Source organism: Achromobacter ruhlandii (assembly GCF_002082135.1).
Classification (GTDB): domain Bacteria; phylum Pseudomonadota; class Gammaproteobacteria; order Burkholderiales; family Burkholderiaceae_B; genus Achromobacter; species Achromobacter ruhlandii.
Genome location: NZ_CP017433.1, coordinates 2,246,439 through 2,302,209, shown reverse-complemented (window position 1 = coordinate 2,302,209; position 55,771 = coordinate 2,246,439). Strand labels below are relative to the sequence as shown.

The 55,771-nt window shown below is 67.1% G+C and carries 55 protein-coding genes, 1 tRNA gene and 1 pseudogene (2 of these 57 only partly in view); 28 read left to right on the top strand and 29 right to left on the bottom strand.

All coding sequences use genetic code 11. The features are described from left to right. Together tig and loiP are read right to left on the bottom strand one after the other, a co-directional pair. Positions 1-436, bottom strand: the 5' end (the start) of a protein-coding gene (tig, locus tag AruCF_RS10485; protein WP_049073181.1) for a trigger factor. Its footprint begins 875 nt before the window's first position; the window shows 436 of its 1,311 coding nt (coding positions 1-436); its start codon is at positions 434-436; its stop codon lies beyond the left edge, outside the window. Between the two features lie 167 nt (positions 437-603). Continuing rightward, on the bottom strand, positions 604-1,359 hold the full coding sequence (gene loiP, locus AruCF_RS10480; RefSeq protein WP_006386184.1) for a metalloprotease LoiP: 756 nt from the start codon (positions 1,357-1,359) through the stop codon (positions 604-606). A 260-nt stretch (positions 1,360-1,619) separates the two neighbouring features. Between loiP and AruCF_RS10475 the strand changes: the two genes are divergently transcribed. Beyond that, complete coding sequence (locus AruCF_RS10475; RefSeq protein WP_049073180.1) at positions 1,620-2,165, top strand: TIGR00645 family protein; 546 nt, start codon at positions 1,620-1,622, stop codon at positions 2,163-2,165. Positions 2,166-2,255: 90 nt separating this feature from the next. On the opposite strand, the gene AruCF_RS10470 is transcribed toward AruCF_RS10475, so the two are convergent. The 5 genes from AruCF_RS10470 to AruCF_RS10450 form a co-directional block, all read right to left on the bottom strand. Further along, positions 2,256-2,462 carry a cold-shock protein gene (locus AruCF_RS10470; RefSeq protein WP_006225311.1) on the bottom strand — a complete coding sequence of 69 codons (207 nt, stop codon included), beginning with the start codon at positions 2,460-2,462 and terminating at the stop codon, positions 2,256-2,258. Positions 2,463-2,739: 277 nt separating this feature from the next. Continuing rightward, positions 2,740-3,303 (bottom strand): DUF924 family protein, encoded by a 564-nt coding sequence (locus tag AruCF_RS10465; RefSeq protein WP_049073179.1) that lies wholly within the window; start codon positions 3,301-3,303, stop codon positions 2,740-2,742. 212 nt (positions 3,304-3,515) lie between these two features. After that, entirely contained in the window at positions 3,516-3,719 is a 204-nt protein-coding gene (locus AruCF_RS10460) for a cold-shock protein (protein ID WP_006220190.1), read from the bottom strand. Positions 3,720-4,093: 374 nt separating this feature from the next. Next, a complete protein-coding gene (locus AruCF_RS10455; protein WP_049073178.1) occupies positions 4,094-4,414 on the bottom strand; it encodes a hypothetical protein in 321 nt (106 codons plus the stop codon). A gap of 90 nt (positions 4,415-4,504) precedes the next feature. Further along, positions 4,505-4,903: a hypothetical protein gene (locus AruCF_RS10450; protein WP_049073177.1), complete on the bottom strand. Its 399-nt coding sequence runs from the start codon at positions 4,901-4,903 to the stop codon at positions 4,505-4,507. Positions 4,904-5,028: 125 nt separating this feature from the next. Here AruCF_RS10450 and AruCF_RS10445 point away from each other — a divergent pair, with 125 nt between their 5' ends. Then, positions 5,029-5,319, top strand: coding sequence for a DUF2513 domain-containing protein (locus AruCF_RS10445; protein WP_049073176.1), 291 nt, complete (start codon positions 5,029-5,031; stop codon positions 5,317-5,319). Positions 5,320-5,394: 75 nt separating this feature from the next. On the opposite strand, the gene AruCF_RS10440 is transcribed toward AruCF_RS10445, so the two are convergent. The 3 genes from AruCF_RS10440 to AruCF_RS10430 form a co-directional block, all read right to left on the bottom strand. Beyond that, the gene (locus AruCF_RS10440) at positions 5,395-5,667 is read right to left on the bottom strand and encodes a hypothetical protein (protein WP_049073175.1); all 273 of its coding nucleotides are present in this window, start codon (positions 5,665-5,667) and stop codon (positions 5,395-5,397) included. Positions 5,668-5,791: 124 nt separating this feature from the next. Further along, positions 5,792-6,187, bottom strand: coding sequence for a RidA family protein (locus AruCF_RS10435; protein ID WP_049073174.1), 396 nt, complete (start codon positions 6,185-6,187; stop codon positions 5,792-5,794). A gap of 26 nt (positions 6,188-6,213) precedes the next feature. After that, complete coding sequence (locus tag AruCF_RS10430) at positions 6,214-7,365, bottom strand: DSD1 family PLP-dependent enzyme (RefSeq protein ID WP_049073173.1); 1,152 nt, start codon at positions 7,363-7,365, stop codon at positions 6,214-6,216. Positions 7,366-7,508: 143 nt separating this feature from the next. Between AruCF_RS10430 and AruCF_RS10425 the strand changes: the two genes are divergently transcribed. Beyond that, on the top strand, positions 7,509-8,426 hold the full coding sequence (locus tag AruCF_RS10425) for a LysR family transcriptional regulator (RefSeq protein WP_049073172.1): 918 nt from the start codon (positions 7,509-7,511) through the stop codon (positions 8,424-8,426). A gap of 24 nt (positions 8,427-8,450) precedes the next feature. Here the strand turns inward: AruCF_RS10425 and AruCF_RS10420 are convergent, their stop codons facing one another. Further along, on the bottom strand, positions 8,451-8,849 hold the full coding sequence (locus AruCF_RS10420) for a RidA family protein (protein ID WP_049073171.1): 399 nt from the start codon (positions 8,847-8,849) through the stop codon (positions 8,451-8,453). Positions 8,850-8,894: 45 nt separating this feature from the next. Then, positions 8,895-10,085 (bottom strand): MFS transporter, encoded by a 1,191-nt coding sequence (locus AruCF_RS10415; RefSeq protein WP_049073170.1) that lies wholly within the window; start codon positions 10,083-10,085, stop codon positions 8,895-8,897. Positions 10,086-10,221: 136 nt separating this feature from the next. Here AruCF_RS10415 and AruCF_RS10410 point away from each other — a divergent pair, with 136 nt between their 5' ends. The 3 genes from AruCF_RS10410 (at position 10,222) to AruCF_RS10400 (ending at position 11,825) form a co-directional block, all read left to right on the top strand. After that, the gene (locus tag AruCF_RS10410; protein WP_049073169.1) at positions 10,222-10,800 is read left to right on the top strand and encodes a TetR/AcrR family transcriptional regulator; all 579 of its coding nucleotides are present in this window, start codon (positions 10,222-10,224) and stop codon (positions 10,798-10,800) included. 132 nt (positions 10,801-10,932) lie between these two features. After that, positions 10,933-11,418 (top strand): hypothetical protein, encoded by a 486-nt coding sequence (locus AruCF_RS10405; protein WP_049073168.1) that lies wholly within the window; start codon positions 10,933-10,935, stop codon positions 11,416-11,418. A 101-nt stretch (positions 11,419-11,519) separates the two neighbouring features. Continuing rightward, complete coding sequence (locus tag AruCF_RS10400; protein WP_049073167.1) at positions 11,520-11,825, top strand: hypothetical protein; 306 nt, start codon at positions 11,520-11,522, stop codon at positions 11,823-11,825. A gap of 21 nt (positions 11,826-11,846) precedes the next feature. On the opposite strand, the gene AruCF_RS10395 is transcribed toward AruCF_RS10400, so the two are convergent. The 3 genes from AruCF_RS10395 to kdsA all read right to left on the bottom strand — a co-directional run bounded on the left by AruCF_RS10395 (position 11,847) and on the right by kdsA (position 13,477). Continuing rightward, on the bottom strand, positions 11,847-12,107 hold the full coding sequence (locus AruCF_RS10395) for a hypothetical protein (protein WP_231891601.1): 261 nt from the start codon (positions 12,105-12,107) through the stop codon (positions 11,847-11,849). A 137-nt stretch (positions 12,108-12,244) separates the two neighbouring features. After that, entirely contained in the window at positions 12,245-12,553 is a 309-nt protein-coding gene (locus AruCF_RS10390; protein ID WP_049073166.1) for a carbohydrate isomerase, read from the bottom strand. Positions 12,554-12,619: 66 nt separating this feature from the next. Continuing rightward, positions 12,620-13,477, bottom strand: coding sequence for a 3-deoxy-8-phosphooctulonate synthase (kdsA, locus tag AruCF_RS10385; protein WP_049073165.1), 858 nt, complete (start codon positions 13,475-13,477; stop codon positions 12,620-12,622). A 237-nt stretch (positions 13,478-13,714) separates the two neighbouring features. Between kdsA and AruCF_RS29825 the strand changes: the two are divergent. The 3 genes and pseudogenes from AruCF_RS29825 to AruCF_RS10375 all read left to right on the top strand — a co-directional run. Beyond that, positions 13,715-14,275 (top strand): annotated as a pseudogene (locus tag AruCF_RS29825) (HD domain-containing protein); the annotation flags it as partial. A 99-nt stretch (positions 14,276-14,374) separates the two neighbouring features. Continuing rightward, positions 14,375-14,674, top strand: a complete 300-nt coding sequence (locus AruCF_RS29820; RefSeq protein WP_367619284.1) for a nuclear transport factor 2 family protein — start codon at positions 14,375-14,377, stop codon at positions 14,672-14,674. 44 nt (positions 14,675-14,718) lie between these two features. Then, entirely contained in the window at positions 14,719-15,936 is a 1,218-nt protein-coding gene (locus tag AruCF_RS10375) for a DUF1444 domain-containing protein (protein ID WP_083036695.1), read from the top strand. 33 nt (positions 15,937-15,969) lie between these two features. Here the strand turns inward: AruCF_RS10375 and aqpZ are convergent, their stop codons facing one another. From aqpZ to AruCF_RS10345, 6 genes are all read right to left on the bottom strand, one after another. After that, positions 15,970-16,680 (bottom strand): aquaporin Z, encoded by a 711-nt coding sequence (gene aqpZ, locus AruCF_RS10370; RefSeq protein WP_049073162.1) that lies wholly within the window; start codon positions 16,678-16,680, stop codon positions 15,970-15,972. Between the two features lie 142 nt (positions 16,681-16,822). Then, positions 16,823-17,404: a glycerol-3-phosphate responsive antiterminator gene (locus tag AruCF_RS10365; protein ID WP_049073161.1), complete on the bottom strand. Its 582-nt coding sequence runs from the start codon at positions 17,402-17,404 to the stop codon at positions 16,823-16,825. A gap of 1 nt (position 17,405) precedes the next feature. Continuing rightward, complete coding sequence (locus tag AruCF_RS10360) at positions 17,406-18,962, bottom strand: FAD-binding oxidoreductase (protein WP_049073160.1); 1,557 nt, start codon at positions 18,960-18,962, stop codon at positions 17,406-17,408. Beyond that, entirely contained in the window at positions 18,959-20,638 is a 1,680-nt protein-coding gene (locus tag AruCF_RS10355) for a glycerol-3-phosphate dehydrogenase/oxidase (RefSeq protein ID WP_049073159.1), read from the bottom strand. The genes AruCF_RS10360 and AruCF_RS10355 overlap by 4 nt, the downstream gene beginning before the upstream one ends. After that, complete coding sequence (locus AruCF_RS10350; protein WP_049073158.1) at positions 20,635-22,173, bottom strand: FGGY family carbohydrate kinase; 1,539 nt, start codon at positions 22,171-22,173, stop codon at positions 20,635-20,637. Before AruCF_RS10350 ends, AruCF_RS10355 begins: the two co-directional genes overlap by 4 nt. Positions 22,174-22,187: 14 nt before the next feature. After that, positions 22,188-23,648, bottom strand: coding sequence for an MFS transporter (locus tag AruCF_RS10345; protein WP_049073157.1), 1,461 nt, complete (start codon positions 23,646-23,648; stop codon positions 22,188-22,190). 223 nt (positions 23,649-23,871) lie between these two features. On the opposite strand from AruCF_RS10345, the gene AruCF_RS10340 reads away from it, so the two are divergent. The 4 genes from AruCF_RS10340 to AruCF_RS10325 all read left to right on the top strand — a co-directional run bounded on the left by AruCF_RS10340 (position 23,872) and on the right by AruCF_RS10325 (position 25,876). Continuing rightward, positions 23,872-24,261, top strand: a complete 390-nt coding sequence (locus AruCF_RS10340; protein WP_053086043.1) for a lysozyme inhibitor LprI family protein — start codon at positions 23,872-23,874, stop codon at positions 24,259-24,261. A gap of 97 nt (positions 24,262-24,358) precedes the next feature. Then, positions 24,359-24,718 (top strand): hypothetical protein, encoded by a 360-nt coding sequence (locus AruCF_RS10335; RefSeq protein WP_049073156.1) that lies wholly within the window; start codon positions 24,359-24,361, stop codon positions 24,716-24,718. Between the two features lie 14 nt (positions 24,719-24,732). Continuing rightward, entirely contained in the window at positions 24,733-25,245 is a 513-nt protein-coding gene (locus AruCF_RS10330; RefSeq protein ID WP_049073155.1) for a hypothetical protein, read from the top strand. 88 nt (positions 25,246-25,333) lie between these two features. Next, positions 25,334-25,876, top strand: a complete 543-nt coding sequence (locus tag AruCF_RS10325; protein ID WP_049073154.1) for a hypothetical protein — start codon at positions 25,334-25,336, stop codon at positions 25,874-25,876. 83 nt (positions 25,877-25,959) lie between these two features. Here AruCF_RS10325 and AruCF_RS10320 read toward each other — a convergent pair whose 3' ends face one another. Further along, a complete protein-coding gene (locus tag AruCF_RS10320; protein WP_080977391.1) occupies positions 25,960-26,241 on the bottom strand; it encodes a hypothetical protein in 282 nt (93 codons plus the stop codon). 244 nt (positions 26,242-26,485) lie between these two features. Then, a tRNA-Leu gene (locus tag AruCF_RS10315) sits at positions 26,486-26,572 on the bottom strand. A gap of 47 nt (positions 26,573-26,619) precedes the next feature. On the opposite strand from AruCF_RS10315, the gene dapC reads away from it, so the two are divergent. The 10 genes from dapC (at position 26,620) to AruCF_RS10265 (ending at position 41,363) form a co-directional block, all read left to right on the top strand. Beyond that, the gene (gene dapC, locus AruCF_RS10310; protein ID WP_049073153.1) at positions 26,620-27,816 is read left to right on the top strand and encodes a succinyldiaminopimelate transaminase; all 1,197 of its coding nucleotides are present in this window, start codon (positions 26,620-26,622) and stop codon (positions 27,814-27,816) included. A gap of 28 nt (positions 27,817-27,844) precedes the next feature. Further along, positions 27,845-28,666 (top strand): 2,3,4,5-tetrahydropyridine-2,6-dicarboxylate N-succinyltransferase, encoded by an 822-nt coding sequence (dapD, locus tag AruCF_RS10305; protein WP_006386215.1) that lies wholly within the window; start codon positions 27,845-27,847, stop codon positions 28,664-28,666. Beyond that, positions 28,667-29,806 (top strand): succinyl-diaminopimelate desuccinylase, encoded by a 1,140-nt coding sequence (gene dapE, locus AruCF_RS10300; RefSeq protein ID WP_049073152.1) that lies wholly within the window; start codon positions 28,667-28,669, stop codon positions 29,804-29,806. It begins immediately after the preceding gene. Between the two features lie 10 nt (positions 29,807-29,816). Next, complete coding sequence (gene prmB, locus AruCF_RS10295) at positions 29,817-30,713, top strand: 50S ribosomal protein L3 N(5)-glutamine methyltransferase (RefSeq protein WP_049073151.1); 897 nt, start codon at positions 29,817-29,819, stop codon at positions 30,711-30,713. Further along, a complete protein-coding gene (locus tag AruCF_RS10290; protein WP_100509190.1) occupies positions 30,710-32,644 on the top strand; it encodes an ABC-F family ATP-binding cassette domain-containing protein in 1,935 nt (644 codons plus the stop codon). The genes prmB and AruCF_RS10290 overlap by 4 nt, the downstream gene beginning before the upstream one ends. 123 nt (positions 32,645-32,767) lie before the next feature. Continuing rightward, on the top strand, positions 32,768-33,256 hold the full coding sequence (locus tag AruCF_RS10285) for an RNA polymerase sigma factor (protein WP_049073149.1): 489 nt from the start codon (positions 32,768-32,770) through the stop codon (positions 33,254-33,256). Further along, positions 33,253-34,185, top strand: coding sequence for a FecR family protein (locus AruCF_RS10280; RefSeq protein ID WP_049073148.1), 933 nt, complete (start codon positions 33,253-33,255; stop codon positions 34,183-34,185). The genes AruCF_RS10285 and AruCF_RS10280 overlap by 4 nt, the downstream gene beginning before the upstream one ends. Positions 34,186-34,427: 242 nt before the next feature. After that, positions 34,428-37,058, top strand: coding sequence for a TonB-dependent receptor plug domain-containing protein (locus AruCF_RS10275; RefSeq protein WP_049073147.1), 2,631 nt, complete (start codon positions 34,428-34,430; stop codon positions 37,056-37,058). A 139-nt stretch (positions 37,059-37,197) separates the two neighbouring features. After that, entirely contained in the window at positions 37,198-39,837 is a 2,640-nt protein-coding gene (locus AruCF_RS10270) for a TonB-dependent receptor (RefSeq protein WP_049073146.1), read from the top strand. A gap of 125 nt (positions 39,838-39,962) precedes the next feature. Next, complete coding sequence (locus AruCF_RS10265) at positions 39,963-41,363, top strand: cytochrome-c peroxidase (protein WP_083036694.1); 1,401 nt, start codon at positions 39,963-39,965, stop codon at positions 41,361-41,363. 201 nt (positions 41,364-41,564) lie between these two features. Here the strand turns inward: AruCF_RS10265 and AruCF_RS10260 are convergent, their stop codons facing one another. From AruCF_RS10260 to AruCF_RS10250, 3 genes are read right to left on the bottom strand one after another with little or no spacing between them, the layout of a single operon-like run. Next, entirely contained in the window at positions 41,565-41,870 is a 306-nt protein-coding gene (locus tag AruCF_RS10260; protein WP_049073145.1) for a chorismate mutase, read from the bottom strand. Between the two features lie 5 nt (positions 41,871-41,875). Beyond that, entirely contained in the window at positions 41,876-44,167 is a 2,292-nt protein-coding gene (locus AruCF_RS10255; RefSeq protein ID WP_049073144.1) for a UvrD-helicase domain-containing protein, read from the bottom strand. After that, positions 44,164-45,372: a DesA family fatty acid desaturase gene (locus tag AruCF_RS10250; RefSeq protein WP_049073143.1), complete on the bottom strand. Its 1,209-nt coding sequence runs from the start codon at positions 45,370-45,372 to the stop codon at positions 44,164-44,166. Before AruCF_RS10250 ends, AruCF_RS10255 begins: the two co-directional genes overlap by 4 nt. 335 nt (positions 45,373-45,707) lie before the next feature. Here AruCF_RS10250 and AruCF_RS10245 point away from each other — a divergent pair, with 335 nt between their 5' ends. Beyond that, positions 45,708-46,103, top strand: coding sequence for a hypothetical protein (locus AruCF_RS10245; RefSeq protein WP_049073142.1), 396 nt, complete (start codon positions 45,708-45,710; stop codon positions 46,101-46,103). Between the two features lie 279 nt (positions 46,104-46,382). On the opposite strand, the gene AruCF_RS10240 is transcribed toward AruCF_RS10245, so the two are convergent. After that, positions 46,383-47,747 (bottom strand): RsmB/NOP family class I SAM-dependent RNA methyltransferase, encoded by a 1,365-nt coding sequence (locus tag AruCF_RS10240; protein ID WP_049077689.1) that lies wholly within the window; start codon positions 47,745-47,747, stop codon positions 46,383-46,385. A 694-nt stretch (positions 47,748-48,441) separates the two neighbouring features. Beyond that, positions 48,442-49,107 carry a phosphoribosylglycinamide formyltransferase gene (gene purN, locus AruCF_RS10235; protein WP_049073141.1) on the bottom strand — a complete coding sequence of 222 codons (666 nt, stop codon included), beginning with the start codon at positions 49,105-49,107 and terminating at the stop codon, positions 48,442-48,444. A gap of 63 nt (positions 49,108-49,170) precedes the next feature. Between purN and AruCF_RS10230 the strand changes: the two genes are divergently transcribed. The 4 genes from AruCF_RS10230 (at position 49,171) to coaBC (ending at position 54,864) form a co-directional block, all read left to right on the top strand. Next, a complete protein-coding gene (locus AruCF_RS10230; RefSeq protein WP_049073140.1) occupies positions 49,171-50,136 on the top strand; it encodes a bifunctional riboflavin kinase/FAD synthetase in 966 nt (321 codons plus the stop codon). Continuing rightward, positions 50,126-52,987 carry an isoleucine--tRNA ligase gene (gene ileS, locus AruCF_RS10225; protein WP_049073139.1) on the top strand — a complete coding sequence of 954 codons (2,862 nt, stop codon included), beginning with the start codon at positions 50,126-50,128 and terminating at the stop codon, positions 52,985-52,987. Before AruCF_RS10230 ends, ileS begins: the two co-directional genes overlap by 11 nt. A 58-nt stretch (positions 52,988-53,045) precedes the next feature. Next, a complete protein-coding gene (gene lspA, locus AruCF_RS10220; RefSeq protein ID WP_157130038.1) occupies positions 53,046-53,513 on the top strand; it encodes a signal peptidase II in 468 nt (155 codons plus the stop codon). A 154-nt stretch (positions 53,514-53,667) separates the two neighbouring features. Then, positions 53,668-54,864: a bifunctional phosphopantothenoylcysteine decarboxylase/phosphopantothenate--cysteine ligase CoaBC gene (gene coaBC / locus AruCF_RS10215; RefSeq protein WP_049073137.1), complete on the top strand. Its 1,197-nt coding sequence runs from the start codon at positions 53,668-53,670 to the stop codon at positions 54,862-54,864. Between the two features lie 93 nt (positions 54,865-54,957). Here the strand turns inward: coaBC and AruCF_RS10210 are convergent, their stop codons facing one another. Then, on the bottom strand, positions 54,958-55,771 hold the 3' portion of the coding sequence (locus AruCF_RS10210; RefSeq protein WP_049073136.1) for a Bug family tripartite tricarboxylate transporter substrate binding protein. It continues 176 nt past the right edge of the window; the window shows 814 of its 990 coding nt (coding positions 177-990); its start codon lies off the right edge, out of view — the gene reads right to left on this strand; the stop codon is at positions 54,958-54,960.

The following is a 55,771-nucleotide window of genomic DNA, read 5'->3' as shown; positions in this document are numbered from 1 at the left end:
GCAGGACGTCCAGGGTCTGCTGCACTTCGGCGTCGGTGACGGCGGTTTCATAGCGGGTCACGGCCAGGGCCGACAGGTCCGGCACGGCGACTTCGGGGTAGACCTCGAACGTGGCGGTGAAGGCCAGCGTGTCATCGCTGACGCCTTCAGTCTTGGGTTCCAGGTTCGGGGCGCCGGCGACGCGCAGCTTGGCGCCATCGACGGCTTGTTCGAATGCACGGCCGACCTGGCTGTTGATCACGTCGTAGCGGATGCCGGGGCCATGGCTGCGCTCGAGCATGGCGAGCGGCGCCTTGCCGGGACGAAAACCGGGAACCTTGGCGGTGCGGGCCACGCGCTTCAATTGCGCCTGGACTTCCTTTTCGACGTCGGCCACCGAGACGGCCAGATCAACACGGCGCTCGAGGCCGGAGAGGGTTTCAACCACAGGCTGCATTAAAAGACCTATTTTCCGAGAGATATGAGATGACGGGCGGATAAACGCGGCATTTTACCGGAAACTTCCGGACCCCTGACGCAAAGGGGCGCGAGCACCCGGATAAGCCCGGATGCTCGCGCCCCGTTTTCCGCCCCGAAAGGGCGGCAAATGCCCGCCAGGGCGCTTTATTTGGCCTTGGCGATGCGATCTTCGATGTGCTGCGCGCGCTTGGCCGAGGACGGGTGCGAGCTCATCATATCGCTCTTGCCGCCGTCCAGTTCGGCCAGCTTCTGGAACGCCGTCACCAGACCGCGGGTGTTCAGCTTCTTGGCCTGCAGCTGGTCGAACGAGTAGTCGTCGGCGGCGCTTTCCTGCGATTGCGAGAACTGCGCGTTGATGAACTTCTCGGTCAGGTCGCCCAACTGCGACGAGTTCAGGGCGGCGACCGTGGCGCCACCGGCGGCGCCGGCGGCGTCGCGCGCGGCCGAAACGGTGTAGGCGGTCTGCATCGCCTTCTTGCTGTGGCCCAGCGCCACGTGGCCGATTTCATGGCCCACGACGCCCAGCACTTCGTCGTCGGTCATCATGTCCATCAGGCCGCTGTAGACGCGGATGCAGCCATTGGCCATGGCCCAGGCATTGACGTCCTTGGTGATGTAGACCTTGTAATTGGCCTTCTGGCCATTGACCGTGCCGCCCAATTGCTTGGCGATCTTCTGCAGGCGCACGTCGTACTTGCTGCCGGGGGCCGCGATCTTTTCCTGGGAATCGCTCTGCGCGCAAGCCTTGTCCGACAAGGTCTTGATTTCGGCATCGCTCAGCGTGGCGGCCTGCACCACCTTGCTGCCAGCGCCCACCAATCCCCCGATATCGAGGGCATGCGACGCGGAATAAGGGGCGAGTGCGACGGCCAGCGCGGCAACGGTGTAGCGGATCTTCATGGCAAAAACTCCTCTTGACTGACTCTGTGCGAGTGAGGCGGCAATTCTATATACGCCAAAAGCATTCAAACCGTTTCGCCACAGAGTTTCGCAAATGCGAATTTCTCTTACACAAAAGGCATGCGCGGGGCTCCTTACCGTGGTAAGTACCTGCGCCGCGACTCGGTGTTGTCATCAAAAACAGATTTCGGAGCAGTCCGAGATTGATAGAATTGCCGCCGCGGTTTTTCCCGCGCTTCCCATAACGGCTCGCACCCATCATGACCCCCCACACCCCTCCCCGCCTTGGCCTGCTGCCAAGCCTGATTTTCAGTTCGCGCTGGCTGCAACTGCCCCTGTACCTGGGCCTGATCGTCGCCCAGGGCGTCTATGTGATGCTGTTCCTGAAAGAACTTTGGCACCTGCTGACCCATGCCACCAGCTTCGGCGAGATGGAAATCATGCTGTTGGTGCTCGGCCTGATCGACGTGGTCATGATCTCGAACCTGCTGGTGATGGTGATCGTCGGCGGCTACGAGACCTTCGTGTCACGCCTGCGCCTGCAAGGCCACCCGGACCAGCCGGAATGGCTCAGCCACGTCAACGCCAGCGTGCTCAAGGTCAAGCTAGCCATGGCCATCATCGGCATTTCGTCGATTCACCTGCTGCGCACCTTCATCGAGGCGGGTACGCTGGGCACGCCCAACGCGCGCTTCTCCGAGGCCGGCGTGATGTGGCAGACCATCATCCACGCCCTGTTCATCCTGTCGGCGCTGGGCATCGCGCTGGTCGACAAGCTGGCCACGCCTTCGCACGCCAAGCACTGAGCGCCTTGCGCCAAATGAAAAGCCCCGCACAGCCGTGCGGGGCTTTTGTCTTTGTGGCGGGCCGCGCGGCGGCGCGCCACAACCCTGGGATCAGGCCGCTACCTTGATGTTCTTGGCGCTGGGGCCCTTGGGCCCCGTGCCAACCTCGAACGTGACGCGCTGATTCTCCTGCAGCGATTTGTAGCCTTCGCTGCGGATTTCCGAGTAGTGGGCGAACAGATCCTTGCTGCCGTCGTCGGGCATGATGAAACCATACCCTTTTTCGGCGTTGAACCACTTGACGATGCCGGTTGCCATGGAATTTCCTCGAACCTAAAGAAGCGATTGCTCGCGGGGCGCCAGATCATCAAGGATGGGAGAGGAAGCCACTGCAGCACCACTGACCGCGACAAGTTAAACGCAGACCGCGTCGCTTGAGAATCTCGCTGAACCCAGTGTATTGGCGAACCGCGAAAAACGTCAAATATGCGGCCATCGCGCAAGCCGCGCCGGGCCTGGCCGCACGGCTTTTTCAACTGGCCATGCGCCGATACAAGCAGATACGCAGAGGTCCTGGCGCCGTCCGGCACGAGTGTCAGCCGGCGAAGCCGCCCGAGTCGAGGAATTCCTGTTCCGGCTGCGTGGTCTGGCGGCCCAGCGCGGCGTTTCGGTGCGGAAAGCGGCCGAAGCGCTTGATGATGTCGCGGTGCAGGACGGCCCAGCGCACCGCGTCCGCGCCAAGCGGCTCCATCAAGGCCACCGCGCGATTCTGCGCGGCCAGGGTCTCGGCATGCTCGAACGGCATGTAGAAGAACTGGCGCAGCGCCGGATCGACCGCCAGGTCGTGGCCGGCGGCGATGGCGCGTTCGGCGAACACCAGCGCCAGCGGATCGGTGGCGAACATGTGGGCGGTGCCGCGAAAAGCGTTGCGCGGATACTGGTCCAGCAGGATCATGAGCGCCAGCGCGCCCTCCGGCGCATCAAGCCAGCCATCCAGCTGGCGCGCGGCGGCGGCCATGTGGGCCTGGCCGCAGAATTGGCGGAAACGCTCGTCGAACGCCGCGTCCTTGGTGAACCATTGCCGCGGCCCGGCTTCGCGCCAGAACGCCACGATGTCCTGCGGTTGCAGGGAAACTGGGGCGGATCCGGGGTGGGTCATGGGTATCGTCCTGTGTCGGTTGCGAGCGCCGCGCCGGGCGGACGCGGCGACGGAAAACTGCGGCAAGGATACCGCGAGCCCGCCGCAGGCGACGCGTTGGCCGCGCGCGACACCCGTGCGCCGCCCGCCGGGCGGCGGAAACGACAAGGCTCCCCGAGGGGAGCCCAGACGCAAAAAAGCCCCCGAAGGGGCTTTTCCGAAAACGCAGGACCTTACAGGACCTGAATCTTCGTGGCTTGCGGGCCCTTGGGGCCATTGGCCGTCACAAAGCTGACGCGCTGGTTCTCTTCCAGAGACTTGAAGCCCGAGCCCTGAATTTCGGAGAAGTGAGCGAACAGGTCCTTACCACCCGCTTCCGGGGTGATGAAGCCATAGCCTTTTTCCGAATTGAACCACTTAACGACGCCGGTTTCCATACTGTATTTCCTAGAGATAATGGGCAAATGCCCGGAGGTCACGAATCAATCAAGGAGGGGACAGTAGAACAATAACGCTGAGCCGGAAAAGGCACGGCACTGAACGAAAATCGCAACGCTTGTGATCGTGTGCCGACACTATCGTTATGTTCCCCTCACAAGTCAACATAATCCTAAAAAATACGTGCCAATAATGCAACAAAGAGAAACTGCGGACAGAATTTACACGTTTTCATAGGCAAAAAGAACGCCTGCATAGGTGTAAACACCCACGCATCATAAAAAAACAATCAAGGCTTATATAAATGCCCGCCCCCCAAAACTCGCATGAACTCATACGCCGTTTGGGCGGGCACTTTGGTTTGCCGCCAGGCTTACTCGTCGATAGGTAAACCCAGCAAGTCGAGTGCCGCGCCAAAAGCATCGGGACCCGAGCAAAGGAAAACCGCCACGTCGCCGGGATTGATATTCTCCAGGACCTGGTCGATTTGGTCTTGCGCATTATCAACATTGTCGACACTGGCAGCGTGTATGTCCGCTCCACCTTCGACCTTTTCGGGGGGCACGATATCGGCGATCGCGTTCAGATCAGTCACGCCCGTCACGACATAGGCGCTGATGCTCTCGCCATCCAGCGTTGTGTGCAGCTCAACGCCGCCCGCCACGTCGGCAACATGCCGACTCAGTATTTCCATGATCACTCTTCCTTGACTTGCGGGCCGAGCCCGCCTGGGCGCGCCCGCACGGATGCGCACACGCCCAGGCGCGACTATAACAGCCTTATGCTAAGACTTCCTGACAGCGGGGCCGAGCGACCGGCGCGCCGCGCCGGAGGTGGCCGCGACGCTGCGGGTGCGCACGCCGGCGGCGGTCAGCGCGGCCAGCAGCGGCTTCTGGGCGTCCAGGAACACGGCCTTCTCGTCGTCAGCCAGCTTGCACACGAACATCTGCGCCAGCAGCTGGGTGCGGCGGGCCTTGCGGTTGTCGGCCTCCTGGGCCAGCCAGGCGGCCACCCAGTCGGCGGCGGCCTGCGCGTCGCCCTGCTGCTTGATGTGTCCCAGCAGGTCGAACACGGTGACGCCGGTGATGGCGCCGTCCTCCGCACGGGTCAGGAAAAGCTTGGCGGCCTGGCCGGTATAGCCGGGGACCAGGGCGAGGCAATCGCGCTCGGCGGGTTTCTTCATCGGTACTGCCTGTAACGGTTGTCGGTAATCCCGCACTGTAACCCGGCCCCGCGGGCTGTCGCTTGGCCGCCACCGAACTCTGCTATCGTCGGCCTGTTTCTTCCCAACCTGCAACGGCGGACATCATGCAACGCGATTTCGATCTGGTCGTCACCATCCTGGGAGCCCTGCGCGACGCGCCCGGCCCCAACCTGAGCACCCACGACATCAAGGAAGCGGCCCTGGCCCACGAACAAGGCCTGCAACTGGTCGCGCACCACCTGGACCTGCTGGCGGACGCCGGCCTTGTCAAGCAAGTCAGCGAAACGGCGGCCACCGCCGGCGACACGCGCTGGCGCATCACCTGGAAGGGCTACGACGCCCTGGAACAGGATGAAGAGGACGAGGACGACGAGGATTTCGACGCCGAGGAATGAACCCTCCGATCAGCGCGGGCGGCGCGGGCCGCCGCGCATCGGGACAAGCCCCCCCGGCCGCCCGGCCGGGCGCGCTCAACGGTGCCGCAGGATGCGGCGCGTCAACAACGCCGCCGCCGCGCCGATCACCAGGCTGAACATGAACGCGGCGATCGCCAGCATCGCCGACTGGTCGCCGAAGCCGGCCGACCGCGAAAGCACCGCCACCGCGGCGCAGACCGCCGCCGCCAGCGCGGCCACGCCCGCCAGCACCCGGCCGGGTGAACGCAGCCGGCCGCAAAGCGAGCCGCCCACCAGCGCCACCGCCACCATGGCGGCCATGGACCAGAACAGGTATTCGTACTGCATGCGGACGGACTCCCCGGGGGTGTTGAGGCGCTCGCATTATAGGCGGAGGCGCATGCTATCCGTCCCCGAGATCAATCGCCGCGGGAGCCGCCTGGCGCGCCCTGCCCGGCCGCGGGCCTGATCGTCAGGCCTGCGACGCGACGGCGATGGCACTGATCTCCACCAGCGCGCCATAGTGCAGTTCACGCGTCGGCACGATGGCGCGGGCCGGGCGATGATCGCCGAAGCTGCGTTCGTAGACGCTGTTGACCTCGTTCCACAGACCGATGTCAGGGATGTAGACGGTGACGTTGACCACCGATGCCATCGACGCGCCCGCGGCCTGCAGGATGGCCGCCACGCTGCGCAAGGCGGCCTCGGTCTGCGCGGCCGCGCCTTGCGCCAGTTGCGGCCGCTCGCCGGGCTGGGCCGGCGGCAGGAACCCGAGCTGGCCGGAAACAAAGACGAAGCCGTTGGCGCGCACGGCCTGGGAGTAATGGCCGGCGGGCGGCGTGGCGTGGGGGGTGTGTATGGTGTCCATCTTGACTCCTGTCCGGGGCGGCGGGACTACCAGCCGCGAAAGCGCTGCCACTGGGCCACGACGGCGCGGTCGCCGCTGCGCACGACCTGGTAGGCGTCGTGCTGGGCGCAGGTGGCGCAGGCATGGTTTGGCACGATCCGCAGTCTGGTGCCCAGCGGCAGATCCGGCAAGGCGGCGGCGCTGCCCGCCCGCAGTTTGATGATGCCCTGCTCCTGGTTGGTTTCGGCCAACAGCAAGTCGGGGTAGACCTTGCCGTCGGCGTCGCATACCAGGCCGTACAACTGGTCCACCGGCTGTTTGGCGGTGCCACGATCGCGCGACATGGCCATCCAGCCCGCGTCCACCAGGATCCAACCCTTGTCGGGCTGGTGGCCGATCACCGTGGTCAGCACGGTGGCGGCGATGTCGTCCACGGCGCATACGCCGAGGCCAGCCATGACCAGGTCGAAGAATACGTAGACGCCGGCGCGCACCTCGGTCACGCCGGCCAGGTTGCGGGCGAAGTGGGCGGTGGGAGTGGAACCGACGCTGACCACCGGGCACGGCAGGCCGGCGGCGCGGATCGCCTCGGCGCAACCGACCGCGGCGGCGCGTTCCTGCTCGGCCATGTCGGCGATGGCCTCGGTGCTGCGGCAGCCGTAGGATTCACCGGCGTGTGTCATCACGCCGCGCAGACAGTGAGCCGCGTGCAAGGTGCCAGCAATCGCCAGCAACTGGTCGGTCTGGCCGGGTTGGACTCCCGCGCGATGGCCATCGCAGTCGATTTCGATCAGGGCGGGAATGGCCGCGCCCTCCTCGCTGGCGCGCGCGGCCACGGCGCGGGCGGCCTCGACACTGTCAACCACCACGGTGAGGTCGATTCCGCGGCGGCGCAGCGCCAGCACGCGATCGAGCTTGGCCGGGGCCACGCCCACCGCGTACAGCAGATCGGTCACGCCGGCGGCGGCGAACTGTTCGGCCTCCTGCAGCGTCGAGACCGCCGCCGGGCCTTGCGGACGGGCCATCAGGCGGCGCGCGACGTCGATCGACTTGGGCGTCTTCAGGTGCGGACGCAGTTGCACGCCGTGGCCAGCCATGAGGCCGTTCAGGCGCTCGATGTTGCGCATCATGCGGGTTTCGTCCAGCAACAGGCAGGGCGTTTCCAGCGTATCCAGGGTGGCGGCGGGAGCAGAGATCATGGCGATATCGACGGGACAGGAACGGGCGGGACGGACGGGAGCGACGCGGACGCCGCCCAGGCGGATCCGCATGCATGGAGTATGGCGCGCGCCGGGCCTTGCGTGTTTAATAAGGACTTAATCAATCATTAAGGCTTTCCTGAATGATCACGACAGACGACCTGCGCTTCTTCCTGAGCCTGGCGGCCACCAGCTCGCTGGCCCAGGCGGCGCGCGCCCTGGACGTGACGCCGCCGGCCGTGACACAGCGGCTGCACGCGCTGGAAAAGCGCCTGGGCGTGCGGCTGGTCAACCGCTCGGGCCGCGGCACCGCGTTGACCGACGAAGGCCGGCTGCTGGCGCTGCGCGCCGGCCAGATCTGCGGCGAACTGAATGAATTGGCCGATGAGCTGGCCGGGCGCCGCGGCGTGGTCGCCGGCCATCTGCGCGTGGTGGCGCCGCTGGGATTTGGCCAGCGCTATGTCGCCGGGCTGGTGGCCGGATTCCGCGACGGACAGGCCGACGTGACCGCCAGCCTGACATTGTCGGACGGCCCGCCCCGCCTGGCCAGCGACGACTGGGACGTGATGATCCATATCGGCGAACTGCGCGATTCCACCCTGGTGGCGTATCCGCTGGCGCCGAACCGCCGCATCCTGTGCGCCTCGCCCGCCTACCTGGCGCGCCATGGCGCCCCCGCCAAACCCGAGGACCTGCGCGACCATGACTGCATCGCGCTGCGCGAGAACGAAGAGGACGTCACGTTGTGGCGCTTCAAGCGCGGCCGCGGCCCGGCGGTGGGGGTGCGCATTGCGCCGGTGCTGTCGAGCAACGCGGGCGCGGTGGCGGTGGCCTGGGCGCTGGCCGGCCATGGCATCGTGGCGCGATCGGAATGGGACGTGGCCGAGCATGTGAAAGCGCGCACGCTGGTGCCGCTGCTGGCCGGCTGGAACCTGCCGGAAGCCAATGTGGTGGCGCTGGTGAAATCGCGCCAGGAACTGCCGGCGCGCACGGCGGGATTCCTGGCGCATCTGCGCGCGGCCTTCGCCGTCACGCCATGGCGCGACAAGCCCCAGGGATGAGCGCCCCGGGCCGGGGCCGGCAGGTCAGTCCAGCATCGCCTCGGCTTCGATCTCGATCAGCCATTCGGGCAGCGACAGACCGCTGACGATGATCCATGACGACGGCGGCGGGTCTTTCGGGAACCGATCGCGCAGCGCCTGGGCGATCACCTCCTGGTCTTCGCGCGCGGTTTCGCAGATGTAGATGCGCAGCATGATGACCTGCGCCAGGGTCGCGCCCGCGGCGGCCAGCACGCGTTCGACGTTGTCCAGCGCGGCCTCGGTCTGTTCCTGCAGGCCGGGCCCGACAGTGCGCTCATCGGCGTCGACGCCGACCTGGCCAGACAGCAGCATGCGGCGCTGTCCAGTGACGATGACGGCCTGGCTGAAGCCGTATTGCACGCTATTGAAAACCGTATCGGGATTGAGGACGGTCCGGGTCATGTCTGTTCTCCTGGCGGCCGGGGTGTTGAGGAAGTCATTCTAGGCTCAGGCCGTGGCCGGCGCGGGCCGGGCGGCACGGGCCGCGTACAGCGCCACCAGCAGCACCACCGCGCCGGCGCCGACGGCGGTCCAGAAGCCCGCGCCCACGCCGTGGTGGTCGACAATCCAGCCGGCCAACGCCGCCCCCGCCGCCACGCCCGCGCCCAGGCCGGTTACCAGCCAGGTCAGCCCTTCGGTCAGGCGCCGCCCTGGCACGGTGCTTTCCACCAGCGCCATGGCGATGATCATGGTCGGCGCGAACGACAGTCCCGCCAGCAGCACCCCCAGCGACAGGGTCAGCAGGTCGCCAACCAGCAGCAACGGCAAGGTGGTCAAGGCCGTGACACTGGCGGCGATCGCCAGCATGCGCGCCAGCGGCATCTGGAACTTCAGTACGCCGAATGCCAGCCCCGCGACGCAGGAGCCGAACGCGTAGGCCGACAGCACCACGCTGGCGCCCGCCGGCACACCCTGCTGGCGGGCGAAGGCCACGCTCAATACATCGATGGTGCCGACGATGACGCCCATCGCGGCCATCATGGTGGTCAGTTGGCGCATCAGCGGCACTGCCAGCACGGAGGTTTCACGGCCCTCGACGCGCGGCTGCACCGCCGGCGCGGTGGACCGCTGCATGACGAATGCGGTGACCCCCAGGCCCAGCAGCAACGCCGCGCCAAGCGGGCCGGCCTCCGGGAACAGGATCACGCACAGGCCCACCGCCAGCGGCGGCCCGATAATGAAGCTCAACTCATCCAACACCGATTCGAGCGCGTAGGCGGTGCGCAGCTGCGGGCGGTCGCGATAGATTTCCGTCCAGCGCGCCCGCGCCATGGCGGGCATGCTTGGCAGGCTGCCGGCCAGCGCCGCGAACACGAACAAGGTCCAGTCGGGCGCCTGCAGGCGCACGCACAGGGCCAGGCCAGCCAGGCCGGCCACGCTGGCGCCGGCAGCCAGCGGCAGGATGCGTCCCTGTCCGTGGCGATCCACCAGCCGCGAAATGCGCGGGGCCAGCAACGCCGTCGCCAGCGCGAACGTGGCCGCCACCGCCCCCGCCAGGGTGTAGGCGCCACGCACCTGGGACAACATGGTGATGATGCCGATGCCGATCATGGGCAGGGCCAGCCGCGCCACGGCGCAGGCGGCAACGAAACCGGCGGCGCCGGGCGCCTGGAACAATTCGCGATAGGGATTCGACACCCGATACCTCTGGGGTTGTTGCAGGCCGGGGGCAACGGCCACCGGACAGATTGACATACGTAACGTATGTGAGATCGTATTCACCTACGGGGTGAATGTCAATTAACATACGCCCCGTAGGTGAATGGAGCCTGACATGTCGCGATCACGCGCCGAGATGATTGAGGAAACCCGCGGAAAACTGCTGGCGACGGCGCGCGCGTCGTTCCGCCGCGCCGGCTACGCGGGCACGTCGATGGATGATCTGACCGCGGCCGCGGGACTGACCCGAGGAGCGTTGTATCACCATTTTGGTGACAAACAGGGTCTTCTGGCCGCGGTCGCCGCGCAGATCGACGGCGAAATGGAGCTGCGGCTGCAGGCCATTTCCCGAGACGCGCCCGACGCCTGGACCGCCCTGCGCGAGCGCTGCCGCGCGTATCTGGCGATGGCGGCCGAACCTGAAATCCGCCGGATCGTGCTGCAGGACGCGCGCGCGATTCTGGGCCAGGCGGCCTCCGTGCAGGAACAATGCACCGCCTCCCTGGCCGACCTGTTGCGGGCGCTGATGGAACAGGGCGCGATCGCGCCGGCCGAGCCGCGCGCGCTGGCCCGCATGCTGCACGGCGGCTTGGCCGAGAGCGCCCTATGGATTGCCGAGGATGAGGGCCAGACACGCCTGGCGCCGGCCCTGCAAGCGCTTGATCTGCTGCTGCAAGGCCTGCGCCAGCCCTGATCCCCGTCCGGGCGCGAGACAGCCCTCGCCGCAAACGCCGCCGTCGCGCATAATGCAGCACAACGCGCCCGGCCCCCGCCTCTGGCGGCCCGCCACGCCCTCTCCCGCAACCTGGATTTCTTGCCCCGCAACATGAAGCTCCTGCGCCATTCCTTCCTGGCCGCCCTGCTTGGCTCGGCCGCGCTGTCGGCCGTCGCGTCCGCCCAACCGCCGGCGCCGGAGATCGCGCAGGCCTTGGTGGGCAAGTGGCGGCACCAGACCATGCTGCGCACGGTCGACGGCCAGGCGCTGCCGCCGCAGCCCTCGGGCGGCGCGGGCGTGGCCGAATTCCGCAGCGACGGCACCTGGTCGATGCAAGGGCCGGACGCGGTATCCAGCGGCACCTATCGCTGGCTCGACGCCAAGCGCATCGAACAGACGCTGGAGCAGTCCACCACCCGATACGAGATCGGCGTGGCGTCCATCCGCTACGTGAAGATACAGGGCGACCACCTGACCCTCACTCGCGTCCAGGATCGCAAGGAAATCGACAAATTGATGCCGTCGCCGGCGCCGGATGCCAGGCGTCCGGACCAACTGATCGTGACCAACATTTTCACCCGGCTCCAGGCGGACTGACCCGCGACCGCGCCCGCCAGGCGCGGCATCCGCCAGACGCGGTATGGAAGATTGCAACCTTCTTTGCTACGCTGGGTCACACCCGTGGAGGCCATACGACCATGAAACCCAAGATCCGCGTGCTCTGCGTGCAGCCCTCGTCGGTATCGGCGCGCTTCGCCTTCCTGGCGATCGCGCTGCGTTGGTCGTTGGGCGCCACTCCCCGGCCGGCGCGTTTGCGGATCGGGCCCCACGACCTGGCTCCGGTGGGCTCCGAGGCCGCGTTCTGGCTGTTCGCCCTGCGCCATGCGCTGTCGTCGCAATCGATGCTGGTCACGCGCGGCGACCACTGGGACGTCGCCGCCTCGGTCGACGGCGACGAAATCCGCGCCTTTGGGCGCAAGTTCGCCCTGCGCCAGTGCCTTTGAGGCGGCCACCGCCCGCGCCTTTTACAGGCGGATGGGCGGCTTGCGGTGATACGCCGCCAATTGCTCGGCGGTCCAGCGTTGCCGCGCCTCTTCCTGGCAACATGTCCTGAATACCTGGGCGCCGATGTCCAGGAAGCGTCGCATGTCCTCCTCGGTCAGCTTACCCTGCACCCTCATCAGGCAGTCCGCGTAGGCGGACAGGATGCCATCCCAACCTTCAGGTTTGCCAGGCGCGACGGGTTTACTGATCATGCGGGCCATCATCTCACTATGGTCCATCATGCTGTTTCCCCCAGAAGCCTCGCCGCGGCCGCAAGGAACCCGGCGATATCACCCGGCAGGCGGCAGCAAGCGCCATGCCCGGCCGACCGCACCGGGCAGATGACGCCAGCACCGTGGAAAAATTACCAGGGGGCCGGTCAGAATTCCGGCAGGTCGAACACGGTGTGCAGGGTGGAACTGGGGACCGGCACGGAAGCCAGGTGTTCACGCCCGTCGTCGTCGGTCAGCACGCGCACCGCGCGCGACGCCACCGACACGCCATCCACGCTGATCAGGGTCTCGACATCGGCGCCCGCCCTGATCGCCTCGATCACTTCGGACGCGGCCGCAGTCACGGGTTCGCTGACCCAGCCGGGGACGCCGCGCTCGGCCAGGCCCCACCGCACGTAGGCGATATGGCCGCTGACGGCATCTTTACGAACGGCGACGATCGCGTAAAACGACATCCGGGCTCCCCTCAGACTTGGTGGCCCGGATCGTATAACAACTTCGCGGATTCGCGATGACAGCCGTCAGGGTTCGATATCGATGGGCGCAAAGGATTTCACCAGGTCATCCAGCTGCTTGAGCTGGGTCAGGAAGGGCTCCAGCTTGTCCAGCGGCAAGGCGCTGGGGCCATCGCACTTGGCGTTCCGGGGGTCCGGATGGGCCTCCAGGAACAGGCCGGCCAGCCCCACGCCCATGCCTGCCCGCGCCAGTTCCGCGACCTGCTCCCGGCGTCCGCCGGAGGCCGCGTCCAGCGCCGAGCGCTGTTGCAGGGCATGGGTGACGTCGAAGATGACCGGCCGATTGCCGGTGACTTTCTTCATGACGCCGAAACCCAGCATGTCGACGACCAGGTTGTCGTAGCCAAAACTGGTGCCGCGATCGCACAGGATGATCTGCTGGTTGCCGGCTTCGGTGAATTTCTCGACGATGTTGAGCACCTGGGTGGGGCTGAGGAACTGCGGCTTCTTGATGTTGACGACGCGGCCGGTCCTGGCCAGCGCCACCACCAGGTCGGTCTGACGGGCCAGGAAGGCCGGCAGTTGCAGGATATCGGCCACTTCCGCGACAGGCGCGGCCTGCCAGGGTTCGTGCACGTCGGTGATCACCGGCACGCCGAAGTTCTGCTTGACCGCCTCGAAGATCTTCATGCCCTCTTCCAGGCCCGGGCCGCGGTAGGAGTGGATCGACGAGCGGTTGGCCTTGTCGAACGACGCCTTGAACACGTAAGGGATGCCCAGCCGGGTGGTCACGCGCTGGTATTCCTCGCAGGCGCGCAACGCCAGATCCTTGGATTCCAGCACGTTGATTCCGCCGAACAGCACGAAAGGCTGGTCGTTGGCGCAGGTGATCGAGGGCGAAATGACAACTTCCGGGGCGGTCATGATGAGGCGGTCCTGTAAAGATGAAGCAGGTGACAAGTGCGTAATGTACAACCAGCCCGGGCCGGATCCCGTCCGCCCCCCGGCTTTTTCGCCATGTTTCAGCGGCTGGACGTCATGCGGCCCGGGACGCCGCCGCGCAGCCGGCAGGGACGTCGCCGCAAAGGTCACGAGATACACTGGCCCTGGCGCAGACCGCTTCACCAGCGTATTGACAACAGACTTACGATTACCTGATCCATGGACACTGCCACCCTGCAAGGCCGGCTCGAATTCCTGCGGCAAGCCGAAAAGCTCAAGGACGTGCTGCGCAGCGCCCGCAGTTCGGGCGGGCGCCAGGAAAGCACGGCGGAACACACCTGGCGACTGTGCCTCATGGCCATGATGCTGGAAGAAGGCCTGGCGGACCTGGACTTCGCCCGCGTCCTGCGACTGTGCGTGGTCCACGACCTGGGCGAGGCCATCCACGGCGACATCCCTGCCACCCGGCAATCCGCCGCCGGCCCCGGCAAGGGCGTCCAGGAACGGCAGGATCTGCTGCAACTGGCCGGCCCGCTGGACGAGGCGGCGCGCGCCCGGCTGCTGGCGTTGTGGGACGACTACGAAAACGCCGCATCGGCCGAAGCCCGCGCCGTCAAAGCCATGGACAAGCTGGAAACCCTGCTACAACATAACCAGGGCGCCAATGCCCCGGACTTCGACTATGCGTTCAACCTGGACTACGGCCGCAAGCACACCGACGCCCTGCCCCTGTTCCGGGAAATCCGGCGGCTGCTGGACGCCGACACCGAAGCGCATATCCGCCGGCAGGCCGCCGCCCGCGCCGCGCCGTCCAACGCGCCCGCCGACGTGGTCCAGCGGCAGCTGGACGCGTACAACGCCCGCGACATCGACGCCTTCATGGCAGCCTGGGCGGACGACTGCCTGTACTACGCCTTTCCCGACACCCTGCTGGCCAGCGGCAGCGCCCAGATCCGCCAGCGGCATGTGGAACGCTTCCAGGAGCCCGACCTGCACGGCCGCCTGGTCAGCCGCATCGTCAATGACGACATGGTGGTGGACCAGGAAGTCGTCACCCGCAACTTCGCCGACGGGCCCGGCGAGATCGACGTCGTTGCGATCTACGAAGTGCGCGATGGCAGGATCGCCAAGGCCTGGTTCAACCTCGGCCAGCCCCGACCGCGCGCCGGGCCGGCGTAGCGACGGCGGGTTGTCCGGCGCCGGCCCCTCCTCGTGAGACAAGCATGGGATTCCTCGACTCGCTGTTCCGGCGCAAGCCCACGCAAGACCAGTTCGCCGCGCTGTTCATCGCCGCCGCGCGGCAACGGGGCTTTACCGGCGACCTGGATTACAAGGCCGATGAGTTCCGCCTGGTGCACGGCGAAGGCTCGTATTTCAATCTGCACAACGCGTACCAAGCCTATTGCGACGCCCCCGGCGGGCAACGCCAGGGCGCCTTGCAGGGCTATGTCTCCACCCTGCTGACCAGCAGCCAGACCCGCCCGGCCTCGCTGGCCGAGGCCCGCCCGTTGCTGCGTCTGGTGATCCGCGGCCGCGCCATCCTCGAAGCGGTGCGCATGCACCACCTGCGCAGCGATGGCAACGACGACGATTTCCACCCGGCGCTGCGCCCCTTCGGCGACGATTGCGTGGTGCTGCTGGCGCTGGATCACCCGGAGTCCATCGCCACGCTCACCAACGGGCCCGATGAGGAATGGGGCGTGTCGTTCGACGAGGCCCTGGCCATCGCCATCGACAATCTGCGCGAGTCGGTCGACCACTTCGTGGAAGTGGCGCCGGGCGTGTATGGCGGTGGGTGGGAAGATGGCTACGACATCAGCCGCGCGCTGCTGCCCGACATGCTGGAGCGCATCCCGGCGCGCGGCCGCCCGATATTCATGATGCCCACCCGCGACTTGCTGCTGGTCAGCGGCGACAGCGACGAGGATGGCTTGCTGAAGATGATGGAACTCTGCCTGCAAGTGGTGGAGCATGGCCGCCCCGTCTCCGCCTGCATGTACCGCTACGGCGAGGCTGGCGTCGAACGCTACCAGCCTCGACGGGAACCCCTCATGCGCCTGCAGGCGCACCTGGCGCGGGTGCTGGCCCAGGGCGATTACGACGCACAGAAAGAGGCCCTGGACCGACTGTACGAAGAGCGGGGCATCGACGTGTTCGTGGCCACTTACAACCTGTTTACCCAGAACGACGACGTGGCCGCCTCATTCTCGCTGGCCACCTGGACGCGGGGGGTGGACACTTCGCTGCCCAAGGTCGATCGCCTGGCGCTGGTGCGGCCCGAGGCCGCCGATGATCTTGGCGAAGTCCGGGTGGTGAGCTGGGAGCAGGCGGCGGCCGAACTGGCGCCGCTGCTCGAACCCGAAGACCGGTATCCGGCGCGCTACCGCACGCGGGGCTTTCCCGATGATGCGCAGTTGGCGCGGCTGCGCGCCGTGGATTGATCGCGCAGGCCCCGCGAACGCCGCATCCCGACCTTATGCCTGCGGGCCTCGCTCGCTCACCAGCCGGTAGGCCAGCGCGCCGATGATCGCGCCCACGATCGGCGCCACCCAGAACAGCCACAGTTGCTCCAGCGCCCAGCCTCCCACGAACAGCGCGGGGCCGGTGGAGCGAGCCGGATTCACCGAGGTATTGGTGACCGGAATGCTGACCAGGTGGATCAGCGTGAGCGCCAGGCCGATCGGGATGGCCGCGAAACCGGCAGGCGCCCGCTTGGAGGTCGCGCCCAGGATCACGAACAGGAAGCCCGCCGTCATCACGACTTCGGTGACCAGGGCGGCCGCCATCGAATACTTGCCCGGCGAATAGGCATCAAAGCCGTTGGCAGCGAAGCGGCTGGCCTGCAGATCGAATCCCTGCTGGCCATTGGCGATCACCGCCAGCACCCCGGCCGCGGCGATGGCGCCCAGCACCTGCGCCACCACGTAGGGCAGGATTTCGCGGGCCGGGAAGCGGCCGCCGGCCACCAGTCCGACCGTGACCGCGGGATTGAAGTGTCCGCCCGAAATGTGACCGACGGCGAACGCCATGGTCAGCACGGTCAGGCCGAACGCCAGGGCGACACCGGCAAAGCCGATGCCCAGCTGCGGAAATCCCGCCGCCAGCACCGCCGCGCCGCAGCCGCCCAGCACCAGCCAGAAGGTGCCGAAGAATTCCGCGCCGCAGCGCTTGGATAGTGGGTACATGTTTCGCCCTCCGCGATTGAAAACGCGAAGGTAGCGCGGGGCCGGCGTTACGACTTCAAAGCAATGCAAATTCCGCGCGATTCTTGACGTTGCTTGACGATGCCGGCCGGCCAGCGGGCCGCCCGGCATCGCGCAAGCCCGCTCATCGCAGCGTTTTGGCGTCCACGCTCCACAATCCCGCATCGCTGGTCGACACCGCCACCGCGCCGTGCCGCAAGGCAGCCGCCACGTCCGCCTGGTTGCAAACGAAACCGGACGCCACGATCGGCGGCAAGGCCTTCAGGTCCGACGGCGCCATGTGGGCCAGCATCGGCGCCGGCATGATCTGCACCAGATTGGGATCGCTCTGCTCCAGCGCCTTGACGCTGCGCGGCCAGGTGGAACGGTCGGTCACGAACACCTTCTGCATCGTCACCATGCCGGCGCGATTGGCGCGCTGGATGGTGGCGACGCGGGTCGACACCAGGCTCGCCACGCCGATGTCCGCCAGATATTCGACGCCGCCCTTGTCCTGCGACAGGCCTTCGCAGCTGTCGATATTGACGATGACGTACTTGCCCGCCCGGTTCAGGGCGGCGATCACCGGCGCGAGCCGGCGCAGCTCGACGTTGGCGACAATGCCGATCTCGGCCACGCTGCCAACGAAGGCATTGACCTGCTCCGGCCCGTAGAGCGTGGCAATGACCGGATGCCGCGCCAGGCATGCCCCGAGTGACCTGTCCATGTTATCGCCTGCCTTGATCGTAGAGGCCTTCGTCCGTCAGACCGAGCTTGCCGGGGTTCAGGAGGTTGCCCGGATCCAGCGCCTGCTTGACGGCGAGCAGCACCGCGAAAGCCGGCCCGAGCGATTCGCGCATGTACGGTGAGCGCAACAGGCCCACGCCATGGTGGTGGCTGAGCGCGGCATTGTATTTGATCAACACCGCGTTGGCCGCATCCCACGCGCGCCGATACCATTGCGCCCGGTCTTCGACCGCGACCTCGCCGCGCAACGAGAAATACAGGCAGGCGCCGTCGACGTAGGCATGCGACTGGTGCGCCGATCCGGCCAGGGTGCCGGGCACGGCATTGACGGCGGCCACCACTTCGTCATAGATGGCCGGCAGGTCGCTCCAGCGCCCCGCCATCTCCAGCGTGTCGGCCACGAAGCCTGGACTGCGCTTGAAGCCCTCGGCGCTCTTGCCAGTCAGGTAGCGGGTATCCAGCCAGCGCTCGAACACCGCCTCGCCATCCAGCGCCACGCCCGACTCACGGCAAACCTCGTCGCTGATATCCATGACCGCGTCGACCATCGGCCGCGGGCCTTCATCGGCCACCAGCAGCACGTTCAGGTCGGGCTGGCCGAACTGCACACCGCTTTCGAGCGCGTCGTACAACCGCAATGCGGCGGGATTGGCGCCGCGCTGCATGATCTGGCGGCAGGCCTGCAGGCCGGCGGCGAAGGTCTCGAAGCCGTAGGCGATGGCGCGGCCGTAATCAGGCAGCCGGTGCAGCTTCAGCCGCACCCGCACCACCACGCCCAGCGTACCCTCGGAGCCGATGAACAATTGCAGCAGATCCGGCCCGACCGCCGCGCGGGAATACCCGCCCACCGTGATCAGGCTGCCGTCGGCCAGCACCACATCCATGCCGAACACCATGTCCTCGATCTTGCCGTAGCGGGTGGACAGTTGCCCCGCGCCCCGGCATGCCACCCATCCGCCGACTGTGCTGATGCCGAAAGAGGACGGCCAGTGCCCCATGGTCAGGCCGTGGTCGCGCTGGAGGGTCTGCTCGAACACATCCCCGAACATGCCGGCCTCGACCTCGACGATCTGGCTCTCGCGGTCGATGCCGACGAACCGGTTCAACTGGCAGACATCCAGCACGATGCCGCCGCGCAGCGGCAGCGCGGCGCCGGTGACGTTGCTGCGCCCCGCCGACACGGTGACGGGAAGCGAGGCCGCATGCGCGATCCGCATCACGGCCTGCACCTGGTCGACCGTCGATACCTTGACGATCACCGCGTGCGGCGTGGCGGGACGGCCGGCGGTCTCGGTCATCATCGACCCTGCCCACCAATCGCGCGTCCAGGCCACGGCGTCGGCGCTGGCGGTCAGGACCTCGTCGGCCGCCGCCCGCAACGCCTCGACCTGCGCGGCCGGCACGGACACCGGGTCGCGCTGCAGGCCCGGCTCGCTGCCCGTGCGCGCCAGCCCGGCCGCATAGGCGGGCGGGGTATGCGCGCCGACCACATAGTTGCCGCGGTTGTAGCCGCGCTTGATGGCTTCTTTACTGATCACGTGTCGTCTCCCATGAGTACGGATTTTTCATGCTCGATGGCGGCGCGGTAGCCTCGCACCTGTTCCGCCACCGCTGCGTCGGACAGGCCGAGTTCGGCCTGCAGGATCTGGCCCACGCGCGCGGCGGCCGCGACCGAGGCGTCGCGCGCCATCAGCCGGGCCCGCATGCGACGCGAGAGCACGTCTTCCACCGTGGCCGCCAGTTCGTGGCGCACGGCATAGAGCGCCTCGGCCTCGGTGTACGGCAACCCCGGCACCAGCGGCGCCGCCAAGGCCGGCGCCTGCTGCATCAGGTCGCTGACGAAGCGCGCCTCGGTGCCATAGCGCTCGCCCAGGTGGGCGGACAGGCCGCCCGAGGCCACAATGGCCTGCGGGTCGTAGCCCGCCGCGCCCAGCAGGAAGGCGCGGGCCGTGACGCAGCGCGCCTTGCGCCCCAGCACTTTCTGGGCGGCGTCGATGGTCTGTTCGGCCATGTGGCGCGAGGTTGTCAGCTTGCCGCCGACGATGGTGACCAGGCCATCCGCGGCGACCAGGATTTCATGGTTGCGCTTGATCTCCAGCGTCTTGCCGCCCGGCGGCCCGACCAGCGGCCGGCAGCCCGCGATGCTGCCCACCACGTCCGCGGCGCAAAGGTCGGTCTTGAGCGCCGAACGCGCCCCTTCCAGCAGGAAATCGAGCTCGCGGCGGGTGCAATGGACATCGTCCAGGTCCCCCTCGTAGTCCTCGTCGGTGGTGCCCAGGTAGGACACGTTGCCCCAGCGGGTGATGGTGGCGCGGCGGCTGCGTCCCGGCACCGGGATGGTCACCGTGCAGTCGTTGCGCACCTTTAGCCACGGCACGGCCACGTGCACGCCCTTGGCCGGGCGGATGTGCAAGGCCTGCGGATCGCCCTTGCGGCTGCCGTTCCAGTCGCGCAGCCACACGCCGGTAGCCATGATCACCACGCTGGCGCGCACCCGGATCTCGTCCTGCCCGGCCTGCACGATGGCGCCGTCGATCCTGCCATGGGTGTCGCGCGTGACCTCGATGGCCCTGGCGTGGTTCAGCACCGCCGCGCCGTGGAACGCGGCGGTGCGCGCCACCGCCAGCGTCAGGCGCGCATCGTCGACCCGCGCGTCGAAATACAGGAAGCCGCCCAGCAGCCCATCCTGCTTGAAGGTGGGGCAATGCGACAGCACTTCCTCCGGGGTCAGCTTCTGGTGCAGGATGCCTTCGCGCCAGCCGCCGGCAACGTCGTAGGTCCAGAGCAGGCTCTCGAACGCCTTGGCCAGCCGCTTGTCGAAGACCCCATCGCGCTCCAGCAGCGGGAACAGGAATGGCAGGCGCTGCACCAGGTGGCGGGCGTTGCGCCGCAGCCGCTGGCGTTCGTGCAGCGAATGGCGCACCAGCCCCAGGTTGCCCTGTTCGATGTAACGCAAGCCGCCATGCACCATCTTGGATGACTTGGACGACGTGCCCGACGCGAAGTCGTCCTTTTCGACCAGCGCCACGCGGTAGCCGCGCAGGCTGGCGTCCAGCGCGGCATAAGCGCCCGTGATGCCGCCGCCGACGATGAGCATGTCGAAATGCTCGTCGCCAAGCCGGTCCGCCTGCTCCTGCCGAGCCAGCCGCAACGGTTCGCCGCGGGTCATGCCGGCCCTCTCCTTCCTGGGCTTTCTCGATGGCCAGCCGATCATGTCCGCAATGCCTCCTGCTTGTCCTGGGAATACAGGCCCGCGTGGGCCAGTTCGGATTCGACGCGCGAATGCCACAATGCGCGGCGGCGGGCGCGGGCCTCGGCCGCCAGGGTGGGTTGGAATACCGCATCGGTGGCGGCGGTCTGGCGCGCGGCCTGCAGCGATGGCCACAGCAGGCCCGACGCCCCCGCCAGGAAAGCGGCGCCGCGCAGGCTGGCGCGATCGGCCTCCCGCATGCGGCGGATCGGAATGCCGAGCAGGTCGGCCTGGATGCGCAGCAACGGATCGCTGCTGGACAGCCCGCCGCCCACCACCAGTTCCGACACCCGCACGCCCGAAACCTCCTCGTCCGCCTCGATGCAGCTGGCGACCGAATGGGCGATGCCTTCAAGGATCGCGTAGGCCACCTCGGCCTGCGTGGTGGCCATGGAAATGCCGGTCAGCGAAGCGCGCGCGCCGGCCGCCATGCGCGGCACGCGCAACCCGGTCAAGGCCGGGATGAACGTCACGCCGCCCGCCGATTGCGCGGTGGCCGCCAGTTCGCTGATCTCCTGCGCGTTCCTGAACCACTTCAGCTTGTCGCAGACCCAGTTCAGGGCCGAGCCCGTGGTGGAGACGAAGGTCTCGACCGCGAAGTGCGACACCTGGTCCTGACGCCGCGCCGTCATCGTCAGCGAGCCTTCGAAGCGGCCGCTGTTGACGGGCGTTTCGGGGCCGATGATCAGGTCGACGAAACTGCCCGTGCCATGCACGCACATCGCCTGCCCGCGATCCAGGCAGCCCAACCCCACCGCGCCCGCATGCTGATCGCCGGCCGACGCCCGGATGGGCACGGCCAGGCCCAGGAGGTCCGCGCGGGTCTGGCCGAAGTCGTCGGATTCCTGGCGCAAGGCCGGCAGCAACTCGCGCGGAAATTCCAGCGCGTCGATCCAGTCCAGGTAATAGCGGTGCCCGGACAGCACATAGGCGCCGGCCGAAGTGGCGTTGGTGGGCGTCGTCACGCACTCGCGGCGGTCCGACAGATGCCACAGCAGCCAGGTGTCGACGGTGCCGAACGCCAGCCGGCGCTCGCGCCAGGCCTGCCCCACCGCGGGCGAATCGCGCAGGTGGCGCGCCGCCCAGAGATAGGGCGAACGCACCCCGGCCGGGCGGCCCACCTGCTCCAGCAAACGCGGGTTCCAGGCCGGCGCCAGGCGATCGAGTTCGTCGACGTAGCGCGTGTCCTGCCACACCATGGCCGGCACCAGCGCGCGACCCGTGGCGGTGTCCCACAGCACGGCAGTGGCGCGCTGCGTGGCCAGCGCCAGCGCCACGATGGCCTGGCCATCCCGGCGCGCCTGCGCGATCACCTTGCGGCACACCTGCAGGGTTCTTTCGAGAATCGCGTCGGCATCCTGTTCGACCACGCCGGGCCGCGGCGTATCGACCCGCAGGGCCAGGTATTCCTGGCCCGACACGTGGCCGTCGCCCGACACCAGGGCCGCGCGCGTCCCCGAGGTGCCGGCGTCGATGGCCAGGATCACGTTGTTCGGCATATTGTCTGCGTCCCTCATCGTGCGGTTTTCCCCAGCGCCGGATCGAGCGCGGGCAGGTTCTCGTCCCCCTTGAACTGCGGCGCGCCGGCTTCGTTGTCCGGATTGATGCCGCTGCGGGTGGGATCCCATTTGATGGCAAAGCAGATGATGCTGGCGGCCAGCGGCACGACCGACAGGATCAGGAAGGTCTTCTCCAGGCCATAGCTCTCGCGGAACAGCGGAAACACCAGCAGGCCGACCGCCGCCCCGATCGAGCCGAGCGCGCCGATGACCCCGTTGGCGCCGGCCCGCAGTTCGCCCCGGAACGACAGCGACGACAGGCTCTTGCCGTTGGCGCCCGGACCGCCGGAATGGAACAGGATGAACAGCGATGGCACCGCCACCGCCAGCCACAGCGGCATCCTGCCGTGGAAGGTGCCCAGGATCAGCAGCATCAGGAAGACCGCCGCGAATCCGAACGCCGAGGCGCGCCGCAGGCCGAGCTTGCGGCCGACGTAGGGCGACATGAAGCCGCCGAAGATGCCGAAGATGTTGAACACCAGCGCCCCCACCGTGGCATAGACGAAGTCCTTGCCGAACAGCGCCGCGCTGATCAGCGGCAGATACCACCCCACCGCGAAGTACTGGATCGACTGGCCGATCTGCACGGTGGCGGCCAGGATCGTGCGCGGCAGGTACACGCCGCGGAAGATCAGCAGCACGTTGGCCAGCCCGCGCCGCGCCTGGTTGGTCACCGGCACGCGTTCGCGCGGCGGCGCGGCCGTGAAGGGCTGGCCGTAGATGCGGGTCATGGCCGCGGCCGCCTCGTCGACGCGCTCCTTGCGCGCCAGCCAGATCGGGCTCTCGACCATGTAGCGCAGCTGCAGCGCCAGAATGGTCAGCGCGAACACCGCCGTGGCCGCGACCGAATAGCGCCAGATCGCGTCGCCCACCTCCCAGGAGTGGAACAGCAGCGCCAGCAGCAGATTGGAGCAGACCGCCGTGTACCACATGCCCTGCCAGGTGTTCAGGCGGCTCTTGAGCCTGACGGGCGTGAATTCCGCCAGCACCGCCATCGCGATGGCGAAGTCGATGCCATAGGCCGCGCCAACGAAAAAACGGCCGGCCAGGATGACGTCGAACGACGGCGCGAACACCACCAGCAGCGCGCCGATCAGCGCCAGCAGCTTGGCGACGATCAGCGGTCGCATGCGCCCCCAGCGATCGGCCATCCAGCCACCGATGGGATTGAAGGCGATGGCCACCCAGGACGCGAAGGACGTCATCAGCGCCACCTGGGCCGCGCTCAGGCTCAGGTCGCGCGTCATGGGCCCCAGGCCCGCGCTGAGCGCGGAATTGGCGAATGCGTCCAGGAACAATCCGCCCAGGGCCAGCCACCAGATCAGCCCAGCCCGGCCGACGATGCCCGGGCGAGAATCGATATACGCGATGACATCATCGATGCCACGCAGCTTGACGGGTATTGATTGATGCACGGCAGTCTCCTCTTGGAATTATTTCTGTAAGAGGTCGACGCAGCGTGCGCGCGATAAAAGACCATCTTACAGATGGTCTTTTATCTAGATCTGTGCGAGTGACTTTATGGACTATCCAGGGCAGTGTCAACCGGGAAAACACCAAGCCGCGACTGGCGGTATGCTTGCGCTGCGCGCCGCTTCCGGCGCGCACGATCCTTCCACTTTTCGCCTTCGCGCCACCATGATCCGACATGCCCTCGCGCTCTCCCTGATGCTGTCTCCCGCCCTGGTCCTGGGCGCCTCCACGCCGGACTACATGGGCCAGTACGACCGCTGCCTGCGCGACGCGGGTGTCACCAACAATGGCACCGTCGGGGCCTGCGCGGAAGGCGTCTCGGCGGCCGCCAAGCGTGAAATCAACACGCTCTACGCCAGGATCCAGGCGCGCCTGGCCAACGAATACCCGGACGACGCCGTCAAGCTGGAACAGACCCAGAAGGCCTGGCTGGCCTACCGCAACGGCCATTGCGCGCTGGCCGGGTCGCACGTCGGTTCGCCCATGTACGAGTACTGCCCGATGCTGCTCAACATCAACCGCGCCGATGAACTGCGGGAACTGGCAGGCGACTGATTCTGGCGCGCTGGCGCTTGCCGTGCCTCGGAGACGTTGGTAACTTTGCCGTGCCCGGCCTCGCGTTCCTCGTTTTTCGCATAGGACAGCGCCCATCATGACCATCGTCGTATACGCCGCCAACGCCCGCAGCCTTTGGGAAACCATCCAGGCTGACATCGTCCCCATCGGCGCCCGCGCCACGACCAGCGGCAACAGCTGGCGCAAGGACGACAGCGGCCGCGCCACCAAGATCTATCGCGCCACGCCCACCGGCCAGCATGACGAACGCGCCTACTTCGTCGGCACCGTGCGCACCGGCCAACTGATGCTGCTGGACCTGTTGCCCGGCAGCGAGGCGCTGACCTGGCCGCTGTTCGGCGCCTTGCACGGCCACCTGTCGGGGATGCTGCTGGCGGCCTATCCCGACGCGATCCTGTCGCTGAACCTGTTTCCCAACAAGCCCACCGACGCATAAGAAAGAACCACGCTGTGCTGCTGTTATCCGTATATTTGCTGGCCGCCGTGTCGCTGGGCGTGCTGAGTTGGCGTATGTCGCACCGGCCCGACGGCAAGACGCACGGCGACATTGCCCGCTCGGCCGCCGCCGGGGCCGCCCTGTTCGCCGCGCTGGGCCCCCCGGTGGGCACCCTGATCTTCGCGCTATTCCTGGCCATCGCCGCGAAGAGCCTGGAAACGCTGTTTACGTCCATGTTCCTGGTGATCTGGTCATACCTGTACGGCGGCGTGCCTGCGTTGCTGTGCGGCCTGGTGGCGGGCGCCTGCCGGCCCGCCGTCGTGACATGGCGCTCGTACTGCTGGCCGGGGCTGCTGGGCGGCCTCTATGCTTTCGTGTTCCTGGCGGGCTTCGCGGTGCGCGACAGCTCGCTCATCGAACTGGGCTTCCCGCTGTTCCTGGGTGGCTTGCCCGGACTGGTCAGCGGCGCGGTCTGCGCCCGGGTGTTCTACGGCAGACCGCAAGCCACGGCTGCCGCCCTCGCCTGATCAACGCCTGCTATTGCCCGTCCAGATCTCGCGCTGTACCGCCCCTATTTTTGCGCTACAAAACGAAACCAATAATAGGGAGAGGTACATGCTAAAGCTGTCTGCCGTTGTCGTCCTTGCGCTGACGATCTCGGGTTGTTCGACGTTCGCCGTGCCCCGGTATTCGGCCGATGCCGAAACCGTATCGGCATTGCGTTCGATGGGCGAAGTCAAGGTGAATGTCGGCCCCTTCAACAATGGCCCCGGCGATCAGAGCAAGTCTGGCGTGCTGACCTGCCGCGCTTTCGGTCCCGTCAAGACGCCGAATGCCGAGGCGTATTCGGAATACGTCCGCAAAGCGCTCGTCAGTGAGCTCATGATGGCAAATCTCTATGCCGAAAAAGCGCCAGTGGAACTCACCGGCACGCTCGACAAACTCAACTTCAGTTCCAACAGCGGCAAATGGGTCAGCGCCCTGACATTGAGATCCAGCAACGGCAATTCGCTGTCGGTGGAAGACACCTACAAGTTCACCACCAGTTTCGTCGGCGAAACGGCCTGCACCCAGACGGCACTGGCGGGGCTCGGCGCGGTTCAGGAACTGATCAAGAAGGCGGTGCGCGACCCGGCGTTCCCCAAGCTCTTGAAGTAAGCACGAACAAAGCGGTGCACGCCCATCAAGCGCGCACCGCATGTGAAAAGCCCGTCATCTGACGGGCTTTTTCATATCCTGGCTCAACCGCCGAAAGCGCGACGCAACCGTTCCATCTCGGCCCGGTTCAGGCGCTTGGCCTCTTCTTCCGCGTAATCCCGCTCGCCCACCTCGTACTTACCGTTGTAGAGGCAACTGCTGCGGCTTACCCGGCATTCAAGGCTGACACGCGACGAATCGGGACCGGAGCCCGGTGCCGCGGGCGAAGACCAGGGGTTGACGGGCGAGGAGGAGGAACAGCCAGACATGAGCGCGGCGAGCAACAACAGCGGGCCGCCGCGGCTAAGCAGTTGAATCGGAGACATTTACCCTCGCTCGACAAGAAAAGCTTCAGGCGTCTTTATAACAAGCATGGGAAATGCGGTACAGGCGCGAAAATACGGGGCCGGGCTCGGAGCCGACATCCCTATCAACCCTCTGATTCATAAGGAAATCACCAAGATCCGCCATATGAAAAGACTCCCAAAATGAAAAGACCCCGAGACACACGGATGTCTCGGGGTCTTGGGATACTGCCGGCATGGCGCCGATTCAGTACCCGAATAGGGTTGGTGCGAAGGAGGGGACTCGAACCCCTACACCTGTTACGGCGTCAGGACCTAAACCTGGTGCGTCTACCAATTTCGCCACCTTCGCAATAGGCCAAGCCCGCTATTGTAGCTTGCTTGTTAAAATCTTGCGTCATGAATCCGCGCCTCGATGCCCTGCACCCCTACCCGTTCGAAAAACTGCGCGCCCTGCTGGCCTCGGCCACTGCGCAACCGGACGGCCTGACGCCCATCAACCTGTCGATCGGCGAGCCCAAACACGCCGCGCCGGAACGCGTCGCGCAGGCCATCCGCGACAACCTTGGCGGACTGTCGGTGTACCCGTCGACCAAGGGCGATCCCGCGCTGCGCCAGGCCATCGCCAACTGGCTGGCGCGGCGCTACAGCATCCCCGCGCCCGATGCCGAGACCCAGGTGCTGCCGGCGCTGGGCTCGCGCGAAGCGCTGTTCGCTTTCACCCAGACGGTGATCGATCCGGCGGCGGGATCGGTGGTGATCTGCCCCAACCCGTTCTACCAGATCTACGAGGGCGCCACGCTGCTGGCCGGCGCCACGCCCTATTACGTCAACGCCGATGCGCTGCGCAATTTCGCCTGCGACTGGAACCAGGTGCCGGACGAAGTCTGGAAAAAGACCCGCATGGTGTTCGTCTGCTCGCCCGGCAACCCGGCCGGCAACGTCATGACGCTGGACGAATGGGAAGACCTGTTCGCCCTGTCCGACCGCCACGGCTTCGTGATCGCCTCCGACGAGTGCTACTCCGAGATCTACCTGGACGAAGGCAATCCGCCGCTGGGCGGCCTGCAGGCGGCGCGCCGGCTGGGCCGCAACGACTACCGCAACCTGGTGGCGTTCTCCAGCCTGTCCAAGCGCTCCAACGTGCCGGGCCTGCGTTCGGGTTTCGTCGCGGGCGACGCCGCGCTGATCGGCCGCTTCCTGCGCTACCGCACGTATCATGGCAGCGCCATGAGTCCGCTGGTGTCGGCGGCCAGCATCGCCGCCTGGACCGACGAGGCCCACGTCAAGGACAACCGCCGCCTGTACCGCGAGAAATTCGAGGCCGTGCTGCCGATCCTGCAGAACGTGCTGGACGTGCAGCGTCCGCAGGCCTCGTTCTATCTGTGGGCAGCCACCCCGGGTTCGGATACCGCGTTCGCGCGCGACCTTTATGGCCGTACCGGTGTTACCGTGCTGCCGGGCAGTTTCCTGGCGCGCGAAGCGCACGGCGTGAATCCCGGGCAGGGGCGCATCCGCCTGGCCCTGGTGGCGCCTTTGGCCGACTGCGTGCAGGCGGCCGAACGCATCGCCCATTTCGTACATACTTCCGTTTGATCAACCTTTTTTGAAAAGCTGAGCCGCTATGACTCTCGACCTCCAGACCACCATCGAAAAAGCCTGGGACGACCGGGCCAACCTGTCGCCTGTCGACGCCAGCGCCGAAGTGCGCGAAGCCGTCGAACACACGATCGACGGGCTGGACCTGGGCCGCCTGCGCGTGGCCGAGAAAATCAACGACGACTGGGTCGTGCACCAGTGGATCAAAAAGGCCGTGCTGCTGTCGTTCCGCCTGTACGACAACGCCATCATGGGCCAGGCCCCGCTGCAGTTCTACGACAAGGTGCCGCTCAAGTTCTCGGAATACGGCGACAACGCCTTCAAGCAAGGCGGCTACCGCGTGGTGCCGCCCGCCGTCGCCCGCCGCGGCGCCTTCATCGGCCGCAACGTGGTGCTGATGCCCTCGTACGTCAACATCGGCGCCTACGTCGATGAAGGCACCATGGTCGACACCTGGGCCACCGTCGGCTCGTGCGCCCAGATCGGCAAGAACGTCCACCTGTCCGGCGGCGTCGGCATCGGCGGCGTGCTCGAGCCGCTGCAGGCCAACCCCACCATCATCGAAGACAACTGCTTCATCGGCGCCCGCTCGGAAGTCGTGGAAGGCGTGATCGTCGAAGAGAACTCGGTGCTGGCCATGGGCGTGTACCTGTCGCAAAGCACCAAGATCTATGACCGCGCCACGGGCAAGGTCACCTACGGCCGCGTGCCGTCGGGTTCGGTGGTGGTGCCGGGTTCGCTGCCCTCGGCCGACGGCTCGCACAGCCTGGCCTGCGCCGTCATCGTCAAGCGTGTCGACGCGCAGACCCGCGCCAAGACCAGCATCAACGATCTGCTGAGGGCGTAAATGTCGGCCACGGTTGTTCTGGATCTGGTCAAGGACCTGATCGCCCGTCCGTCGGTCACCCCGGCGGACGCCGATTGCCAGGCGACGCTGGCGGCGCGCCTGGCGCCGCTCGGCTTCACCTGCGAAACCATCGCCCAAGGCGGCGTCACCAACCTGTGGGCGCGCCGTGGCAACACCGCGCCGCTGGTGGTCTTCGCCGGCCACACCGACGTGGTGCCCCCGGGCCCGCGCGAGAAGTGGGAAAGCGATCCGTTCGTGCCCACCGAGCGCGACGGCTACCTGTACGGCCGCGGCGCCGCCGACATGAAAAGCTCGATCGCGGCCTTCGTGGTGGCGGCCGAGGAATTCGTGGCCGCCAACCCGCGGCACGGCGGCTCGATCGCCCTGTTGATCACGTCGGACGAGGAAGGCCCGTCGATCGACGGCACCGCCATCGTCTGTGACGCGCTCAAGGCGCGCGGCGAGCAGATGGACTACTGCATCGTCGGCGAACCCACCTCGGGCGACGTGCTCGGCGACACCTGCAAGAACGGCCGCCGCGGCTCGCTGTCGGGCACGTTGACGGTCAAGGGCATCCAGGGCCACGTGGCCTATCCGCACCTGGCGCGCAATCCGGTGCACCAGTTGGCGCCGGCACTGGCCGAGATCGTCGCGATCGAATGGGACCAGGGCAACGAGTACTTCCCGCCGACCACGTTCCAGGTCTCGAACCTGAACTCGGGCACGGGCGCCACCAACGTGGTGCCGGGCGAGGCGGTGGCGCTGTTCAACTTCCGCTTCTCCACCGCCAGCACGCCGGAAGGCCTGAAGGCGCGGGTGCACGAAGTGCTGGACCGCCATGGCCTGGAATACACGCTGGACTGGGAACTGGGTGGCGAGCCCTTCCTGACCCCGCGCGGTTCGCTGACCGATGCGCTGGTGCAGGCCATCCAGGCCGAGACCGGCGTGACGGCCGAGCTGTCGACCACCGGCGGCACGTCCGATGGCCGCTTCATCGCCAAGATCTGCCCCCAAGTCATCGAGTTCGGCCCCTGCAACGCCACGATCCACAAGGTCAACGAGCGTATCGAGCTGGCCTCGCTGGATCCGCTGAAAAACATCTATCGGCGCACGCTGGAAAACCTCCTGCCCGCCGAATAAAAAGCCTCTCATGTATCAATCCGCCCGCCAAGAACTGCTGACCCTGCGCGACCTGATCCGCTACGGCGTATCGCGCCTGAACGCCGCCCAGGTGGCGCTGGGGCACGGCAGCGACAACGCCTGGGACGAGACGGTCTATCTGGTCCTGCACGCGCTGCACCTGCCGCTGGACACGCTGGAGCCCTTTCTGGACGCCCGCGTGCTCACCGAGGAACGCAACCGCGTGCTGGAGCTTATCGACCGCCGCGTCACCGAGCGCGTGCCGGCCGCGTATCTCACCAACGAGGCCTGGCTGCGCGGGCATCGCTTCTACGTGGACGCGCGCGTCATCGTGCCGCGCTCGCCCATCGCGGAGCTGCTGGACGAAGGCCTGTCGCCCTGGGTGCAGGACGCGCAGGCTGTCGATAGCGTGCTGGACATGTGCACCGGCTCGGGCTGCCTGGCGATTCTGTCGGCCCTGGCCTTCCCCTACGCTCAGGTGGACGCCGTCGACGTGTCGCCCGACGCGCTGGAAGTCGCCCGCCGCAACGTCGACGACTACGGCCTGGGTGATCGCCTCGCGCTGCACCAGAGCGATCTGTTCGACAGCCTGCCAGAACGCCAGTACGACGTCATCGTCTGCAACCCGCCCTACGTCAACAGCGGCTCGATGGACGTGCTGCCGCAGGAATACCGCCACGAGCCGCACCTGGCCCTGGCCGGCGGCGCCGACGGCATGGACCTGGTGCGCCGCATCCTGCAGGCGGCCCCGCGCTACCTGTCGGAAAACGGCGTGCTGGTGCTGGAGATCGGCCACGAGCGCGATTTCTTCGAAGCCGCCTTCCCTGAGCTGTCGCCGGTGTGGCTGGATACGGAAGCAGCGTCCGACCAGTTGCTGCTGCTGACCCGCGAGCAGTTGACGACGTGATCCGCGCCTCTGGATTGACCCTGCGTCGCGGCACCAAGGTGCTGCTGGACGACGCCGAATTCGTGGTGCACCCGGGCGAACGCGTCGGCATCGTCGGCAAGAACGGCGCCGGCAAGTCGTCGCTATTCGCGCTGCTGACCGGCGCGCTGGACCTGGACGCCGGCAACCTGGCGCTGCCGGCCGGCTGGCGCATCGCCAGCGTCGAACAGGAACTGCATGCCGACGACCGCCCCGCGCGTGAATTCGTCATCGACGGCGACACGCCGCTGCGCGCCCTGCAGGCACGCCGCGCCGAGCTGACCGACGACCAGGGCACGCAGATCGCCGAGGTCGAAGCGGCGCTGGTCGAGGCCGGCGCCTGGAGCGCGGCCTCGCGCGCCGAACAGCTGCTGGCCGGCCTGGGCTTCAAGCCGGCCGAATGGAGCCAGCCGGTGGCGAGCTTCTCCGGCGGCTGGCGCATGCGCCTGGCGCTGGCGCGAGCGCTGATGGCGCCGTCCGAACTGCTGCTGCTGGACGAGCCCACCAACCACCTGGACCTGGACGCCATGCTGTGGCTGGAGAAATGGCTGGCCGCCTATCCCGGCACCGTCATGCTGATCTCCCACGACACCGAGTTCCTGGACGCGGTGGCCAAGTCCATCCTGCATTTCGATCACGCCAAGCTGGTGCGCTACCGCGGCGGCTACGGCGACTTCCTGACGCAGCGCGCCGAGCGCCTGCGCCAGACCAACATCGCCTACGAACGCCAGACGCGCGAAGCCGCGCGCCTGCAGGGCTTCATCGACCGCTTCAAGGCCAAGGCCTCCAAGGCCAAGCAGGCCCAGAGCCGGGTCAAGGCGCTGGCCCGCATGCAGGTGCTGGCGCCGCTGCACGCCGAGGCCGGCATCGACATCCGCATCCCCTCGCCCGAGCAAGTGCCGGATCCGCTGCTGACGCTGGAGCACCTGTCGGCCGGCTACACCGACGCGGCCGGAAATGAGGTGCCGATCCTGCGCGACGTGACGCTGATGGTGCGCGCCGGCAGCCGCGTCGGCGTGCTGGGCGCCAACGGCGCCGGCAAGAGCACGCTGATCAAGACCCTGGCCGAGGAACTGCCGGTGCAGGCCGGCGAACGCCGCGCCTCGCGCGGGCTGGCGATCGGCTACTTCCACCAGCACCAGCTCGACATGCTGGACGTGGACAGCACGCCGCTGGCCCACCTGGCGCGGTTGTCGCCGGAAACGCGCGAGCAGGAGCTGCGCAACTATCTGGGCGGCTTCGGCTTCTCGGGCGACACGGTCAACAGCAAGGTCGGGCCAATGTCGGGCGGCGAAAAGGCCCGCCTGGCCCTGTCGCTGATCGTCTGGCAGAAGCCCAACCTGCTGTTGCTGGACGAGCCCAGCAACCACCTGGACGTCGAGACGCGCGAGGCCCTGGCCGCCGCGCTGGCCGAGTTTGGCGGCAGCATGCTGCTGGTCTCGCACGATCGCCATCTGCTGCGCACCACCGTGGACAGCTTCTGGATCGTGGCCGACGGCGCCGTGCGCGAATTCGACGGCGACCTGGAGGACTATCGCGATTGGCTGGCGGCCCGCAACGCCGGCGAACGCGCCGAGGCCGCCCGCGAAAACGCCGAGAACGGCGAGGCCGTGGTCGACCGCAAGGCGCAACGCCGGGCCGAGGCCGAGCAGCGTCAGCGCCTGTCGGCGCTGCGCAAGCCGCTGGAAGCCAAGCTCGCCAAGGTCGAGACCGAGATGGAGAAGCTGCGCGTCAAGCTGCAGGCGCTGGACGGTGTCATCGCCGACCCGGACCTGTATTCCGACGCGCGCCGCGCCGAACGCCAGAAGGTCATGGCCGAGCACGGCGAACATGGCAAGCGCCTGGAAACGCTGGAAGAACAGTGGCTCGAACTGCAGGGCTCGCTGGAAGAAATCGAGCAGGGCGAAGCCTGAGCCGCGGGCGGACGGCTGGCGCCGTCCGCCTTTTCCCTTGGGTCGCAACATTCAATAACAATAATAATTATCATTTATAATTTGTCGCGAATCTGACTCTATCTGGCGCGAGGCGTCAGCGACATGTCTTCGCTTACCGACGTATTTCTCCGGCACTATCGCGAAGTGCTGGGCTTTCTGGCCATGCGCACCGGCTCGCGCGACGTGGCCCAGGACTGCGCCCAGGACACGTGGATCAAGCTGGCCGAGTTCCAGGACAAGACCCTGCCGGACAACCACCGGGCCTATGTCTTCCGCGTGGCGGCCAACATCGCCACCGACTGGCACCGCCGCCGGGGACGCGAACTGACCCTGGCCGCCGACTATGCCGCCGCGCAACCGCCCGCCTTCGAGGCCGACACGCTGGAGGTGGCCTCGGCCAACCAACTGCTGCGGCGGCTCGAAACCGCCCTGCTGCGCCAGCCGCGCCGCAGCCTCGACGTCTTCGTCCTGCATCGCCACGAAGGCCTGACCTACCGCGCCATCGCCGAACGCTTCGCCATCTCGGTCAGCGCGGTTGAGAAGCACATGATGCGTATCCTGCTGGCCTGCGACCAGGCGCTGTCGGCGTGAGCAAGACCGCCGCCCGCGGCAACGCCACGTCCGCCGACGAGCAGGCCTCGCGCTGGGTCATCCGGCACAGCGGCCAGCCCCTGGACGCGCAGGCGCAGGCGGAATTCGACGCCTGGTACCAGGCCGACCCCCGCCATGCGGCCGCCTTTGACCGCCTGGCGCGCGTGTGGCGCCGCATGGGCGAGATCGACCGTGGCAAGCTGGCGGCACGCCCGCCTCGCAAGCGCCGCACCCTGCTGACACTGGCCGTCGTCACCGCCACCGGCATGGCCCTCTATTCCCTGCGCGACTTCCAGCCCGGCGCCGACTACGCCAGCGGCACGCAACCGCTGCGCGTCGCCCTGCCCGACGGCTCCCGCGCGATCCTTGACGCGCATTCGGCCATCGCCGTGGACTTCGGGCCGGGCAAGCGCGAGGTGCGCCTGCTGTCGGGCCAGGCCCTGTTCGAAGCCTCGCCACGCGGCGCCGATGGCCCCGCCTTCACGGTCGTCACGGCCAACGCCAGCGCCACGGCCCTGGGCACGCGCTACACGGTCGCACGCGACGCCGACGCGACCCGCATCACCGTCTACACGCACCAGGTGGCGGTGCAATGCCTGGCCTGCGCCGACGCGCAAGCGCGGATCCTGCAACCCGGCCAACGCGTCGCCGTCACCGCCGCCGGCATGGTCCTCGCGCCGGCGCCGCGCGAATCCGCGCCCGCCTGGAGCGAAGGGCTGCTGGCCTTCAACGACACCGCGCTGCCCGAGGCGGCCGCGCAGCTGGCGCGCTACACCGGCAAGCGCATCGTGGTGATGGGCGAGCTGGCGCGCGGCACCCGCGTCTCCGGCACGGCCGGCATCGCCGATCCCAAGCGCGCGCTCGATCTGCTGCTGGCGCAGACCAAGGTCCGCATCACCGACCTGCCCGGCCTGCTGATCCTGCGCTGAGGGCTTGCCCTCGCAGGCCTGGCGAGACCGGCGCAGTCTCCATCGCAGACATCGCCGGTTCCGCAAGATCCTCTTTTCCCGCTTATCCCGCGCTCGGTGCCACTGCCTTCACGCGTCTTCAATCGTCGGTATTTTCAATTGGTAAATAAGAATCAATATAAATTATTCATCTATTTTGCAATGAGGAGTTGCGTCCTACGCGGCGTCCTACGGCTGACATCAACACAGCGTAGGACGTTTTCATGCCTTTCCCTCTTGACCGCAAACGCCGGCCCAGCGCCTCGGCCGTTCTTCTTTGCGTCATGCTGGTCGTTACCGCCCCCGTCGCCGCCCAGCCGCCCGCGCGCGCCATCGCGTATGACATTCCGTCCCAGGCGCTGGGCGACGCCCTGCTCGCGCTCGGCCGCCAATCGGGCCTGGAAATCTCGTTCCCGCCGGCCGCCGTGGCGGGCAAGATGTCGCCCGCGCTGCGGGGCGAATATTCCGCCCTGCTGGCGCTGGACCGCCTGCTGGCCGGTTCCGGCCTGGCGCTGCGCGCCGACGGCCCGGGCCGCTACATCGTCTTCATCGACAAGACCCATCCCTTCTCCACCTCGCGGCTGGAGCCGGTGCGGGTCTACGGCGAGCAGGCCGGCGAACGCATCTACAGCCAGGAAGAGATTGCAGAAACGCCGTCGTCCAACCGCGACCTGAGCACGCTGGTGGCCAGCCACCCGGCGGTGCGCACCAATCCGGGCGTCAGCGGCTCGCAGAACCGCGGCTCGCTCAACGTCGAGGACATCTCCTTCCACGGCGCCAGCCCCTACCAGAACCTGTTCCAGATCGACGGCATCGACGCCACCAACCGCGTCGACCCGGCCAGCAAGAACCTGAACCTGCAGGTCGGCAACGTGCCTAGCAATCCGCAGTCGTACTTCATCGACACCAGTCTGCTGGAAGCCGTGCGCGTGTACGACAGCTTCGTGCCGGTCGAATATGGCCGCTTCACCGGCGGCGTGGTGGATGCGCGGCTGCGCCGCTTTTCCGGCGAGAACCACTTTACATTCGACTACCGCTGGAACACCTCGAAGATGACGCGGCAGCAGGTGTCCGAGGGCGAGGAGAACAGCTGGGCACAGGGCCAGCCGGGCTATTCCCCTGAATGGAAGAAGCGCTTCTACTCGGCCGTGGGCGATTTCGCCTTCAACGACAAATCCGGCGTGGTGCTGGCCATGTCGCGCCGCGAATCCGACATCACGCGCTGGAACATGGGCGTGGACGACAAAGGCCAGCCGCAACAGGGCCAGGACACCTACCGCGACCGCGTCGACAACTTCCTGGGCAAGTTCAGCGTGCGCGCCAGCGCCGACACCACCGCCGACCTGACGCTCAAGTACAGCGACCGCAGCGAAACCCTGTCCAGCTACCTGTTCCGCGACACGCACTGGGACAACAACCACGGCGCCTACGGCCTGAGCGGCAACCTGGACCACCTGTTCCAGGGCGGCCGCGTCTCGCTGCAGGCCGGCTGGGACCATGCCACCAGCGATCGCCAATCCGTCGGTGACGAACTGGTGACCTACCAACCCTACAGGCTGCCGCAATACACCGCGGGCGGCTTCGGCAAGGAGCAGACGCGGCAGGACACCTGGACCCTCAAGGGCCGCGTCGATCTCGACCCGGTGCGCACCGGCATCTTCACCCACAGCGTGTACGCGGGCGCCGACCTGCAGCAGATCGACGCCGGCTTCAAGCGCTTCCAGGATTCGTATTCGTTCCGCCGCGCCTACAACAACAAGGGCACCTACCAGGACTTCAGCAAGGTCCACTACCTGCCCGGCACGGTCAACGTGAAATACAACATGGCCAGCGTGTACCTGTCCGACCGCATCGAGTGGCAACGGCTGGCGCTGGATGCGGGCGTGCGCTACGACCGCGAGACGTTCCTGGGCAACACCAACCTGTCGCCGCGCACGCGCCTGGAATGGGATGTGCTGGGCTCGGGCGACACGCTGCTGAGCGCGGGCTGGTCGCGCTACTACGGCAGCGAGGTGCTGGAAACCGCGCTGGAAGCCGAGCGCAGCCGGCTGCGCCGGCAGGTGCTCGACAGCAAGGGCAAGCCCGTGACCGACGGCGGCAAGGAATACTTCGTGGACTATCGCGGCCTGCGCATGCCCTACGACGACGAATGGGCGGTGTCGCTGCGCCAGCGCATGGCGGGCATCGAGGGCCTGCTCAGCTACGTGCACCGCAATGGCCGCGACCAATGGACCAAGAGCGGCACGCAGGCCACGGGCTACACCTACAACAACGACGGCTTTTCCACCACCGACGGCGTCAGCCTGACGCTGCGCACGCTGGAGCCCTGGCGCCTGGGTCCGACGCGCTGGAACATGCAGGCATCGTGGAGCTGGCAGAAGCGCAAGACCAACGGCGACCTGGTCACCGGCTATACCGCCGATGCCCGCGATCCGGATGACCGGGTGATCTACAACGGCTCGGAGATCCGCGCCATCGACCTGCCGCCCAGCACCTTCTACCAGCCCCAGGTCGCTACGCTCACGCTGATCGGCGCCTACCCGCGCGCCGGCCTGACCTGGAGCAACAAGCTGAACTGGCGCAGCAAGCGCGACGCCACCATCTACGTCGGTGTCGGTCCGCGGCCGGAATACCTGGACCGTTACGAGTCCGGCGAACTGCCGTCGTACTGGACCTGGGACACCAAGCTGGCATGGCAGCCGACCTTCGCGCGCAACCTGGAATTCACGGTGGAGGTGCTGAACCTGCTGAACCGCATGCCGGCGGTCACGGCCAGCAATCCCAACCTGAAGACCAACCGCAGCACGTTCCAGTCGGGACGCGAGCTGTGGTTGCAGGTGGGATATCGGTTCTGAAGCGGGCCTGACACGGGGCGCAAGCATTCATCCGGTCTGACTTCGAAGCGTCGCATCGCCAATCCGCTGGCTTGGCGCTGAGGTACGCCGCCGTCCGCCGCGTCCTATGGCTGGTTTCCCTTCAGCCAAGGACGCTCGCATGCTCACCTCTTTCAATGGTCGAATCCGGCGCCATGCGCCCGTTGCCGTCTTCTGCGCAGTGCTGGCCGCCGCCACGCCGGTCCTGGCCCGATCGCCCGATCTCGCCGCCTACGACATCCCGGCGCAAGCGCTGGGCGACGCCTTGCTGACGCTGGGCCGCCAATCGGGCCAGCAGATCTCATTCCCGCCTGCCGCCGTGGCCGGCAAGTTTGCGCCAGCCCTGCGAGGCGACTACTCCACACTCCAGGCACTGAACCAGATGCTGGCCGGTTCCGGCCTTGCGCCACGCGCCGACGGACCGGGCCGCTACATCGTCTTCGTCGACCCGTCCAACCCGTTCTCGGCCTCGCGGCTCGAACCGGTGCGCGTCTACGGGGAACAGGTCGGCGAGCGCATCTACGGCCGCGAGGAAATCGCCGCGACGCCTTCTTCCAACCGGGACCTGAGTACGCTGGTGGCAACGCATCCGGCGGTGCGGACGAATCCGGGCGCGGCGGCGTCGCGCAATCGCGGGTCGCTGGATGTCGAGGAAATCTCGTTTTTCGGCGCCAGCCCGTATCAGAATCTGTACCAGATCGACGGCATGGACGCGACCAACCGGGTGGATCCTGCCAGCAAGAATCTCAACCTGCAGATCGGCAACGTCCCAAGCAATTCGCAGTCCTATTTCATCGACACCCGCTTGCTGGAGGAGGTTCATGTCCACGACAGCTTCGTGCCGGTGGAATACGGCCGCTTCACCGGCGGCGTGGTCGACGCGCGGCTGCGGCGCTTCTCTGGCAAGAACCAACTGAAGCTGGATTACCGCTGGAACACTTCCGGCATGACCCGGCAACGGGTCGCCCCCGGCGAAGAGAACAATTGGGCCCGGGGCCGGCCCGGCTTTTCGCCCCAATGGAAAAAGCAGTTCTATTCCGCCATCGGCGACATCGCGGTCAACGACAAGGCCGGCATGGTCCTGGCCCTGTCGCAGCGGCAATCCCTGATCTCCCGCGCGGTCCTGGGCGTGGACGAAACGGGCAAGGGCCTTCTGTATAACCACAACAATTATCGCGACCGCATCGACAACTTCCTGGGCAAGTTCAGCGTCCAGGCCAACGCCGATACCACCGCCGACCTCATCCTGAAATACAGCGACCGGCGCGAACGACTGGCCAGCGATCTGTTCCGCTACACCCACTGGGTCCATGATCATCGCGCCTATGGGTTGAGCGGCAACCTGGAGCGCGTCTTCCAAGGCGGCCAGATCACCCTCAAGGCCGGCTGGGATCATGCCCTGAGCAATCGCCAATCGCCCGACAACGAACTTGTGACCCATGTGGTCTTGCCGCTGCCGAATTACACCAGCGGCGGCTTTGGGCGGGAACAGACACAACAGGACACCTGGTCGATCAAGAGCCGCGTCGATCTCGATCCGCTGCGCACCGGCGCCTTCACGCACTCGGCCTATGCGGGCCTGGACCTCAGCCAGATCAATGCCGGATTCAAGCGCTTCCAGGACTCTTATTCACTCAATCGCACCCACCACGCCGATGGCACGTACACGGACCGCAGCAAAACCCATTATCTCCCTGGCACCATCGATGTGAAATACCAAGTAGAGAGCCTGTATCTGGCCGATCGCATCGAATGGCGCGGATTGGCGCTGGACGCCGGCCTGCGCTACGACCACGAGCGCTTCCTGCACACCGGCAGTCTGGCGCCGCGCACCCGCCTGGATTGGGATATGTTCGGTTCGGGTAATACGCAGCTCAGCGCGGGCTGGTCCCGCTACTACGGCGCCGAAGTGCTGCAGACCGCGCTCTGGGCCGAGCGCCAGCGGCTGTCCCGCCTGGAGATCGACGGCAAGGGCAACCCCGTCGACCGTGGCGCCAGGCCCTATATGACGGAGTATGCGGGGTTGCGCATGCCCCATGACGACGAGTGGGCCGTCTCGTTGCGCCAGCGTTTCGCCACCCTGGAAGGCAGGATTAATTACGTGCACCGCAATGGCCGGGACCAATGGACCCGGCGGCGCATCAGCAATGACGACCCCTACAGCTATCGCTACACCAACGATGGCGCCTCCGTTACCGACAGCGTCTACCTGATGCTCGCGACCCTGGAGCCCTGGCGCATCGACGCGACACGCTGGAACCTGGTGGCCATATGGAGCTGGCAAAAGCGCAAGACCAACAACGATCTGGTCGACGGCTACGACGGCGGCGCGCGCGATCCCGACGAGCGCGTCATCTACAACAACGCCGAGATTCGCGCCCTCGACTTGCCGCCCTCTTCCTTCTACCAGCCGCAGGTCGCCACATTGACCCTGATCGGCGCTTACCCGCGCGCCGGCATCACCTGGAGCAACATGCTGAACTGGCGCAGCCGGCGCGCGGCCACCATTTATGACGGCCGCGGCCCGGCGCCGGCGAACCTGGACCGCTACAAATCAGGGGACATGGCGTCGTACTGGACCTGGGATACCAAGCTGACATGGCAGCCAAACGTCATCCCCAATCTGGAATTGACGGTTGAAGTGCTGAACCTGTTGAACCGCATGCCCGCTATCGCACCGAGCAATCCAAAAAGCAGAGCCGGTCCCGATGTCTATCAATCCGGACGCGAACTCTGGCTGCAGGTCGGCTACCGCTTCTGAGCCATAGCCAACATACCTCAATCAAAAAATGGAAATCCATATAGATTATTCATCGGTCGCGCACTGAGGGAACGCCAGCGTGGATGCGTCCTACGTCTGACTTGAATGCGACCAGGAACGCACCGATGCCCTTGCGTGGCAAATCCAGGCACCGGCTGAACGCCGTGGCCACCCTGCTGTCTGTCGTTGCGCTGTCCCTGCCGCCGACGGCCCTGGCCGCCGCGGCGGGGCCGCCGCCCGACTCCCCGCCTGCCGGCATCGTCTCCGATGCCGCTTGCCACCCCTTGACGGGCTGGGATCTCGCCTGTCTGCGCGCACACTATTCCGCCCCCGCTGCCTTCTGGCCCGCGCCCGCCATCGATGCCGGGGTGCGATGGAACGAATGGGCGCCCGTGCCGCCGGTCTCCCTCCCCCCGATGCAATGGACCGCCGCCAACCCCGGCCAGGCCGAACTGGCCGCCGACGTGGCGCGGCCGGCAATCGTGGCGCTGGGACAGATGCTGTTCTTCGATGCCCGCCTGTCGCGCAAGGGCCAAATCTCCTGTGCCTCCTGCCACCAACCGCAGCGCGCCTTCACCGACGGCCTGCCGCTCGCGGTGGGCGAGGACAAGCTGATGGGCCGGCGCCGCTCCACGCCGCTGTATGCCGCGCCGTTCGCGCCACGGCTGTTCTGGGATGGCCGCGCGGCCAGCCTGAAGGAGCAGGTGATGGGACCGATACATGATCCACGGGAAATGAACCACGACGCCGCCGGGGCGGTGGCGCGGCTGCGGGAGACCGACATGTATCCCGCGCGCTTCCTGGACGCGTTCGGCGGCGCGACGGCGGTGTCTCCTCCAGCGACTGCATCGGCTTCATCAACAGTTGCGCCGGCTTCATCAGCGGCTGGCTCAACGGCACCGGCACCGGCACCGGCATCGGCATCGGCATCGGCATCGGCATCGGCATCGGCATCGGCGGCAATGATACCGACAGCTCAAGCGCCTGCGGCATCGACCAGGGCATCCGCCATCGACGCCGACCGCCTGGCGCGCGCGCTGGCCGCCTACGTGGCCTCGCTGCGCCCCGAGAAGACGCGCTTCGATGAATTCCTGGCTGGCCGCGCCGATGCGCTGGACGATAACGAACTACTGGGCCTGCATCTGTTCCGCACGCAGGCGCGCTGCATGAACTGCCACAATGGCCCGTTGCTCACCGACCATCAGTTCCACAACATCGGCCTGTCGTTCTACGGCCGCCGCAACCAGGACCTGGGACGCTACGAGGCCACCCGCGATCCCGCCGACCTGGGCAGGTTCCGCACGCCGAGCCTGCGCAACGTGGCGCAAGCCGGCCCATGGATGCACAACGGCCTGTTCCCGGACCTGCGCGGACTGCTGCGGATGTACAACGCTGGCATGGGCCGCGACGCGCCGCCGGCCGATCCTCCCGACCCGTACGCGCCGCGCAAGTCGGAACACATCAAGCCGCTCGACCTGAGCCCGGCCGAGATCGACGCGCTGTTGGCGTTTCTGAAAACCCTATAGCGGACGCCAGCGGCTCCGCGTCGCAGGAACCACTTTCTGCCCGACAACACAATCAGGTCGGGCGCAGGGCGCTTTTACATCGAGGCGCGGCGCGGCCTCCCGCGCCGCGGAAAAAAGAATGGCCGCGGCTGGAGCCGCGGCCATGGAACTGCCGTTGCGCTTGGTGACGGCGGCCAGGCAGGCCACCGCCCCCCCCACGCATCACGAGTAGGGACGCTCGCGCAACCGGGTGTGGTGATCGACCACCGTGTCGATCACTTCGCGCAGGATGGTTTCGGCCAGGGCCGGCGGCACGCCGGCCTCTTCGGCCAGGCGCCGGATGCGCTGGACCTGCTGGTCTTCGCGCACCGGGTCCACCAGGTCCATGTCGTTGGCTTGCTTGAGCTCGCCGATCATGTCCGTGCAGCGAAAACGCACCCCCAGCAGCAGGATGATCTGCTGGTCGATCTCGTCGACTTCGGCGCGCAGCGCTGCCAGTTCGGCTTTCGGGGAGTCTTGATTGGCCATGTCTATCAACCTTGAACGATATCCAGCTTGGCGATGCCGAGAGCCAGCGTCTTGGAACCGACATCGCGGAAATGGATTTCCGCCTGCGCGTCCTGCCCCGCGCCGCTCAGGCTGACGATGGTGCCGTCGCCGAAGCGCGCGTGGTGCACGCCCTGTCCCACACGATACTGCTTGTCGCCCACCGTGACGCCGGAGGCCGTGCCGCGCGGTTGACGCGGCGCAATGGTGTTGGTGGGCTTGCGGCCGAAGGCGTCGCCGCGATTGCCGTTCCAGCCGCCGCCGGCGCTCAGCGACGGCGTCAGGCCGGCCTTGGGCGACAGCCACTTCAGGTGCTGCTCGGGGATTTCGTCGAGAAAGCGCGACCGCATGGCGTAGCGCGTCTGGCCATGCAGCATGCGGCTTTGCGCCAGGCTGATGTACAGGCGCTGGCGCGCGCGGGTGATCGCCACGTACATGAGGCGGCGCTCTTCCTCCAGGCCGGATTGCTCCAGGATGCTGTTCTCGTGCGGGAACAGGCCTTCCTCCAGGCCGGTGATGAAGACGGCGTCGAACTCCAGGCCCTTGGCCGCGTGCACGGTCATGAGCTGCACGGCGTCCTGGCCCTGCTGCGCCTGGTTGTCGCCGGCTTCGAGCGCGGCGTGCGACAGGAAGGCCGCCAGCGGCGTCAGGCCGTCGGACACCACTGGCGCGGCATCGACCACGCCAGGCATCAAGGTGCTGGAGGTGTCCTGATCGGGCACCACGCCAGCGGGCATGCCGTCGTAGTTTTCCTCGGAGGCGAACACCGCCGCGGCGGTGATCAGTTCGTTCAGGTTTTCGAGGCGCTCGGCGCCTTCGCGCTCGGCCTTGTAGTGCGCGTTCAGGCCGCTGGCTTCGAGCATGTGCTCGACCATTTCGGGCAGCGGCAGGTCGCGCGTTTCCTCGATCAGGCGATGGATCAGTTGGGCGAACTGGGCCAGGTTGGAGCCGCCCTTGCCCGCCACCAGCGCCACCGCCGAGTACAGGCTGGAATCATGCGCGCGGGCCGCGTCGGCCAGTTGTTCCAGCGTGCGCGCGCCGATTCCGCGCGTGGGGAAATTCACCACCCGCATCCACGACGTGTCGTCGTGCGGGTTGGCCATCAGGCGCAGGTAGGCGAGCGCGTGCTTGATTTCCTGGCGCTCGAAAAAGCGCAGGCCGCCGTAGACCTTGTAGGGAATGCCGGCCGAGAAGATGGCGTGTTCGATCACGCGCGACTGCGCGTTGCTGCGGTAGAGCACGGCGATCTCGCGGCGCAGGCTGCCTTCGTGGATCAGCGAACGGATCTCGTCGACGATCCATTGCGCTTCCATGCCGTCCGAGGGCTGTTCGATGACGCGCACCGGTTCGCCTTCGCCCTGGTCGGTCCAGAGGTTCTTGCCCAGGCGGCCGCTGTTGTGGCCGATGAGCGCGTTGGCCGAATCCAGGATGTGGCCGTACGAGCGGTAGTTCTGCTCCAGGCGGATGACGGTGCCGTGCGCGTAGTCGCGCTCGAAGTCGGACATGTTGCCGACGTTGGCGCCGCGGAACGCGTAGATGGACTGGTCGTCGTCGCCCACGGCGAAGATCGCCGCGCCGCCGCCAGCCAGCAGCCGCAGCCACTTGTACTGCAGCGTGTTGGTGTCCTGGAACTCGTCGACCAGGATGTGGCGGAAACGGCGCTGGTAGTGCTCGCGCACCGGCGCGTTGCGCGACAGCAGTTCGTAGGCGCGCAGCAGCAGTTCGGCGAAGTCGACCACGCCTTCGCGCTGGCACTGGGCTTCGTAGAGCTGGTAGATCTCGATCAGGCGGCGGCGGTGCGCGTCATAGGCTTCGACGTCGGCGGGGCGCAGGCCCTCTTCCTTGGCGCCGTTGATGAAGCGCTGCACATCGCGCGGCGGGTATTTTTCGTCGTCGACGCCGTTGGCCTTCATCAGCCGCTTGATGGCGGCGAGCTGGTCGGTGACGTCGAGGATCTGGAAGGTCTGCGGCAGGCCGGCGTCGCGATGATGCGCGCGCAGCATGCGGTTGCACAGGCCGTGGAAGGTGCCGATCCAGAGGCCGCGCGTATCGATCGGCAGGATGGCCGACATACGCGCCAGCATCTCGCGGGCGGCCTTGTTGGTGAACGTGACGGCCAGCAGCCCAAAAGGCGAGGCCTGGCCGGTTTGAATCAGCCAGGCCATGCGGGTGGTGAGCACCCGGGTCTTGCCGCTGCCCGCCCCGGCCAGGACCAGGGCGTGCTGCGGTTCTAACGTTACTGCGGCGCGTTGTTCAGGATTGAGCTTCTCTAGCATCATGCCGCGTAGCGGCGCAGACGTTGAGCGAATTGCTCGAGCCCGGCGATGCCGCTTTGCTGGGCGCGCTGGCACCAGGCCTGCAGGTCATGGAGGAGCTGTTCGCTGCTGGCGCTGGAGCTTTCCCAGATGCGGCCGAGTTCGCGGCGCATCTGCACCAGCGTCGACAGCGACTTGTTCTGGGCAATGGCCTTGTCCACGGCTTCGAGCTGTTCCGGCTGGAGGATGTCCTCGTTGCGGTGGATGGCGCGGCGCACCTTGTGCAGCTTGGTCCACCCGCAATCGGCGTTGCCGTCCTGGCGCGAGGCCTTCAGCTTGGCGAGTTCCTCGCGGGCGGCGCTCTTGATCACGTCCGCGTAGCGGGCCATGACTTCGTAGCGGTGCGTGATCACGCCCTGCAGCGTGCGCAGGTCGATGCCGGTCTTGGAATCATCCAGCTTGAGCTTGGGCGCGACCTTCTTGATCTTGGCCAGGCCCAGGAACTTCAGGATGTTGATGTAGCACCAGCCGATGTCGAACTCGTACCACTTGGCCGAGAACTTGGCCGACGTGCCGTGGGCGTGATGGTTGTTGTGCAACTCTTCGCCGCCGATCACGATGCCCCACGGAAACACGTTGGTGCTGGTGTCCGGGCTGTTGTAGTTGCGGTAGCCCCAGTAGTGGCCGATGCCGTTGACGACGCCGGCCGCCCAGAAGGGGATCCAGGCCATCTGCACCGCCCAGACCGTGACGCCGATCGCGCCGAACAGGGCGATGTCGATGGCGAGCATGGTCAGCACGCCCCACAGGCTGTGCTTGCTGTAGACGTTGCGTTCGAGCCAGTCGTCAGGCGTGCCGTGGCCGAACTTGGCCATGGTTTCCTTGTTGTTGGATTCTTCGCGGTAGAGCTCGGCGCCGCGGAACAGCACCTTCCAGATGCCGAACAGGATGGGCGAATGGGGATCGCCTTCCTTTTCGCACTTGGCGTGGTGCTTGCGGTGGATGGCAACCCATTCCTTGGTGACCATGCCGGTCGTCATCCAGAGCCAGAAGCGGAAGAAGTGCATGACGGCCGGATGCAGATCCAGGCCCCGGTGCGCCTGGCTGCGGTGCAGGAAGACGGTGACGGACACAATGGTGATGTGCGTCATGACCAGGGTGAAAACGACGATCTGCCACCAAGTGGCTTGGGTCAGACCGCCGGCAATGAAGGAGAGGATGTAATCCATAAAGCTGTAATGAGCCTCGCTTGAAGAGTGCCTAAAGTTTAGCTTACCTTTGCCGCGTTATGACAACGGAGTTTCAAAATAGTTTTTGAGGGAAATCAAGGACTAAGCCCTGCTTTTGACCTGTTTTTGACCTTTTGACGGCAAGCTCGCGGCCGGTGCGGCGGCCCGCCGGCAACGCCACTGGCGTCATCCTGGCGGGGAATCGTCGGCACATGGCCACTGGGTTTTGGCCGCCCGTCGCCGTTAAAGTTCCTGTCAGGCTGAGCCGCTGTCTTGCGGCCGCCACGCGCCTGGCGCACACTTCGGTCCGCCATCACCGCTCCCACCGCTACACGATGTTCGTCGAAAATATCCGTCCCTATTTTTTTTCCACCCTGGCTGCCGCGATGGTTTCCCTGGCCATGCCCGCTGGCGCCCAGTCCCTGAAAACCGGGGACATAGCTGTGCTGGCGTCTTATTACGAGATCCGCGGATCGGATTGCCTGGCCCTGCGCGCGCCCCGCGTCACCATTACCCTGCAGCCGCGCCTGGGCGTCGCCAGCATCGTGCAGACGCGCGGCCAGTCCGGCGATTCCGGACGTTGCGCGTATAAGACAGTGCCAATCGCGCAATTGGTCTATCAAGCCAACCAGCCCGGGTCCGATTCCCTGGCCTGGGAAGTGAAGTACCAGAACAAGACCATCGGAATCCGCCGCTATAGCGCCACGCTCGGCATCGCGCCGGCCCCTTGAGCGAGCCGGCGGCCTTCGCCCCGCAGGCCGGGCGTCGGAACAGGTCCGTGGACAGCCGGTCGGATCGGTCCATCGACTGACCCGCCCCCAGCGCAATCGGCGCCAGGACGGCCGGCTCGGGGTCCGGCCTCATCAACTGGCCTCATCAACTGGCCTCATGAACTGGCCTCATGAACTGGCCTCACGAACCGGCCTCACGATCCGGCTTCACGGACCGGCTTCACACACCGCCTTCCCGGACTGGCCACGTGGACCCGCCCCACGGGCCGGTCTCACCACTCAGGCCGCGGGCTTGTCGTCGGAGGCGGCCGTGATCGGCGCCGCCTCGTCGTCTTCCACGCCTTCGACGGCCGGCGCGCCCTCTTCCAGCGGCGCCTCGGCGCCGAGGTCGGCCCCGGCATCGGCTTCGGCGGCCGCAACCGCTTTCTTGCGGCGCTCGAACACGGCGGCAAAGAAGCCGTCGGTGCCGTGGACATCCGGTCGCAGCTGGACGTAGGGCCCCTCCAGCTTCAGGTTCTCGCAGCGGGCAGCCAGGATCTCGGCCGCGTCGATGCGCTCGAAGTCGGGGTGGCTGGCCAGGAAGCGTTCGGCCTGCACCTCGTTTTCCTCGGCCAGCAGGCTGCAGGTGGCGTACACCAGCCGGCCGCCGGGCGCGACACAACGCGCGGCGCTGTTGAGGATGCGTTCCTGCAATTGGCCCAATTCAGCCAGCGCCTCGGGATGCTGACGCCATTTCAGGTCGGGATTGCGGCGCAACGTGCCGATGCCGCTGCACGGGGCGTCGACCAGCACGCGCTGGGCCTTGCCGGCCAGCCGCTTGACGCGGGCGTCGTTCTCGCTTTCGATCGCCACCGGCACCACGTTCGACAGGCCGCTGCGGGCAAAGCGCGGCTTGGCGCGCGCCAGGCGGGCCGCCGAGACGTCGAAGGCATAGAGACGGCCGGTCGAGCGCATCAGCGCCCCCAGCAGCAGGGTCTTGCCGCCAGCGCCGGCGCAGAAGTCGATGACCATTTCGCCGCGGCGCGGCGCCACCAGCAAGGCCAGCAACTGGCTGCCTTCGTCCTGCACCTCGATGCTGCCATTCTCGAACTGCGGCCAGCGGTTAATGGCCGGACGGCCTTCCATGCGGATGCCCCAGGGCGAATACGGCATGGCAACGGGTTCGTAGCGGCCAGCGCTTTGTTGCAGTTCGGCCAACATGGCGTCGCGTTCGACCTTGAGCGGATTGACGCGCAGGTCCAGGCTGGCCTGGCGGTTGAGCGCTTCGATCAAGGTTTCGGGGCTTTCCATGGCGCCCAGGCGCTCGTCAAGCCAATCGGGGATGCTGCCGCGCACGGCGCGCGGCAGCGTCGCCAGGTCGATCTGCAGGACGCGCTGGAGCCATTCGGCTTCGGCCGGGTCCAGGCCCTCCTGCAGCGTTTCCTTGCCCAGCGTGGCGGCCAGGCCCAGGATGGCCAGGCGGCGCGAAGCCGGCCCCACGCCGCTTTCGCCGAACTGGCGGTAGCGGCGCAGGTGGCGCAGCACGTCGTAGACGGCTTCGGCCACTTCCGAGCGGTCGCGCGCGCCCAGGCCGGGATGGCCACGCAGCCAGTGCGACAGGGCCGCGTCGGCCGGGTAGGTCCATTGCAGGATCTCGCCCAGCACACGCTGCACCTGGTCGATGCGGCTGGCGGCATACGACAGGCGCGGCCGGTTGAATTGCGGTTTCCGCGGAGCCGCATCACGCTGGCCCTGGCCTTCGCGACGGTCGGAACCTTGGAAGCCACGCTCGCCATCGCGGCCGTCGCCGCGCGGGGCGCCGTAGGACGGGCGCGAATCCGGACGGCCAAAGCCTTCGCGGCGGTCCGAACCGAAGGAACCGCGCTCACCGCCACGGCCTTGGCCCTGGCCTTCACGGCGGTCCGACCCGTACGCGCCACGCTCGCCACGGCCTTCACCACGGCCGCCTTCGTAGGAAGGGCGCGGCGTCGGGCGGCCCGAGCCTTCGCGACGGTCGCCGCCGAAGGAACCGCGTTCGCCACGGCCCTCGCCGCGCGGCGCCTCATAGGAGGGGCGCGGGGCCGGACGGCTGTCGCGGCGCTCGTCGGGACGGCCTTCGCGGCCGCTGGCGGCGCGCTCGGGGCGTGGCGCGCGCTCCTGGGCGGCGCGGGCCTCACCCTTGGGACGCGAGAAGAAGGAGCGGCCGTCGCGCCCTTCGGCGGAGCGTCCACCGGCGGCTGCCGGGCGGGAACGCGGGGATTGGGGTTTGCTCATGGTGTATTCCAGTGGGGCGGACACATGCCGCCCGATAAATGCGACTCAGGGCCGTCGGCGGCCCGGCTGCGCGGCTGGCGTCGGCTCAGGCCGCCGCGGACCAGGTGAACAGGCGATCAGGATCGCCCTGCACGTCCACCCGGTGGTCATTCGTCAGGGTAACCCGGCCCTCGGCCAGCCAGCGCACGGCGGTTGGAAAAGCCTGGTGTTCGACTTCCAGCACACGTTCGGCCAGCCTTTCCGGCGTATCGCCGGCCAGGACCGGCACGCAGCCCTGGGCAATGATGGGACCATGGTCCAGCACCGGCGTCACGAAATGCACGGTGCAGCCATGCACCCGCACCCCGGTGGCCAGCGCCTGGGCGTGCGTGTGCAGCCCCGGGAACGCCGGCAGCAGCGACGGATGGATGTTGACCAGGCGGCCGCTATAGCGATTGACGAAGCCGGGGGTCAGCACCCGCATGAAGCCGGCCAGGATGACGTAGTCCGGCGCATGCAGGTCGATTTCCGTGGCCAGCGCGGCGTCGAACGCTTCGCGGCTGGCATAGTCCTTGTGGTACAGCGCCGCCGTGGCGATGCCCTGGGCCGCGGCCCATTCCAGGCCGGCGGCGTCCGGCCGGCTGGCGATCACGGCGGCAATCGTGGCGGGCCAGCCCTGTTGGCGACAGGCCTGGACCAACGCCTGCATGTTGCTGCCTCGTCCCGAGATCAGGATGACGATGCGGCGCGGTGGTGTAGAAGTTTCCGGCAAGATGAGCGATCCAAATTGGGGATGACGAACAATCCCGTAACCCAAAATTGTAAACTCTCGCTCGTGAAACCACCGCTGCGCATCCACCGATCCCTTCCGCCGCCCGCCCAGCGCGCTCCCAGCGCGCTGACCATCGGCAATTTCGACGGCGTCCACCGAGGACACCAGGCCATGCTGGCGCGCGTCTGCCAGGTCGCGCGCGACCGCGGCCTGACGCCCGCCGTGATGACCTTCGAGCCGCACCCGCGCGAGTACTTCGCCACGCTGAACCAGCGTCCCGAGCTGGCGCCCACCCGCATTTCCGGGCTGCGCGACAAGCTGGCGGCGCTGGCCCGCTATGGCGTTTCCCAGGTCGTGGTCGAGCGCTTCAACGCCCGCCTGGCCGAAATGTCGGCCAACGCCTTCATCGAGAACCTGCTGGTGCGGGGGATGGATACCAAGTGGCTGCTGGTGGGCGAGGACTTCCGCTTCGGCCACAAGCGCAGCGGCGACATCGACCTGCTGCGCGAAGCCGGCCTGCGCCATGGCTTCGAGGTGCAGACCCTGGCCGACGTCACCGACCGCCACGGCCACCGCATTTCCAGCTCGGAAGTGCGCACCGCCCTGGCGGTGGGCGACCTGGACCGGGCCCGCCACCTGCTGGGCCACCCCTTCCATATCAGCGGTCACGTGATCCACGGCCAGAAGCTGGGCCGCACCCTGGGCTATCCGACCATGAATCTGCGGGTGGCCGAGCGCTGCGCGGCCCGCTCCGGCATCTACGTGGTGCAGGTCTATGGCCTGGCCGAGCGCGCCCTGCCGGCGGTGGCCAGCCTGGGCGTGCGCCCGACCGTCGAGGACCGCGGACGCGTGCTGTTGGAAGCGCACCTGGTCGACGAGACCGTCAACGCATACGGTAAACTCGTGCGTGTCGAATTCCTGCAAAAGCTGCGGGACGAAGAAAAATTTCCTGATCTCCCTTCCCTGACTGCCGCCATCGCCGAAGACGCGCGAAACGCGCGCGCCTATTTTGCCGTTCATGGACTATAAAAAGACCCTCAACCTGCCCGATACCCCCTTCCCCATGCGGGGCGACCTCGCCAAGCGCGAGCCCGCCTGGATTGCGCAGTGGGAGGAAAACCACGTCTACCAGGCGATCCGCGCCGCCAGCCGCGGCCGTCCGCGCTTCGTGCTGCACGACGGTCCGCCCTACGCCAACGGCGACATCCACATCGGCCACGCGGTCAACAAGATCCTGAAGGACATCATCGTCAAAAGCCGCAACATGGCCGGCTACGACGCGCACTACGTGCCGGGCTGGGATTGCCACGGCATGCCGATCGAGATCCAGATCGAGAAGAAGTACGGCAAGCACCTGCCCGTGGCCGAGGTGCAGTCCAAGGCGCGCGCCTACGCGCTCGAGCAGATCGACCGCCAGCGCAAGGACTTCAAGCGCCTGGGCGTGCTGGGCGAGTGGGATCGTCCCTACATGACGATGAACTTCAGCAATGAAGCCGACGAGATCCGCGCCCTGGGCCGCATCCTGGACAAGGGCTACGTGTTCCGCGGCCTCAAGCCCGTGAACTGGTGTTTCGACTGTGGCTCGGCGCTGGCCGAGGCCGAGGTCGAATACGCCGACCGCGTCGACCCGGCGGTGGACGTGGCCTTCCCGTTCGCCGAGCACGACAAGCTGGCCAAGGCCTTCGGCCTGGACAAGGTCGACGACGGCGCCATCGTCATCTGGACCACCACGCCCTGGACCATCCCGTCCAACCAGGCGCTGAACCTGCACCCCGAAATCGAATACGCGCTGGTGCGCGTGTCGCCCGCGCCCAAGTTCGGCCCGCTGCTGCTGATCGCGCGCGAGCGCGTCGAAGCCTGCCTGAAGGCCTGGAACCTGGAAGGCGAAGTCATCGCCACCGCCCCCGGCGCGGCGCTGTCGGGCATCGAGTTCCGCCATCCGCTGGCGCAGTTCGAAGCCGCCTACGACCGCAAGGCCCCCATCTACCTGGGCGACTACGTCACGGCTGACTCGGGCACTGGCGTGGTGCACTCGGCCCCCGCCTACGGTATCGAGGACTTCATCTCGTGCAAGGAGCACGGCATGAAGGACACCGACTTCATCAGCCCGGTCATGGGCGACGGCAAGTACGTCGACAGCCTGGCGCTGTTCGGCGGCCTGTCGATCTGGGACGCCAACCCCAAGATCGTCGAGGCCCTGAAGGAAGCCGGCGCGCTGATGCACGTCGAAAAGCACAAGCACAGCTACATGCACTGCTGGCGCCACAAGACGCCCATCATCTACCGCGCCACCAGCCAATGGTTCGCCGGCATGGACGTGCAGCCCAAGGATGGCGGCCCGACCCTGCGCGAATCGGCGCTGGCCGGCATCGACGCCACCGCCTTCTACCCGGCCTGGGGCCGCGCCCGCCTGCACGCCATGATCGCCAACCGTCCGGACTGGACCCTGTCGCGCCAGCGCCAGTGGGGCACGCCGATGGCCTTCTTCGTGCACAAGGAAACCGGCGCGCTGCATCCGCGCACCTCCGAATTGCTGGAACAGGTCGCGCAACGCGTGGAGCAAGGCGGCATCGAGGCCTGGCAGACGCTGGACCCGCGCGAGCTGCTGGGCGACGAAGCCGACCAATACGAAAAGAACCGCGACACGCTGGACGTGTGGTTCGACTCGGGCAGCACCCACGCCACCGTGCTGGGCGGCAAGGACGGCGATTTCGCCGGCTCGCACGGCGCCGAACTGGGCTGGCCCGCCGACCTCTACCTGGAAGGCTCCGACCAGCACCGCGGCTGGTTCCATTCCTCGCTGCTGACCGGCTGCATGCTGTATGGCCAGCCGCCCTACAAGGCCCTGCTGACGCACGGCTTCGTGGTGGACGGCCAGGGCCGCAAGATGAGCAAGTCGGTCGGCAACGTGATCGCGCCGCAAAAGGTGTCCGATTCGCTGGGCGCCGAAATCCTGCGCCTGTGGGTCGCCTCCACCGACTACTCGGGCGAGCTGTCGATCTCCGACGAAATCCTCAAGCGCGTGGTCGAAGGCTACCGCCGTATCCGCAACACGCTGCGCTTCCTGCTGGCCAACCTGGCCGACTTCGACGCCGTGTCGCAATCCGTGCCCTACGGCGAGCTGTTCGAAATCGACCGCTATGCGCTGGCCATGACGGCGCAGATGCAGGCCGAGGTGCAGGGCCACTACGAACGCTACGACTTCCACCCGGCGGTCTCGCGCCTGCAGACGTTCTGCTCGGAAGACCTGGGCGCGTTCTACCTGGATATCCTGAAAGACCGCCTGTACACCTCGAAGGTGGACAGCGTGGCCCGCCGCTCGGCCCAGACCGCGCTGCTGGACATCACCCAGACGCTGCTCAAGCTGATGGCGCCGATCCTGTCGTTCACGGCCGAAGAAGCCTGGAAGGAGCTGGTCGGCTCGGCCCTGAAGCACCAGGCCGACGCCGCCCGCGTCACCATCTTCACGGAGGTCTACCACGCGCTGCCGCCGTTCGCGGACGCCGAGGCCCTGTCGGCCAAGTGGACGCGCCTGCGCGCCATCCGCGCCGAAGTCCAGCGCAAACTGGAAGAAGTGCGCACGGCCGGCGACATCGGTTCGTCGCTGCAGGCCGAGGTCGACCTGTACGCCAGCGGCGAAGACCAGCAATTGCTGGCCAGCCTGGGTGACGACCTGCGCTTCGTGCTGATCGTCTCGCGCGCCACCGTGCACGCCGGCGAAGGCGAGACCCGCATCGAGGTCACGCCGTCCAGGCACAAGAAGTGCGAGCGCTGCTGGCACTGGCGCCTGGACGTGGGCCAGGATCCGGATCACCCCGAGATCTGCGGCCGCTGCGTGTCCAACCTGTTCGGCTCGGGCGAAGCCCGCGACAAGGCCTGAGCATGGCCGGCCCCCAAGGCACCGCCAGCGCGGCGTCCGCCGGCGCGCCCCCGCAAGGGTGGGCCGCTGGCTGGCCATCGCGCTGGCCATCATCGTCCTGGACCAGCTGACCAAGGTGTACTTCAACACCTCGTACCAGTACGGCGAGCGGCTAAACCTGCTGCCGTTCTTCGACTTCACGCTGTTGTATAACCGCGGCGCGGCGTTCAGCTTCCTGGCATCCGAGGAAGGCTGGCAACGCTGGCTGTTCACCGGCCTGGGCATCGTCGCCGCGGTGGTCATCACCGTCATCCTGCGCCGCACCCGTGGCCAGCCGCGCTTCTGCCTGGCGTTGACCCTGATCCTGGGCGGCGCCATCGGCAACGTGATCGACCGGGTGGTGTATGGCCACGTGGTGGACTTCCTGCTGTTCTACTGGCGCGACTGGTATTTCCCGGCCTTCAATCTGGCGGACGTGGGCATCAGCTGCGGCGCCGTGCTGCTGGTGCTGGACGAGCTGCTGCGGGCGCGCAAGCCGCGCGCCTGACGCCCTCCCCGCCCCCTTCGAAAGCCGGCCCTAGGCCGGGTTTTTGTCCATTTGAGCCCCCCTGCACGCATGGCGAACGGCGCGATGTGGCAATGCGGAATAAAATCACTGTCCGTTCCCTGATTCGACGGCATCCAAACGCCGTCCGACGCCCATGCTCGACCTCGCCCGCAAACGCATCGTCCTCGGCCTGACCGGTGGCATCGCCTGCTACAAAATCGCCGAGCTGGTGCGGCGCATGACCGAACAAGGTGCCGTCGTCGACGTGGTGATGACCGAGGCGGCCACGCACTTCATCACGCCGGTGACCATGCAAGCCCTGTCCGGCCGTCCGGTGTTCGTCGATGCCTGGGACCCGCGGGTGCCCAACAACATGGCGCACATCGACCTGACGCGCGGCGCCGACGCCGTGCTGATCGCGCCGGCCAGCACCGACTTCATGGCCAAGCTGGCGCACGGCATGGCCGACGACCTGCTGTCGACGCTGTGCGTGGCGCGCGCCTGCCCGCTGCTTGTCGCGCCCGCCATGAACCGCGAAATGTGGGCCAACCCGGCGACCCAGCGCAACGTGGCGCAGCTGCGCGCCGACGGCATCAGCATCCTGGGCCCGTCGGCCGGCGAACAGGCCTGTGGCGAGACCGGCGACGGGCGCATGCTCGAAGCCCATGAAATCCTCGCGGACCTGATCGCCTTCTTCCAGCCCAAGCTGCTGGCCGGCCGCCACGTGCTCCTGACCGCCGGCCCCACCTCCGAGCCGGTCGATCCGGTGCGCGTGCTGAGCAACCGCTCGTCGGGCAAGACCGGCTACGCCCTGGCCCGCGCCGCGCGCGAAGCCGGCGCCCGCGTCACGCTGATCACCGGCGCCACCGCCCTGCCCGTGCCGCGCGGCGTCACCGCCCTGTCGGTGATGACGGCGCGGCAAATGCACGACGCGGTGATGGCCAGCGCCGCCGACGCCGACATCTTCATCGCCGTGGCGGCCGTGGCCGACTGGCGCGTCAAGAACGTCAGCAACCAGAAGCTGAAGAAGACCAGCGAAGGCGGCGGCGCGCCGCAGATGGAATTCGAGCCCAATCCCGACATCCTGGCCGAAGTGGCCAAACTCAAGGACGGGCCGTGGTGCGTGGGTTTTGCGGCAGAGACCGAAAAGCTGGCCGAGCACGCCGAGGCCAAGCGCCAGCGCAAGGGCATTCCGCTGCTGGTGGGCAACCTGGCGCACAAGGTGATGGACGCCGACACCACCGAACTGGTGCTGTTCGACGCGCAGGGCGCGCACCCGCTGCCGGCCGCCGACAAGCTGGACGCCGCGCGCCGCCTGATCGCCGAGATCGCGGCGCGGTTGCCCGTCTGACACGCTGGCGATCGTCCGAGACAAAAAAAACGCCAGACGCGAGTCTGGCGTTTTTGTTTGCGGCGCCCGCTGCGATCGGCGGGCGCGGCGGCTTCACTGCTCCAGGCTGATGTTGGCGGCGCGCACGATATCGGCCCACTGCTTGCGGTCGTTCTCCAGGAACTGGCCGAACTGCTCGGGCGTCATGCCGGTGACCGGCTCCGAACCCAGGCCGGCCATCTTCTCCTTCACGCCGGGCTGCTTGAGCACGTCCTGCAGCGCCGCGTAGTAGGCGGCCAGCACGTCGGCCGGCAGGCCGGCCGGCGCGAACACGCCCTGCCAGGTCGGCATGTCGAAGCCCTTCAGGCCCTGCTCGTCCAGCGTGGGCACGTCGGGCAATTGCGGCGAACGCTTGAGCGAGGCCACGCCGATGGCCTTGACCTTGCCCTGCAGCGCCAGCGGCGCGGCGGTGGAAATGTTGTCCATCGTCATCGCGATATGGCCGCCCAGCAAGTCGGTGATGACGGGCGCCGCGCCACGGTAGGCCGCGTGCGGCACCTTCACGCCCAGCTTGTACAGCATGGTCTCGGCGATCAGGTGGTTGGAGATGCCCACGCCGGCGGTGCCGTAGGTGGCGGTCGGCGTCTTCTGGAAGTAGTCCTTCAGTTCGGCCAGGTTGTTGGCCGGCACATCCTTGTTGACGATGACCACGTTGGGCTGCACCGCCGCCAGCGTGATGGGCGTGAAGTCGGTCGGCTTGTAGCTGGTGCCCTTGGCGTTGAGCACATGGGTGATGGCCATGGAGCCGGCCGCGGCGATACCGATGGTGTAGCCATCGGGCTGCGATTGCGACAGGCGGAAAGCCATGATGTTGCCGCCGGCGCCGGCCAGGTTTTCCACCACCACGGTCTGGCCCAGGCGCTGCGAC

What these genes read in the sequence shown, in the direction of transcription:
- dapE (WP_049073152.1), top strand. Translation starts at nt 28,667, where the DNA reads ATGTCGGCCACGGTTGTTCTGGATCTGGTCAAGGACCTGATCGCCCGT.
- AruCF_RS10320 (WP_080977391.1), bottom strand. Translation starts at nt 26,241, where the DNA reads ATGTCTCCGATTCAACTGCTTAGCCGCGGCGGCCCGCTGTTGTTGCTC.
- AruCF_RS10405 (WP_049073168.1), top strand. Translation starts at nt 10,933, where the DNA reads ATGAAGCTCCTGCGCCATTCCTTCCTGGCCGCCCTGCTTGGCTCGGCC.
- AruCF_RS10355 (WP_049073159.1), bottom strand. Translation starts at nt 20,638, where the DNA reads ATGATCGGCTGGCCATCGAGAAAGCCCAGGAAGGAGAGGGCCGGCATG.
- AruCF_RS10250 (WP_049073143.1), bottom strand. Translation starts at nt 45,372, where the DNA reads ATGGATTACATCCTCTCCTTCATTGCCGGCGGTCTGACCCAAGCCACT.
- dapC (WP_049073153.1), top strand. Translation starts at nt 26,620, where the DNA reads ATGAATCCGCGCCTCGATGCCCTGCACCCCTACCCGTTCGAAAAACTG.
- coaBC (WP_049073137.1), top strand. Translation starts at nt 53,668, where the DNA reads ATGCTCGACCTCGCCCGCAAACGCATCGTCCTCGGCCTGACCGGTGGC.
- AruCF_RS10335 (WP_049073156.1), top strand. Translation starts at nt 24,359, where the DNA reads ATGACCATCGTCGTATACGCCGCCAACGCCCGCAGCCTTTGGGAAACC.
- AruCF_RS10395 (WP_231891601.1), bottom strand. Translation starts at nt 12,107, where the DNA reads ATGATGGACCATAGTGAGATGATGGCCCGCATGATCAGTAAACCCGTC.
- AruCF_RS10285 (WP_049073149.1), top strand. Translation starts at nt 32,768, where the DNA reads ATGTCTTCGCTTACCGACGTATTTCTCCGGCACTATCGCGAAGTGCTG.
- AruCF_RS10375 (WP_083036695.1), top strand. Translation starts at nt 14,719, where the DNA reads ATGGGATTCCTCGACTCGCTGTTCCGGCGCAAGCCCACGCAAGACCAG.
- AruCF_RS10425 (WP_049073172.1), top strand. Translation starts at nt 7,509, where the DNA reads ATGATCACGACAGACGACCTGCGCTTCTTCCTGAGCCTGGCGGCCACC.
- AruCF_RS10365 (WP_049073161.1), bottom strand. Translation starts at nt 17,404, where the DNA reads ATGGACAGGTCACTCGGGGCATGCCTGGCGCGGCATCCGGTCATTGCC.
- kdsA (WP_049073165.1), bottom strand. Translation starts at nt 13,477, where the DNA reads ATGACCGCCCCGGAAGTTGTCATTTCGCCCTCGATCACCTGCGCCAAC.
- AruCF_RS10390 (WP_049073166.1), bottom strand. Translation starts at nt 12,553, where the DNA reads ATGTCGTTTTACGCGATCGTCGCCGTTCGTAAAGATGCCGTCAGCGGC.
- AruCF_RS29820 (WP_367619284.1), top strand. Translation starts at nt 14,375, where the DNA reads ATGGCAGCCTGGGCGGACGACTGCCTGTACTACGCCTTTCCCGACACC.
- dapD (WP_006386215.1), top strand. Translation starts at nt 27,845, where the DNA reads ATGACTCTCGACCTCCAGACCACCATCGAAAAAGCCTGGGACGACCGG.
- AruCF_RS10270 (WP_049073146.1), top strand. Translation starts at nt 37,198, where the DNA reads ATGCTCACCTCTTTCAATGGTCGAATCCGGCGCCATGCGCCCGTTGCC.
- AruCF_RS10260 (WP_049073145.1), bottom strand. Translation starts at nt 41,870, where the DNA reads ATGGCCAATCAAGACTCCCCGAAAGCCGAACTGGCAGCGCTGCGCGCC.
- AruCF_RS10440 (WP_049073175.1), bottom strand. Translation starts at nt 5,667, where the DNA reads ATGCAGTACGAATACCTGTTCTGGTCCATGGCCGCCATGGTGGCGGTG.
- AruCF_RS10265 (WP_083036694.1), top strand. Translation starts at nt 39,963, where the DNA reads ATGCCCTTGCGTGGCAAATCCAGGCACCGGCTGAACGCCGTGGCCACC.
- AruCF_RS10435 (WP_049073174.1), bottom strand. Translation starts at nt 6,187, where the DNA reads ATGGACACCATACACACCCCCCACGCCACGCCGCCCGCCGGCCATTAC.
- AruCF_RS10450 (WP_049073177.1), bottom strand. Translation starts at nt 4,903, where the DNA reads ATGAAGAAACCCGCCGAGCGCGATTGCCTCGCCCTGGTCCCCGGCTAT.
- AruCF_RS10325 (WP_049073154.1), top strand. Translation starts at nt 25,334, where the DNA reads ATGCTAAAGCTGTCTGCCGTTGTCGTCCTTGCGCTGACGATCTCGGGT.
- prmB (WP_049073151.1), top strand. Translation starts at nt 29,817, where the DNA reads ATGTATCAATCCGCCCGCCAAGAACTGCTGACCCTGCGCGACCTGATC.
- loiP (WP_006386184.1), bottom strand. Translation starts at nt 1,359, where the DNA reads ATGAAGATCCGCTACACCGTTGCCGCGCTGGCCGTCGCACTCGCCCCT.
- AruCF_RS10455 (WP_049073178.1), bottom strand. Translation starts at nt 4,414, where the DNA reads ATGGAAATACTGAGTCGGCATGTTGCCGACGTGGCGGGCGGCGTTGAG.
- AruCF_RS10475 (WP_049073180.1), top strand. Translation starts at nt 1,620, where the DNA reads ATGACCCCCCACACCCCTCCCCGCCTTGGCCTGCTGCCAAGCCTGATT.
- AruCF_RS10400 (WP_049073167.1), top strand. Translation starts at nt 11,520, where the DNA reads ATGAAACCCAAGATCCGCGTGCTCTGCGTGCAGCCCTCGTCGGTATCG.
- AruCF_RS10255 (WP_049073144.1), bottom strand. Translation starts at nt 44,167, where the DNA reads ATGATGCTAGAGAAGCTCAATCCTGAACAACGCGCCGCAGTAACGTTA.
- AruCF_RS10430 (WP_049073173.1), bottom strand. Translation starts at nt 7,365, where the DNA reads ATGATCTCTGCTCCCGCCGCCACCCTGGATACGCTGGAAACGCCCTGC.
- AruCF_RS10245 (WP_049073142.1), top strand. Translation starts at nt 45,708, where the DNA reads ATGTTCGTCGAAAATATCCGTCCCTATTTTTTTTCCACCCTGGCTGCC.
- ileS (WP_049073139.1), top strand. Translation starts at nt 50,126, where the DNA reads ATGGACTATAAAAAGACCCTCAACCTGCCCGATACCCCCTTCCCCATG.
- aqpZ (WP_049073162.1), bottom strand. Translation starts at nt 16,680, where the DNA reads ATGTACCCACTATCCAAGCGCTGCGGCGCGGAATTCTTCGGCACCTTC.
- AruCF_RS10410 (WP_049073169.1), top strand. Translation starts at nt 10,222, where the DNA reads ATGTCGCGATCACGCGCCGAGATGATTGAGGAAACCCGCGGAAAACTG.
- AruCF_RS10420 (WP_049073171.1), bottom strand. Translation starts at nt 8,849, where the DNA reads ATGACCCGGACCGTCCTCAATCCCGATACGGTTTTCAATAGCGTGCAA.
- AruCF_RS10465 (WP_049073179.1), bottom strand. Translation starts at nt 3,303, where the DNA reads ATGACCCACCCCGGATCCGCCCCAGTTTCCCTGCAACCGCAGGACATC.
- AruCF_RS10470 (WP_006225311.1), bottom strand. Translation starts at nt 2,462, where the DNA reads ATGGCAACCGGCATCGTCAAGTGGTTCAACGCCGAAAAAGGGTATGGT.
- AruCF_RS10275 (WP_049073147.1), top strand. Translation starts at nt 34,428, where the DNA reads ATGCCTTTCCCTCTTGACCGCAAACGCCGGCCCAGCGCCTCGGCCGTT.
- AruCF_RS10445 (WP_049073176.1), top strand. Translation starts at nt 5,029, where the DNA reads ATGCAACGCGATTTCGATCTGGTCGTCACCATCCTGGGAGCCCTGCGC.
- AruCF_RS10460 (WP_006220190.1), bottom strand. Translation starts at nt 3,719, where the DNA reads ATGGAAACCGGCGTCGTTAAGTGGTTCAATTCGGAAAAAGGCTATGGC.
- AruCF_RS10340 (WP_053086043.1), top strand. Translation starts at nt 23,872, where the DNA reads ATGATCCGACATGCCCTCGCGCTCTCCCTGATGCTGTCTCCCGCCCTG.
- AruCF_RS10350 (WP_049073158.1), bottom strand. Translation starts at nt 22,173, where the DNA reads ATGCCGAACAACGTGATCCTGGCCATCGACGCCGGCACCTCGGGGACG.